Origin of the sequence: Micromonospora rosaria (assembly GCF_001567585.1) — a bacterium.
GTDB classification, from domain to species: domain Bacteria; phylum Actinomycetota; class Actinomycetes; order Mycobacteriales; family Micromonosporaceae; genus Micromonospora; species Micromonospora rosaria.
Genome location: NZ_LRQV01000021.1, coordinates 1 through 57,671 on the forward strand (window position 1 = coordinate 1; position 57,671 = coordinate 57,671).

43 protein-coding genes (1 of these 43 running past the window's edge) are annotated in these 57,671 nt (G+C 73.4%); 29 read left to right on the plus strand and 14 right to left on the minus strand.

The window, feature by feature from the left end; genetic code table 11:
* Nucleotides 1-329: 329 nt before the first annotated feature.
* Nucleotides 330-1,025: an RICIN domain-containing protein gene (locus tag AWW66_RS08750; protein WP_157527279.1), complete on the minus strand. Its 696-nt coding sequence runs from the start codon at nucleotides 1,023-1,025 to the stop codon at nucleotides 330-332.
* 220 nt (nucleotides 1,026-1,245) lie between these two features.
* Nucleotides 1,246-1,770 (minus strand): MarR family winged helix-turn-helix transcriptional regulator, encoded by a 525-nt coding sequence (locus AWW66_RS08760; protein ID WP_067362469.1) that lies wholly within the window; start codon nucleotides 1,768-1,770, stop codon nucleotides 1,246-1,248.
* Nucleotides 1,771-1,850: 80 nt separating this feature from the next.
* On the opposite strand from AWW66_RS08760, the gene AWW66_RS08765 reads away from it, so the two are divergent.
* Entirely contained in the window at nucleotides 1,851-3,494 is a 1,644-nt protein-coding gene (locus AWW66_RS08765) for an LLM class flavin-dependent oxidoreductase (protein WP_067362473.1), read from the plus strand.
* 40 nt (nucleotides 3,495-3,534) lie between these two features.
* Here AWW66_RS08765 and AWW66_RS08770 read toward each other — a convergent pair whose 3' ends face one another.
* On the minus strand, nucleotides 3,535-4,284 hold the full coding sequence (locus AWW66_RS08770) for an ABC transporter permease (protein WP_067362475.1): 750 nt from the start codon (nucleotides 4,282-4,284) through the stop codon (nucleotides 3,535-3,537).
* Nucleotides 4,285-4,728: 444 nt separating this feature from the next.
* On the opposite strand from AWW66_RS08770, the gene AWW66_RS08775 reads away from it, so the two are divergent.
* The 3 genes from AWW66_RS08775 to AWW66_RS08785 are packed head-to-tail and all read left to right on the plus strand — an operon-like array spanning nucleotide 4,729 to nucleotide 8,239.
* Nucleotides 4,729-5,331 carry a DUF4956 domain-containing protein gene (locus AWW66_RS08775; RefSeq protein WP_067362478.1) on the plus strand — a complete coding sequence of 201 codons (603 nt, stop codon included), beginning with the start codon at nucleotides 4,729-4,731 and terminating at the stop codon, nucleotides 5,329-5,331.
* A complete protein-coding gene (locus AWW66_RS08780) occupies nucleotides 5,328-6,161 on the plus strand; it encodes a polyphosphate polymerase domain-containing protein (RefSeq protein ID WP_067362481.1) in 834 nt (277 codons plus the stop codon). The genes AWW66_RS08775 and AWW66_RS08780 overlap by 4 nt, the downstream gene beginning before the upstream one ends.
* Entirely contained in the window at nucleotides 6,158-8,239 is a 2,082-nt protein-coding gene (locus tag AWW66_RS08785) for a CotH kinase family protein (RefSeq protein ID WP_245648058.1), read from the plus strand. The genes AWW66_RS08780 and AWW66_RS08785 overlap by 4 nt, the downstream gene beginning before the upstream one ends.
* Before the next feature lie 288 nt (nucleotides 8,240-8,527).
* On the opposite strand, the gene AWW66_RS08790 is transcribed toward AWW66_RS08785, so the two are convergent.
* Nucleotides 8,528-10,168 (minus strand): glucuronyl esterase domain-containing protein, encoded by a 1,641-nt coding sequence (locus tag AWW66_RS08790; RefSeq protein ID WP_067362487.1) that lies wholly within the window; start codon nucleotides 10,166-10,168, stop codon nucleotides 8,528-8,530.
* A gap of 377 nt (nucleotides 10,169-10,545) precedes the next feature.
* Between AWW66_RS08790 and AWW66_RS08795 the strand changes: the two genes are divergently transcribed.
* Nucleotides 10,546-11,706: a hypothetical protein gene (locus tag AWW66_RS08795; protein ID WP_067362490.1), complete on the plus strand. Its 1,161-nt coding sequence runs from the start codon at nucleotides 10,546-10,548 to the stop codon at nucleotides 11,704-11,706.
* Between the two features lie 85 nt (nucleotides 11,707-11,791).
* Here the strand turns inward: AWW66_RS08795 and AWW66_RS08800 are convergent, their stop codons facing one another.
* Complete coding sequence (locus AWW66_RS08800; protein ID WP_067362493.1) at nucleotides 11,792-14,611, minus strand: M36 family metallopeptidase; 2,820 nt, start codon at nucleotides 14,609-14,611, stop codon at nucleotides 11,792-11,794.
* Nucleotides 14,612-15,019: 408 nt separating this feature from the next.
* Between AWW66_RS08800 and AWW66_RS08805 the strand changes: the two genes are divergently transcribed.
* From AWW66_RS08805 to AWW66_RS08825, 5 genes are all read left to right on the plus strand, one after another.
* The gene (locus AWW66_RS08805) at nucleotides 15,020-15,469 is read left to right on the plus strand and encodes a helix-turn-helix transcriptional regulator (RefSeq protein WP_067362591.1); all 450 of its coding nucleotides are present in this window, start codon (nucleotides 15,020-15,022) and stop codon (nucleotides 15,467-15,469) included.
* 5 nt (nucleotides 15,470-15,474) lie between these two features.
* A complete protein-coding gene (locus tag AWW66_RS08810; RefSeq protein ID WP_067362496.1) occupies nucleotides 15,475-15,888 on the plus strand; it encodes a VOC family protein in 414 nt (137 codons plus the stop codon).
* A 40-nt stretch (nucleotides 15,889-15,928) separates the two neighbouring features.
* The gene (locus AWW66_RS08815) at nucleotides 15,929-18,316 is read left to right on the plus strand and encodes an ATP-binding cassette domain-containing protein (protein ID WP_067362499.1); all 2,388 of its coding nucleotides are present in this window, start codon (nucleotides 15,929-15,931) and stop codon (nucleotides 18,314-18,316) included.
* Between the two features lie 222 nt (nucleotides 18,317-18,538).
* The gene (locus tag AWW66_RS08820) at nucleotides 18,539-19,177 is read left to right on the plus strand and encodes an RlpA-like double-psi beta-barrel domain-containing protein (protein WP_067362502.1); all 639 of its coding nucleotides are present in this window, start codon (nucleotides 18,539-18,541) and stop codon (nucleotides 19,175-19,177) included.
* 344 nt (nucleotides 19,178-19,521) lie between these two features.
* On the plus strand, nucleotides 19,522-21,339 hold the full coding sequence (locus AWW66_RS08825) for a SpoIIE family protein phosphatase (protein WP_169807078.1): 1,818 nt from the start codon (nucleotides 19,522-19,524) through the stop codon (nucleotides 21,337-21,339).
* A gap of 177 nt (nucleotides 21,340-21,516) precedes the next feature.
* On the opposite strand, the gene AWW66_RS35925 is transcribed toward AWW66_RS08825, so the two are convergent.
* The gene (locus AWW66_RS35925) at nucleotides 21,517-24,084 is read right to left on the minus strand and encodes a S8/S53 family peptidase (RefSeq protein ID WP_157527283.1); all 2,568 of its coding nucleotides are present in this window, start codon (nucleotides 24,082-24,084) and stop codon (nucleotides 21,517-21,519) included.
* 132 nt (nucleotides 24,085-24,216) lie between these two features.
* Here AWW66_RS35925 and AWW66_RS08840 point away from each other — a divergent pair, with 132 nt between their 5' ends.
* The gene (locus tag AWW66_RS08840; RefSeq protein WP_067362508.1) at nucleotides 24,217-26,238 is read left to right on the plus strand and encodes an RNA polymerase sigma factor; all 2,022 of its coding nucleotides are present in this window, start codon (nucleotides 24,217-24,219) and stop codon (nucleotides 26,236-26,238) included.
* Between the two features lie 106 nt (nucleotides 26,239-26,344).
* Here AWW66_RS08840 and AWW66_RS08845 read toward each other — a convergent pair whose 3' ends face one another.
* Genes AWW66_RS08845 through AWW66_RS36375 form a run of 4 tightly spaced genes read right to left on the minus strand, consistent with a single transcriptional unit; the run spans nucleotide 26,345 to nucleotide 28,884 of the window.
* A complete protein-coding gene (locus AWW66_RS08845) occupies nucleotides 26,345-27,076 on the minus strand; it encodes a GntR family transcriptional regulator (RefSeq protein ID WP_067362511.1) in 732 nt (243 codons plus the stop codon).
* Between the two features lie 43 nt (nucleotides 27,077-27,119).
* Nucleotides 27,120-27,641, minus strand: a complete 522-nt coding sequence (locus tag AWW66_RS08850) for a GntR family transcriptional regulator (RefSeq protein ID WP_067362514.1) — start codon at nucleotides 27,639-27,641, stop codon at nucleotides 27,120-27,122.
* Nucleotides 27,642-28,385, minus strand: a complete 744-nt coding sequence (locus AWW66_RS08855) for a DUF5753 domain-containing protein (RefSeq protein WP_245648062.1) — start codon at nucleotides 28,383-28,385, stop codon at nucleotides 27,642-27,644. It lies immediately after the preceding gene.
* The gene (locus tag AWW66_RS36375) at nucleotides 28,363-28,884 is read right to left on the minus strand and encodes a helix-turn-helix domain-containing protein (RefSeq protein WP_083978335.1); all 522 of its coding nucleotides are present in this window, start codon (nucleotides 28,882-28,884) and stop codon (nucleotides 28,363-28,365) included. The genes AWW66_RS08855 and AWW66_RS36375 overlap by 23 nt, the downstream gene beginning before the upstream one ends.
* Nucleotides 28,885-29,024: 140 nt before the next feature.
* Between AWW66_RS36375 and AWW66_RS08865 the strand changes: the two genes are divergently transcribed.
* The 10 genes from AWW66_RS08865 to AWW66_RS08910 all read left to right on the plus strand — a co-directional run bounded on the left by AWW66_RS08865 (nucleotide 29,025) and on the right by AWW66_RS08910 (nucleotide 40,077).
* Nucleotides 29,025-29,954: a beta/alpha barrel domain-containing protein gene (locus tag AWW66_RS08865; protein WP_169807079.1), complete on the plus strand. Its 930-nt coding sequence runs from the start codon at nucleotides 29,025-29,027 to the stop codon at nucleotides 29,952-29,954.
* A gap of 82 nt (nucleotides 29,955-30,036) precedes the next feature.
* Nucleotides 30,037-30,789, plus strand: a complete 753-nt coding sequence (locus tag AWW66_RS08870; RefSeq protein WP_067362526.1) for an iron-containing redox enzyme family protein — start codon at nucleotides 30,037-30,039, stop codon at nucleotides 30,787-30,789.
* Entirely contained in the window at nucleotides 30,786-31,736 is a 951-nt protein-coding gene (locus AWW66_RS08875) for an aminotransferase class IV (RefSeq protein ID WP_157527285.1), read from the plus strand. The genes AWW66_RS08870 and AWW66_RS08875 overlap by 4 nt, the downstream gene beginning before the upstream one ends.
* The gene (locus tag AWW66_RS08880; RefSeq protein ID WP_067362529.1) at nucleotides 31,733-33,109 is read left to right on the plus strand and encodes a hypothetical protein; all 1,377 of its coding nucleotides are present in this window, start codon (nucleotides 31,733-31,735) and stop codon (nucleotides 33,107-33,109) included. Before AWW66_RS08875 ends, AWW66_RS08880 begins: the two co-directional genes overlap by 4 nt.
* Nucleotides 33,106-33,783 carry an RraA family protein gene (locus AWW66_RS08885; protein WP_067362532.1) on the plus strand — a complete coding sequence of 226 codons (678 nt, stop codon included), beginning with the start codon at nucleotides 33,106-33,108 and terminating at the stop codon, nucleotides 33,781-33,783. The genes AWW66_RS08880 and AWW66_RS08885 overlap by 4 nt, the downstream gene beginning before the upstream one ends.
* Nucleotides 33,784-33,835: 52 nt before the next feature.
* Nucleotides 33,836-35,125: an MFS transporter gene (locus AWW66_RS08890; RefSeq protein WP_245648054.1), complete on the plus strand. Its 1,290-nt coding sequence runs from the start codon at nucleotides 33,836-33,838 to the stop codon at nucleotides 35,123-35,125.
* Nucleotides 35,122-36,216 carry a succinyl-diaminopimelate desuccinylase gene (dapE, locus tag AWW66_RS08895; protein WP_067362535.1) on the plus strand — a complete coding sequence of 365 codons (1,095 nt, stop codon included), beginning with the start codon at nucleotides 35,122-35,124 and terminating at the stop codon, nucleotides 36,214-36,216. The genes AWW66_RS08890 and dapE overlap by 4 nt, the downstream gene beginning before the upstream one ends.
* Nucleotides 36,217-36,240: 24 nt before the next feature.
* On the plus strand, nucleotides 36,241-37,632 hold the full coding sequence (locus AWW66_RS08900) for a hypothetical protein (protein WP_067362538.1): 1,392 nt from the start codon (nucleotides 36,241-36,243) through the stop codon (nucleotides 37,630-37,632).
* A 62-nt stretch (nucleotides 37,633-37,694) separates the two neighbouring features.
* The gene (locus tag AWW66_RS08905; protein ID WP_211271878.1) at nucleotides 37,695-38,933 is read left to right on the plus strand and encodes an ATP-grasp domain-containing protein; all 1,239 of its coding nucleotides are present in this window, start codon (nucleotides 37,695-37,697) and stop codon (nucleotides 38,931-38,933) included.
* Nucleotides 38,934-39,273: 340 nt separating this feature from the next.
* Nucleotides 39,274-40,077, plus strand: a complete 804-nt coding sequence (locus AWW66_RS08910) for an AfsR/SARP family transcriptional regulator (RefSeq protein ID WP_067362541.1) — start codon at nucleotides 39,274-39,276, stop codon at nucleotides 40,075-40,077.
* Nucleotides 40,078-40,092: 15 nt separating this feature from the next.
* Here the strand turns inward: AWW66_RS08910 and AWW66_RS08915 are convergent, their stop codons facing one another.
* On the minus strand, nucleotides 40,093-41,286 hold the full coding sequence (locus tag AWW66_RS08915; protein WP_067362544.1) for a Gfo/Idh/MocA family protein: 1,194 nt from the start codon (nucleotides 41,284-41,286) through the stop codon (nucleotides 40,093-40,095).
* Between the two features lie 321 nt (nucleotides 41,287-41,607).
* Here AWW66_RS08915 and AWW66_RS08920 point away from each other — a divergent pair, with 321 nt between their 5' ends.
* From AWW66_RS08920 to AWW66_RS08935, 4 genes are all read left to right on the plus strand, one after another.
* Entirely contained in the window at nucleotides 41,608-42,762 is a 1,155-nt protein-coding gene (locus tag AWW66_RS08920; RefSeq protein ID WP_067362547.1) for an FAD-dependent oxidoreductase, read from the plus strand.
* Nucleotides 42,763-43,037: 275 nt separating this feature from the next.
* Entirely contained in the window at nucleotides 43,038-43,964 is a 927-nt protein-coding gene (locus tag AWW66_RS08925; protein ID WP_067362550.1) for a carbohydrate ABC transporter permease, read from the plus strand.
* Entirely contained in the window at nucleotides 43,957-44,880 is a 924-nt protein-coding gene (locus tag AWW66_RS08930) for a carbohydrate ABC transporter permease (RefSeq protein WP_067362553.1), read from the plus strand. The genes AWW66_RS08925 and AWW66_RS08930 overlap by 8 nt, the downstream gene beginning before the upstream one ends.
* A gap of 42 nt (nucleotides 44,881-44,922) precedes the next feature.
* Nucleotides 44,923-46,230, plus strand: coding sequence for an ABC transporter substrate-binding protein (locus AWW66_RS08935; RefSeq protein WP_067362556.1), 1,308 nt, complete (start codon nucleotides 44,923-44,925; stop codon nucleotides 46,228-46,230).
* 96 nt (nucleotides 46,231-46,326) lie between these two features.
* On the opposite strand, the gene AWW66_RS08940 is transcribed toward AWW66_RS08935, so the two are convergent.
* Nucleotides 46,327-47,691 carry an alkaline phosphatase PhoX gene (locus tag AWW66_RS08940; RefSeq protein ID WP_211271879.1) on the minus strand — a complete coding sequence of 455 codons (1,365 nt, stop codon included), beginning with the start codon at nucleotides 47,689-47,691 and terminating at the stop codon, nucleotides 46,327-46,329.
* A gap of 234 nt (nucleotides 47,692-47,925) precedes the next feature.
* On the opposite strand from AWW66_RS08940, the gene AWW66_RS08945 reads away from it, so the two are divergent.
* The 4 genes from AWW66_RS08945 to AWW66_RS08960 all read left to right on the plus strand — a co-directional run bounded on the left by AWW66_RS08945 (nucleotide 47,926) and on the right by AWW66_RS08960 (nucleotide 52,434).
* On the plus strand, nucleotides 47,926-49,479 hold the full coding sequence (locus AWW66_RS08945) for a ricin-type beta-trefoil lectin domain protein (RefSeq protein ID WP_067362562.1): 1,554 nt from the start codon (nucleotides 47,926-47,928) through the stop codon (nucleotides 49,477-49,479).
* Between the two features lie 44 nt (nucleotides 49,480-49,523).
* Nucleotides 49,524-50,774 carry a glycoside hydrolase family 16 protein gene (locus AWW66_RS08950; protein ID WP_067362605.1) on the plus strand — a complete coding sequence of 417 codons (1,251 nt, stop codon included), beginning with the start codon at nucleotides 49,524-49,526 and terminating at the stop codon, nucleotides 50,772-50,774.
* Nucleotides 50,775-51,007: 233 nt separating this feature from the next.
* The gene (locus AWW66_RS08955) at nucleotides 51,008-51,850 is read left to right on the plus strand and encodes a class I SAM-dependent methyltransferase (protein ID WP_067362565.1); all 843 of its coding nucleotides are present in this window, start codon (nucleotides 51,008-51,010) and stop codon (nucleotides 51,848-51,850) included.
* A 221-nt stretch (nucleotides 51,851-52,071) separates the two neighbouring features.
* On the plus strand, nucleotides 52,072-52,434 hold the full coding sequence (locus tag AWW66_RS08960; RefSeq protein ID WP_067362568.1) for a hypothetical protein: 363 nt from the start codon (nucleotides 52,072-52,074) through the stop codon (nucleotides 52,432-52,434).
* A 39-nt stretch (nucleotides 52,435-52,473) separates the two neighbouring features.
* Here AWW66_RS08960 and AWW66_RS08965 read toward each other — a convergent pair whose 3' ends face one another.
* Together AWW66_RS08965 and AWW66_RS08970 are read right to left on the minus strand one after the other, a co-directional pair.
* Nucleotides 52,474-52,887 (minus strand): VOC family protein, encoded by a 414-nt coding sequence (locus tag AWW66_RS08965; protein ID WP_067362571.1) that lies wholly within the window; start codon nucleotides 52,885-52,887, stop codon nucleotides 52,474-52,476.
* 240 nt (nucleotides 52,888-53,127) lie between these two features.
* Nucleotides 53,128-57,671, minus strand: partial view of an ATP-binding protein gene (locus AWW66_RS08970; RefSeq protein ID WP_245648056.1) — the 3' portion only. 874 nt of this gene lie beyond the right edge of the window; 4,544 of the gene's 5,418 nt are visible here — the last part of the coding sequence; the start codon falls outside the window, past its right edge; it ends in the stop codon at nucleotides 53,128-53,130.

The following is a 57,671-nucleotide window of genomic DNA, read 5'->3' on the forward strand; positions in this document are numbered from 1 at the left end:
CCGACGTCCCCGCCCTGCTGCGCACCCACGCCGGCCCCCAGGCCACCATCGGCCAGTAGGGACCAACACCAGAACGGTGGCCCGCCCGCGCCGACGGGCGGGCCACCCCGGGTCGGTACCACTGGTCGGGATTCCCGGCGGATTCCGGTTATGCCTGGCCTTCTCGCCCGTCTGTAGGGTGGTGGCCGCGTGCGCCCACGGCCCGACGGGAGGGCTGGGCCGACGTCCCGCAGCCCGTCGGTGTCGGGGTGGGCCGAGCCCACGGGTGCGGCCCGGCACTCGGGCCGGGCCGCAGGGGGGTGCTGACGCGGTACGCGCGGTCGGGTGCGTTACTCCCGGTCGGGCGCGGGGCCGTTGTCGTTGAACCGGAAGCCGCTCGACGGCTCGGCGTCTCCCAACTCTTCGAGGATCAGCCCGGACTGCGCGGAGTACCGCAGGTACGCCGACCGGTTGCTGATCTGGTAGGTGCGCTCGCCCCCGGCGGCCGGGGCGATCGTGAACTGCTGACCGGCGTCGCCCTCGTCGCAGGTGGCACCCCGCACCGTCAGCGGTCCCGTGTCCTGCGGGTTGTGCACCTGCCAGCAGACCGGCTCGCCGGTGCCCGGCCCACCACCGGCCCCACGGTACGACCTGATCAGGAACGTGCCGCCGGTGAGCGGTGTCGGGACGAACAACTGCCGGCCGCTGTCGCCGTCCGCCTCGCCCAGCCGGCCCTCGTCGGTCAGGGTCAGTCCCGACTCGAACGCGTCCACCCGGACGATGGTGACCTGCCGGGTGCCCGACAGCACCGGGTCGGTACCGGAGGTCGCGGTGGGCCGGGGCGAGGGCGGCGCGGTGCCGGTCGGCGACGGGCTGCCGGTCGGTGGCGTGGCGGAGCCGGTGGGCGCGGGGTCGGCGGAGGTCGTGGCGGCCGGTGTCGGTGCCGAGGCGCCCGTGTCGTCGGGCGACGTGCCCTCCGCGCACGCCACCATGGGGCTGGTCAGCACCAGCACGCCCGCACCGGCGAGCCATCTACGCATCGACATCCGGCACTCCTCCTCCGTCGGCGGTCCGTTGGCAGTGGGGGCGGTCCCGTGGTCGCGTACCCGCAGCCATTGATCCACATACCCTGGCCGCCGCGGGTTATACCGCCCGCGCGGCACGCCCGCCGGGTGTCCACTGTCGTCACCGGTGGCCCGGTCCCGCCCGGCGGCCCGGGGCCCGCCGTCGGCGGCGGCCCGCCCGGCCAGGGCCACCGGGGGGCGGTCAGGCTCCCGGGTTCGAGCGGGCTCCCGGGTCCGGGCGGGCCAGTTCGGCGATCGCGTGGCGGTGCGGGTCCTCGCGGGCGAGCCGGGTGAGCACCGCCTCGCTGACGTCCCCGAGCGTGTCCATCTGCTCGGGGGTGAGCAGGTCGAGCAGGTACGACCGGATCGCGGCGACCCGGTGACCGGCGGCTGCCGTGACGGCGGCCCGGCCGGCGTCGGTCAGCCGGAAGACCGCGCCCCGCGAGTCCTCCGGGCACTCCTCGCGCGCCACCAGCCCCCGCTGCTGCATCCGGGCGAGGTGGTGGGAGAGGCGGCTCTTCTCCCACTGCACCTCACAGCGCAGGGCGAGGCTGCGCAGTCGGTGGTCGGGGGCGGCGAGCAGGGCGTCGAGGATGACGAAATCGGCCTCGGAGAGTCCCGTCTCGCGCAGCAGGTGGCGGTTGAGCTGGCTGGCCAGCAGGCCCTGCATGCGCCGGTACCCCTCCCAGGCGCGCTGTTCCCGGGCGGTCAGCGGGTGGGTCTCCATGGTGTGACGATAGCCATTGGTTGACGTGTCATCCAACCGCGATATGGTTGACGCATCAACCAGGTTTCGGAGGTGCCACCATGGCCGACTACGGGCACGAGCTGCTGTTCGGTTCCTTCCTCACGCCGCAGGCCGAGCGCGCCGACGAGGTCGTGGCCCTGGCCCAGCTCGCCGAGCGGGTCGGGCTGGACCTGGTGACCGTGCAGGACCACCCGTACCAGCCGGCGTTCCTCGACACCTGGACGCTGCTGTCGGTGATCGCCGCGCGTACCGAGCGGGTGCGCGTCGCGCCCAACGTCGCCAACCTGCCGCTGCGCCCGCCGGCGGTGCTCGCCCGCTCGGCGGCGAGCCTCGACCTGCTCAGCGGCGGACGGGTCGAGCTGGGCCTGGGGGCCGGGGCCTTCTGGGAGGCGATCGTCGCCAACGGCGGCCCGCACCGGACCCCGGCCGAGGCGGTGGTCGCGTTGGACGAGGCGATCAGGATCATCCGGGCGCTCTGGGGGCGGGCCGGCCGCACCGTCAAGGTCGAGGGCGATCACTACCGGGTCACCGGCGCGAAGGTGGGGCCGCTGCCGGCCCACGACATCGGCATCTGGGTCGGCGCCTACAAGCCCCGGATGCTCCGGCTCGTCGGCCGGCTCGCCGACGGCTGGCTGCCCAGCCTCGGCTACCTCGACATCGACCGGTTGCCGGAGCTGAACGCGATCATCGACGAGGCGGCGGGCCGCGCCGGCCGCTCCCCCGCCGACGTGCGCCGGCTGCTCAACATCACCGGTACCTTCGGCCGGGGCGGCTCCGGCGGCATCAGCGGCTCACCCGACGACTGGGCCGAGCGGCTGGCCGACCTCACGCTGGTGCACGGCGTCACCGGCTTCATCCTGGGCAGCGACGACCCGACCGACATCCAGCGCTTCGGCGCCGAGGTCGCGCCGGCGGTCCGCGAGCTGGTCGACGCGGCCCGCGCCGGCACCGTGCCGACGACCGCCGACGGCCCGGGACCGGGCACCGCGCCGGACGCCCGGCCGGACCGGGCCCCGTCGTCGACCGGTACCGGGGCATCCGGGCACCCGGACGGCGGCGGGTCGGGCGGCGGGCCCACGGACAGCACGGTGGCGCGGGAGATCCCCGGCCTCGGTGTCACGCCGACCCCCGACGACGGCAAGCGGCACAGCGACACCGCCGCCTGGGACGAAGGCACCCGACCCACCGGACCGGCCCCGCAGGAGGGCCGTACCTACTCGGCGCGGGAACGGGCCCAGGGTCAGCACCTCATCGACGTGCACGACCACCTGCGACAGGAGCTGACCCAGCTCCGTGACCTGGTCGACCAGGTCGAGGCCGGTGTGCTCGACGTGGGTACCGCCCGGTCGCACCTCAACGAGATGACCCTGCGGCAGAACAACTGGACCCTCGGCGCCTACTGCGAGTCGTACTGCCGGGTGGTGACCACCCACCACACGATCGAGGACGCCACGATGCTGCCCCATTTGCGCCGCGCCGACCCCCGCCTGGGGCCGGTGACCCGGCGTCTGGAGGAGGAGCACCGGGTCATCCACGGTGTCATCGAGGCGGTCGACCGCGCGCTGGTGGCGCTGGTCAGCGGTGACGGCGACATCGGTGGCCTGCGCTCGGCGGTCGACCTGCTGACCGACGCCCTGCTGTCCCACCTGTCCTACGAGGAACGCGAACTGGTCGAGCCGCTGGCCCGCCTCAGCTACCACTGACCCCGGCACCTCCCCCTGACCCGGCGTACCCGGGTCGGGGTCACCCGGCGGCGGCCCGCAGGCGGCCCCGGGCCACCAGCTCGACGGTCAGGAAGACGGCGACCGCCTCGACGGCGAGCAGGCCGACCAGGACGAACAGTTGGGTGATCCCGGCGGCCAGCGGGCTCGCGCCGCCGAGCAGCACCCCGACGAAGGCGCCGGGCAGGGTCACCAGGCCCACCGTGCGGGTCTGGTCGAGCGCCGGGACCAGCGCCTGGGCGGCGGCGGGCCGGCAGACGAGCAGGACCGCGTCCCGGGGCGTCAGGCCCAGGGCGAGGGCCGCCTCGACCTCGCCGCGCCGGGTGGCGACCTCGTCCAGGGACCGCCGCCCGGCCAGCGAGGTGGCGGTCATCGCGCCGCCGATGAGGATGCCCGCGACCGGGATGATCGCGATCCCGCGCAGCGGGACCACCCCCGCCAGCAGCAGCCCGCCCACCACCGACAGGCTGCCGACCAGGATCGGCACCCCCACCCACCAGCCCCGGCGGCTCCCGGTGACGCGGCGGGCGGAGGTGACCGTCGCCACCGCGCACATCACCGTCACGAAGGCGGCGGTGGCCCACAGCGAGGCCACGATCGCGGCGATCAGCAGCGACACGGCGGCCAGTTGCGCCGCGGCCCGGCCCGCCGCGACCGCGATCTGCCGCCCGTGCCCCAGCCGGCCGAGGGTCGCCACCGCCGCCGCGGCGGCGGTGAGCACGACCAGGGCCACCGCCAGCTTCGGACCGACCACCAGCATCGTCGAGGACATCCCGACAGTCTGTCCCGCGCGGTCGCGGCGCGGGCCGGGACGGACCGGTTCCGCCGCTGCGAGACGCCGTACGGATGGTGCCGGCGCGGGCGCGGGAGAAGCGCGCGGGCGCGGGCCGGCGACCGACCGTCGCGCTGACCGAACCGAAACTTTCGGATTCGGATAGCGCCACCTCGACCACGCTCACGGTGATCGAAGCGCGCTGAACAGCCACGACACCATCCACTCTCGCGCCTGAACCGCGATGTTAACGTTCGCATAATTGGCCTGCCACGCCCTGCACGGCATTGACGGGCGACAATTTAACGGATTACCTTTTTCCGGGGAGTTCCCGAAAATTCACCGAAAGTATCGGCCACGTTCGGCTTCTGCGCGCGGATTCGTCCCGGGACGGTGTACCCCGGCGCCGCGTGACCCGACGACGACCTGGGAGGAAGGTACGAGATGTCGCAGCTCGTCCTGTTCGCCATTGACATCTGCGCGGTGGTGCTACTCGTCTTCGGGCTCTACTTCCCCCGGCACCGCCGTCGGGACCTCGTCGTCGCCTACCTGGGGGTCAACGTCGGCGTCCTCGCCGTGGCGAGCGCGCTGAGCGCCAGCAATGTCGGCGCCGGGCTCGGGCTCGGGCTGGCGCTGTTCGGCGTGCTGTCCATCATCCGCCTCCGGTCGACCGAGCTCGACCAGCACGAGGTCGCGTACTACTTCTCCGCCCTCGCCCTGGGCATCCTCGGCGCGTTGAGCACCACCTCGGTATGGCTCAGCGCCGGCCTGATGGCGCTCATCCTCGCGGTGATGTACCTCGGCGACCACCGGCGGCTGCTGCGCCACTACCGGCACCAGATCCTGGTGCTCGACTCGGCCGTCACCGATCACGTCGCGCTCGTCGCCCAGGTGGAGCAGCTGCTCAACGCCCGGGTGCACGCCGCCACCGTCCAGCGGCTCGACCTGGTCAACGAGACCACCGTGGTCGACGTCCGGTACTCGGTCGCCGGCCGGGGCCTGACCGCCGGGGCCGGCAGACCCGCGCAGGCCGGAGCGCACCGGTGAACCCGCCGAGCGTCGCGTCGGCGCTGGCCGCGCTGGACCCGGTGGGGCTGACCGAGCTGATCGACCGGGCCGCCCTGCAGACCAGGGTGGACCGCAAGTACGTCGTCGCGGTGGCCGACCTGCCGGACCTGCTGGACCGGCTCACCCCGTACGCCCGGGTGCTGGACATCGACGGCGAACGCGAGTTCCGCTACGAGTCGGTGTACTTCGACACCCCCTGGCTGGCCAGCTACCACTGCGCGGCGTACCGGCGGCGCCGGCGGTTCAAGGTGCGCACCCGCACCTACCTCGACTCGGCCCAGTGCTGGCTGGAGGTCAAGCTCAGCGGGGCGCGGGGCACCGTCACCAAGCACCGGCTGCCGTACCGGCCGCAGGACCGCGACACGGTGGGCCCGGGGCGCGGCTTCGTCGACGCGGCGCTCACGCGCGAGCAGATCCACCCGACCGCCGGCGGCACCCTCGTCCCGTCGCTGGTCACCGGCTACCGCCGGGCCACCCTGCTGCTGCCCACCACCGCGAGCCGGGTCACCATCGACACCGGGCTCACCTGGCGGCACGGCCCCACCACGCTGCACCTGCCGGACCTCGCCGTGGTCGAGACCAAGACCAGCGCGGTCGCCTCACCGGTCGACCGCCTGCTCTGGCAACGCGGGACGAGACCCGCCCGGATCTCGAAGTACGCCACCGGGCTGGCCGCTCTCCGTCCGGAACTGCCGGACGTGCCGTGGCGGCGGACGCTACGCCGCCACTTCCACGCCGCGACCTCTGCGGCGGGCACCACCACACCGGCCACCACCCCTCGACACGAACAGGAGGCATCGTGCGTATGACCGTCCGCAGTACCGGCGTCGCGACGGCGACCGCCCGCACCGCACGGGTCGCGGCAGCAGCCCTGCTGGTCGCCGGGCTCCTCGTCCCCGGCTCGCCACCGGCGGGCGCCGAACCGGCCGCCGGCTCCGTGCCCACCACCGGCACCGTCCCCACCGGCGCGACCCCCGACGCCGCCGAGGCAGCCGCCGCGGCCGAGGACCTGGTCGGCGACATCACCTTCTCCGTGCCCAGCGGCACCTTCCAGGGGGAGGTCACGGTGTCGCTGGGCACCACGGTCAGCGGCGCGCAGATCCGGTACACCACCGACGGGCGGCTCCCCACCGTCCAGTCGCCGCTCTACCCGGGCAGCCCGCTGCGGTTCACCCGCACCACCCAACTTCGGGCGCAGGCCTTCGTCGGACAGACGGCCTCCGGAGCGCCCGGGACCGCCATGTACGTCGCCCGCGCCTCCGCCACCGCCCATGACCTGCCGGTGATTCTGATCGACTCGTACGGCGCGGGTCGGCCCGACCGCGAGTACCTCGACGCCGCCACCATGATCTTCCAGCCCGGGGGCGGCAGCACGACGTCGCTGGCCGCCGCCCCGGCGGTCGCCACCCGGGCCGGATTCCGGCTGCGCGGGCAGTCGTCGTCGACGTTCGACAAGACGCCGTACCGCCTCGAGTTCTGGGACAACGAGGACGACGACGCCGACCACCCTGTGCTGGGCATGCCCGCCGACTCCGACTGGGTGCTGCGCGGCCCGTTCACCGACAAGGCGCTGATCCGGGAGGCCCTCGTCTACGACGTCGGACGCGAGATGGGGCTGCCGGCCCCCCGGTACGCGTTCGCGGAGTTCTATCTGAACACCGACGCGGGACCGGTGGGCGCGGACGACTACATGGGCGTCTACATGATCGTCGAGACGATCAAGAACTCGAAGAACCGGCTCGACCTCAAGCAGTTGCGTGAGGGCGACCGGACCCTGCCCCGGATCACCGGCGGATACATCTGGAAGTTCGAGTGGATGGCCGCCGAGGAGCCGACGCTGCCGTGCACCGGCCCCGCCGCCACCTGCTGGAACTACCTGGAAGTGGCCGACCCGTCACCGCTGCAACCCGAGCAGCGCGACTGGTTGCGCAGCCACATCCAGCAGTTCCACGACGTGCTGCGGGCACCGAACTTCGCCGATCCGGTCAGCGGCTACCGAGCGTACATCGACGTCGACTCCTTCGTGGACCAGTTGATCGTCAACGAGCTGAGCCGCGAGATGGACTCGTACATCCGCAGCGCGTACTTCTACAAGGACCGGGACAGCAAGATCTTCGCCGGTCCGCTCTGGGACTACGACCTCACCTTCGGGGTGGGCGGGTTCTTCGGCAACGACCAGATCGCCGGCTGGCAGCACCAGCAGACCCGCCAGCCCCTGGGCAACGACTGGTTCACCCAGTTGCTGCACGACCCGGCCTTCGTCAACCAGGTCCGGGCGCGCTGGCAGGCACTGCGTCGCGGCCTGCTCTCCGACGCCGCCCTGCGCACCCGGATCGACACCCTCACCGCGCCGCTGACCAACGCCGCCCAGCGCAACTTCCAGCGCTGGCCCAACCTGACGACGCCGATGATCGGCTACTTCTTCACTCCGACCGCTCCCACCTGGCAGGGCCAGGTGCAGTTCATGCGGGACTGGATGCTGCGCCGCGCGGCGTGGCTGGACTCGACCGCCGGCTGGGGCGGCCCGGTCACCACACCACCGCCCACCCCGACGCCCACCGCCACGACGCCCCCGCCGACGGGCGGGGCCGGCTGTACCGCGACGTACGCCGTGACCAGCCAGTGGACCGGCGGGTTCCAGGGCGAGGTACGGGTCACCGCGGGCACCTCCGCGATCAACGGCTGGACCGTGACCTGGACATTCGGCGCCGGACAGACGATCACCCAGGTGTGGAACGCGACCGTCACCAGCCAGGGCTCGACGGTCACCGCCCGGAACGTCACCTACAACGGCACACTCGCCGCCAGGGCCAGCACGACGTTCGGGTTCCTCGGGTCGTCCTCCGGCGCGCCGAGCACACCGACCCTGACCTGCACGGCGAGCTGACGCCGCCCGAGGCGCGTACCCGGCACCCCGCCGCACGGGGGTGCCGGGTACGCGCTGGCGCACGCCCGTGACGGTGCCGGCACGCGCCGGTGGTCGTCCGGGGCCGGTGCCAGGTAGGCGCACCGGTGCCTGGTCCGTGGCCGGCGCCACCATCGGCGTCGGGGCATCGGCGCGGTCGACGGACGTCGGTGAGTGTCGGTACCGGCCGACTCTGCGCACAGTAGCCGGACGAGGGGCGGAAGCCCTGGCCTCCGCCCCTCGTCCGGGGACGTCGCCGCCTGCGGAGACCTACCTGGCAGCGCAGGTGGCTGTCATTGCGGTCCCGGTGCCGGTGCCCTGGAAGCCGAACTCGGTCGACTGGCCGGGTGCGAGGGAGCCGTTGTAGGCGACGTTGGTGAACCGCACCGTGCCGGTGGTCCCACTGCCGGTGGCGTTCCAGGCGTTGGTGACGCCGGCACCCGACGGCAGGAGCGCCGTCACCGTCCAGCCGGTGACCGGCGACGCACCGGCGGTGACCCGTACCGTGGCGACGAAGCCGCCCGTCCACTGGTTGACCGACACCGATGCCGAGCAGCCATCGCCCGCCGGCGGCGTGGTCGGCGGCGTCGTCGGCGGCGTCGTGGGCGGCGTGGTCGGCGGCGTCGTGGGCGGCGTGGTCGGGCCGTCGGTGAGGGTGGGGGTCTGCCAGTCCCGCCACTCGGACAGGTTGCCCGCCGCCCGGCTGGAGATCCTGATCGTGCCGGGCGTGTTTGCCGTCTTCGACAGGAACTTCTGGATGTGTTGCTGCAACGGGGTCCGCCACTCGGGGCGGACCGCGCAGTGGTTGCCGTCCTGGACGTCCGACCAGTAGGTGAGGTTGTCACCCGCGCCGAGCGCCCGGTAGACCTCCGCGCCGCCGAGCGCCGCCACACTGGAGGAGCGCGGCGCCAGCCAGGCGATGTGCGGATTGTCCATGACGAACAGCCCCCGGGGTGCCACCATGGCGACGATCTGGTGGGTGTCCACCGGCAGGGTGTTCGGGCTGCCGGTGAAGGCGCCGAACGCGTCACCCAGCCACGGCTGCTCCCCGTAGGCGCTGCTCAACGGCTGGGCACCGGACTCGCCGGGCAACCCGCGGTAGATGGGAGCGCCGGCGCTGCCCGACTCGATCGGCATGGTCAGCGCGATGCGCTGGTCGAACGCGCCGGTGACGAAGGCACCCTTGCCGTAGCGGGAGCAGCCCGTGACGCCGGTGGCGTCCCCCCGGAGGATGTCGCCGCCGGACTGCTCGATGACGTCGATGATCCGGCTCACCCCCCAGGCCCAGGCGAGGAGCAGCCCGGTGCTGCTCGACGAGCCGTAGAGGCTGTAGAAGGCACCCTGTTTGTTGCTGCGTGGAGTGCCCTCCCGGCCCACCGCGAGGGGGTCGTAGGTGACGACGGCGGCACCGGCGGACCTGATGGTGGTCGTGTCCGCCCCGAACCCGCCCAGCACGACGACGACCGGGAACGGCCCGTTCCCGCTGGGCAGGCTGACCCCGGCGGAGAAGCTGGCGTTCCTGCCGTTGTGCGTCACGTTCACGGTGACAGTGCTCCTCGACACCGTTCCCGTGACGGTGGCCGGTTTGGCGGGCTTCTCGCCGTAGACGTACCGCTCCGCCAGTTCCCTGATCTCCGCCCGGCGGCACCGCCAGTCCGACGTGGTGGCGATCCGGGTGCCGTCGAGCTTCCGGAAGGGGTCGGGCAGGCGGGGGTTGGCCGCCAGTGAGCCCGGGAGGGAGACCGGGCAGTCCGCGCCCTCGTCCTCGACGGAGGCGGCGGCGGGGCCGTCGGCGGCCCGGGCGGCGGTGGTGGTGGCGACCGCCGTCACCGCTGCGGCGGCGGTGAGCGCCGTGACCGCCAGCGCGACGACCGTCGAGCGGATCCGAGAGCGGCCCGAGGTGATGACCATCAGGGCTCTCCTTTCCAGGAGATGTGGGGGTGGTGGTGGAATCTGGTGCGGCGAGCGGCACCAACGAGTTTCGGAAAATATCGGAAACTCGATGCGGAAACAGTAATCATATTAATCGTTAAGCGTCAATGTTCTTATGTCGCGACGACGTCGGCTCCGCTGACCCGTGACCCGGGCGACGAGCCGCGTCACGACTCGTGCCGCAGGCCAGCAGGGGCTGCGCGGCAGCGTCGGGGCGGCCCCAGCGGAACACGGCCGAAACTATCGGTGTCGATGAGTTCCCGCCGCCGGTGGGCCGTCGGGACCGCCGGCGGAGCGTCGACCCGTTCCCGGCAGCGGGCCCGTGTCGTGTCGTACCCGGGCGGTAGGTTCCCCGGGTGACCGACATCGACACCGGGCGGTTCGCCACGTTGCTGCACGCCTACGGGCGGGCCACCGACACCCCCGGGCACCTGGCCGCACTCGCCGGCGGCGACGCGGCCAGCCGGAACGCGGCGCTGGAGCACCTCTGGTCGGCCGTGATCCACCAGGGCACACCGTGGACGGCGACGCCGCCCGCCGCTGCCGCCGTCGCCGCGCTGATCAACGACCCGCGCCTCTGCGGCGCCGCCGACGCGGCGCTGCGGGCGAACCTGCTCTCCTTCCTCGCAGCCGTCGCCGAGAGCGGCCGGTCGTCCCCCGAGCTCGCCGACCTCGCCGATCCGGCCGGCGTCGACGTGGACGCCGCCCTGGTCGCCGCGCTCGACGCGGGCGACGAGGACGAGGTCTTCGCCGACGAGGTGCTGGCCAACGCGCTGTACGCCCGCGCCGTGCTCGGCTGCCGGGACGTCGTCCCCACCGTGCTCGACGCGGCCACGGCCGCGCTGGCCGACCCCGCGCCGACGGTGCGCGCGGCGGCGGCGCACGCGGTGAGCGTCTGCCGTCCGGCGCTGACCGGGACGGCCACGATCGCGCGGCGCCTCGACGCCCTGGCCGCCGGGGCGGGGCCGGACGAACGGGCCGCCCTCGTCCTGGCCATGGGCGAGCTCGGCCTCGCACCGCGCGCGTACCTGGCCGACCCGCATCCGGGGGTGCGGGCCTGCGCCGCCCTGGCGCCCGCCCTGGCCGACGACCCGGTCGCGACCACCGAGATCCTCACCGCCCTGGCGGACCCGGTCGCCACCGACGACTGGTTCACCCAGCGCCCGCCCCAGCTCCACAGCCGGATCCGGTTCGCGCTCGTCGACGCGGCGGTCGCCCGGGTCGACGACCCCGACCGCCTGCTGCCGGCGGCGCTCGCCCTCGCCCCGATCGTCAGCCCGCACACGGTCAGGGGCGACTGGGGAGCGCTGCTGCGCGCCCTCTTCGCCGGCCGCGCCGACGACCCGCTCTCCCCCGCCCAGCGTCGCTATCTCGGCGCGCTGGTCGACAACGCCGACCTGTGGGACGCCCGCAACGGCAGCGTCGGCCTGGCGTTCCGCGACGCCGGGCTGCCCCACGACCGGGCGGCCTGCCGCGCCCTGGTCACCGGCAGCGTCCCGGGGCCGCCACCTCGGTGACCCCGCCGGGGCCGGTCAACGGAACGGGGAGCGTCCCGTGGCGCGCGGGACGCTCCCCTGGCTCCGGCCGGGGCCGGTGGTCCGATCAGGTGAATGTGAAGTAGGAGCGGTACTGGTAGCCGTCGTCCAGGGTCAGGACGAACTCACGGCAGGTGCCGGCCCAGCTTCCGTCGGTCTTCCAGACGAAGTTGTACTGGCCGTTGGCGTTGGCCGACAGGCCCGAGTTGCCGGGGCTGACGGCGGCGACGGGGGTGGGTCGGGGGGTGACGGAGCCGTCGGGGTTGACGGTCCGCAGGGTGTCGCAGTCGACCAGGCGCGAGTACGGCGAGTTGCTGGCCAGGATGTCCAGGCCCCGGTTGGCGGACAGCGCGAACTTCATCGGTGCGGCGCTGCCGGCCTTGACGGTGTTGAGGGCCGGCTGGGCGGCGCGGTTGAGGAAGTCACCACCGCAGGACGGGTGGGTGTCGAAGGCCTCGGTGTTGTCGTCCCGGTTGGTGGTGCCCTGGACGGCGCTGTAGCCGAGACCACGGCGGGCGAAGGAGGCCCACAGGGTGCAGGCGTTCTCGCCACCGGTGAGGGCGGCGTCGGCGGCGATGATGGCGTTGCGGCCGGTGACGAAACCGGGGCCGCAGCCCTGCATCTTCAACCCGTCCATCACCAGTTGCATGGCGAGGTTGTTGCCGCCGCTGTTCCACGGGCCGTAGACGTTGGGGTTGACCCCGTGCTTGTCGATGAGGTCCCAGGTCATGTCCCACAGCACGGCGGCCCAGCCGTGGCCGATGCCGTGCGGGGCGGCCAGCGAGGTGCCGTTCAGCCAGCCACCGGTCTTGATGCTGTCGTAGGTGAACGGCTGCTTGTCCATGTCGCGCGAGTACGGCCGGGGGCGCAGGCCGTTGCCGCTCCGGTCCTCCTGGTAGAGGACGTACGGGACCAGGCCACGGGTGCCCTCGGCGGTGTCGAGCCGCGGGTCGAGCAGCGTGTTGATCGCGAAGAAGTCGCTCCAGCCCTCACCCATCTGCTCGTTGCCGGTGAGGCAGTTGATGCCCGGCCCGCCGGTGAGCCGCAGCGAGATGCCGTGACCGTACTCGTGGATGACGATGCCGGCGTCGAGGTCGCCGTCGCGGATGCCCGGGTGGCTGGGGTGCTTGCGCAGCGAGCCGGTGACCGCGCCGTCGGCGATCGCGGTCTTGAGGGCGGCCCCGTCGGCCTGGGTCACCGCGACCGCCGGGATGGTGACCGGGGCGGTGGTCATGGCGCCGGTCAGCACCGGCGCGGCCCCGGTGGCGTTGTGCGCGACCACGACCGCCTTCGCCCCGAGGGACTCGGCGACCTGGGTCCGCAGCAGGTAGGTGCAGGCGGTGGTGCCGCCGTCGACCACCGCGATCCAGCCGCCGGTCGGCAGCGTGCCGGGGTACGACGAGGCGGCGCAGCCGGTGCCGCCGTAGACGAACCGGTGTCCGGGCAGGCCGGTGGTCGTGGGGGCCGGGCTGAACCGCGCCCAGGAGGCGTCGAACGAGCCCACGCCGTCGACGACGACCTGGTTCTGCGCGCCGAACTGGTTGCCCGGCCACAGGAACATCTGCATGCGCGGGGCGCCGCCGTCGGCGGCCGGGGTGGAGAAGTTGGCGTTGTTCGTGCCGGCGCCGTCGGCGGCCTCGGCGCGGACGTAGTCGCCGCCGGTGCCGCCCCGGCCGTAGTTGTTCACCTGGAAGTTGCCGGACGCCTCGTCGAAGCCGTAGCGGTAGGAGACGTCGTGGATGATGTTGTTCCAGTAGAACAGGTTGGCGGTGGCGGAGTCCCGGTAGCTCTGCGCGTGCTCGCCCAGGTTGAGCGGGAAGTTGAAGGTCAGGCTCGGGCCGCCGTCCGGGCTGCTGCCGAAGTCGGGCGCGTTGTTGGCGTCCTGGTCCTGGTAGGCGTGGACGTTGTTGCCCTGGGTGGTGGTGTGCTCCGGGCCCGGGACACCGTCGGTGTCGTGCCAGCCGTACGGCGACGCGAGGCTGTCCGCCGGGTTGGTCACCGTGGTCCGGGGGCCGTCGTTGGGGCTCTCCGTCGGGTAGCCGAAGACGCGGTAGCTCGACCCGTCCTGGACCGGGTCGGGCGAGCCGAGCACGGTCGTGGGGGCGGCCAGGGTCCGGCCGGCGACGTGCCCACCGAGGGTGTCGTGGAGGTCGTCCGTCTCGTCGTGGGTGGTCCAGTCCTCGGCGTCGAGCAGGTCACCGGTCTTCGCGTCGACCGTGGCGTTCCAGAGGTGGCTGTCGGAGGAGTCGTCGATCACGACCTGCCAGGCCAGGCGCAGCCCGTCCTCGGTGGGCTGCCAGCCGAGCTTGGCGGGGATCGGCTCGTCGGAGATGCCGCTGCCGCTGACGACGGTGCGCTGGGCGGCGCCGCCCGCGCGGCTCATCACCCGCGGGTTCTTCGGCGCGGCCAGGTCGAGCGCGTCGGCGGCGGCCTCCACCGCGTCGACCGCGTCGAGGTCGGCGGCACCGGAGGGGCTGACGGCGAGGCCGGAGACGAGGCTGTCGCCGACGAAGACGACGCTGCCGTCCCGGGCGACGTTGACCGTGGCGGCGGCGCCGAACACCTCCCGCTCCTGGTAGCGCTGGGCGAGGTTGACGTGGGTGACGCCGTTGTGGCGACTGGTGTAGCTGGACAGCACGGCGAGGTCACCGACGTCGGCCGTGGTCACGCCGTGCTGCTCGGGGTTGCCCCGCAGGTACCGGATGGCGATCTCCTCCGGGCTGCCCTCGTTCGGGCCGGTGAGGAAGATCGGGTTCGATCGGTCGGGGTCGTCCGGGGCGGCTGCGGCCGGCGTCGCGGCCACGGATGTCAGGGACACGACGAGGGTCGTGGAGAGCAGCAACGCGAGGTTGCGGCGGCCACGGAGGGGGAACGGTCGGAGGGGCACCGCTGCTCCTTCTTGGGGGTCGGAAAAGACAGCATGGAGCGCCGATCCACCACCGCCGGAGCGGTCCGTCACGGATCGTCCCGCAACGCCCGCCCGGTCGTTACGATCCGCAATCGAGCCGGTGCGGGGTGAATTGCATCGACGCTACGGTGCAGGTCACGGGCCGATCATCCGACGGATGTTTAAATATTTCCATCGCCCACCCCTACGTCTGTCGCTGGACGCCGGGCCGGCCGGCGACGGCGGACCGCCTCCTGGCAGCGCCACCGCGCCCCGGGCGGCGGGGCCGTCCGGCCCGGCACCAGAACGGCCGGTCACCACCGGGCCACCCGGGCGGGACGCCGGCCGGAAGGGGGCAGAACGGGGCAGAGCGGACGCACCGGGGAGCGGGGTGGCATCATGTGGCAGGTGACCAGCGCTCCCGCCGCCGCCCAGCACCTGCGCGACCTCGCCCGGCTGCGCCGGGTCCGTGACCGGATCGACCGGGAGTACGCGCAGCCCCTGAACGTCGAGGCGCTCGCCCGGGGCGTGAACATGTCGGCCGGACACCTCAGCCGCCAGTTCCGCCTCGCCTACGGGGAGTCACCGTACGCGTACCTGATGACCCGGCGCATCGAACGGGCGATGGCCTTGCTGCGGCGGGGGGACCTCAGCGTCACGGAGGTCTGTTTCGCGGTCGGCTGCGCCTCGCTGGGCACCTTCAGCACCCGGTTCACCGAACTGGTCGGGGTGCCGCCCAGCACCTACCGGAGCCTGACCCGCCCGGCGACGGCGGAGCTGCCGTCGTGCGTCACGAAGCAGGTGACCAGACCGATCAGGAATCGAGAAGCGCAGGTCACCGGGCTGAAACTAGCCTGACTGCCATGGACGTCACCATTCACGCCAGCTTCCTGCCGCACACGGACCCGGACGCCTCCCTGGCCTTCTACCGGGACACCCTCGGCTTCGAGGTCCGCAACGACGTCGGGTACGGCGGCATGCGCTGGATCACGGTCGGGCCCGCCGGTCAGCCCGGCACCTCGATCGTCCTGCATCCGCCGGCCGCCGACCCCGGCATCACCGACGACGAACGTCGCACCATCGCCGAGATGATGGCCAAGGGCACCTACGCCAGTATCGTCCTGGCCACCGCCGACCTCGACGGCGCCTTCGAGCGGCTCCAGGCCGCCGACAGCGCCGAGGTCGTCCAGGAGCCGACCGAGCAGCCGTACGGGATCCGCGACGCCGCCGTCCGCGACCCCGCCGGCAACATGATCCGGCTCCAGGAACTGCGCTGAACCGGCCGCGCCGACGGCCCCCAAACCATGTGGAGCAACGATGAGCAGGGCCCCGAGGACCACCCGGTCCGCTGAGCCGCACGCCGCCGACAGTCACGACCTGATCCGGGTGCAGGGCGCGCGGGAGAACAACCTCAAGGACGTCAGCGTCGAGATCCCGAAGCGCCGGTTGACGGTCTTCACCGGGGTCTCCGGCTCGGGCAAGAGTTCGCTGGTGTTCGGCACGATCGCCGCCGAGTCACAGCGGATGATCAACGAGACGTACAGCGCCTTCCTGCAGGGCTTCATGCCGAACCTGGCCCGACCGGAGGTCGACGTCCTGGACGGGCTGACCACCGTGATCATCGTCGACCAGGAGCGGATGGGCGCCAACGCCCGGTCCACGGTCGGCACCGCCACCGACGCCAACGCGATGCTGCGCATCCTGTTCAGCCGGCTCGGGCAGCCGCACATCGGCTCGCCCCAGGCGTTCTCCTTCAACGTCGCCTCGATCAGCGGTGCCGGCGCGGTCACCATCGAGCGCGGCGGCAGCACGACGAAGGAACGGCGGAGCTTCTCCATCACCGGCGGCATGTGCCCGCGCTGCGAGGGCATGGGCCGGGTGAGCGACTTCGACCTGGCCGCGCTGTACGACGACAGCAAGTCGCTCAACGAGGGCGCGCTCACCGTCCCCGGTTACAGCGTCGAGGGCTGGTACGGCCGCATCTTCAGCGGCTGCGGCTTCTTCGACCCGGACAAGCCCATCCGCGAGTTCACCAAGCGGGAGCTGGACGACCTCCTGTACAAGAAGCCGACCAAGATCAAGGTCGACAACGTCAACCTGACGTACGAGGGCCTGATCCCGAAGATCCAGAAGTCCTTCCTGTCCAAGGACCGCGAGGCGATGCAGCCGCACGTCCGCGCGTTCGTGGACCGGGCGGTCGTCTTCACCACCTGCCCCGACTGCGGCGGCACCCGGCTCAACGCGGGGGCCCGGTCGTCGAAGATCCGGGGGCTCAGCATCGCCGACACCTGCGCGATGCAGATCAGCGACCTCGCCGCATGGATCCGCGACCTGGACGAGCCGTCGGTGACGCCGCTGCTCACCACGCTGGGCCGGACCCTCGACTCGTTCGTGGAGATCGGGCTGGGCTACCTCTCGCTCGACCGGCCGTCGGGCACGCTCTCCGGCGGGGAGGCGCAGCGGGTCAAGATGATCCGCCACCTCGGCTCCTCGCTCACCGACGTCACGTACGTCTTCGACGAGCCCACCGCGGGCCTGCACCCGCACGACATCGCCCGGATGAACGACCTGCTGCTGCGGCTACGGGACAAGGGCAACACGGTACTGGTGGTGGAGCACAAGCCGGAGACCATCGCGATCGCCGACCACGTGGTCGACCTCGGCCCCGGCGCCGGTACGGCGGGCGGCACCATCTGCTTCGAGGGCACCGTCGAGGGGCTGCGGGCCAGCGGCACCCCCACCGGCCGGCACCTCGACGACCGGGCCACGCTCAAGGAGAAGGTCCGCACCCCCACCGGCACCCTGGAGATCCGTGGCGCGACCGCGCACAACCTGCGTGACGTCGACGTCGACATCCCGCTCGGGGTGCTGACCGTGGTCACCGGCGTCGCCGGCTCCGGCAAGAGCTCACTCGTGCACTCCTCGATCCCCGCCGGGGCGGGGGTGGTCTCGATCGACCAGGGCGCGATCCGCGGCTCGCGGCGCAGCAACCCGGCGACGTACACCGGTCTGCTCGACCCGATCCGCAAGGCGTTCGCGAAGGCCAACGGCGTGAAGCCGGCGCTGTTCAGCGCCAACTCGGAGGGCGCCTGCCCCAACTGCAACGGCGCCGGGGTCATCTACACCGACCTGGGGGTGATGGCCAGCGTCGCCACCGTCTGCGAGGTGTGCGGGGGCAAGCGGTTCCAGGCCGCGGTGCTGGAGCACCACCTCGGTGGCCGGGACATCAGCGAGGTGCTGGCGATGTCGGTGACCGAGGCCGAGGAGTTCTTCGGTGCCGGCGAGGCACGCACCCCGGCGGCGCACGCCGTCCTCACCCGGCTCGCCGACGTCGGGCTCGGCTACCTCACCCTCGGCCAGCCGCTCACCACGCTCTCCGGCGGCGAGCGGCAGCGGCTCAAGCTGGCCACCCACATGGGTGACAAGGGCGGCGTCTACGTCCTCGACGAGCCGACCACCGGTCTGCACCTCGCCGACGTCGAGCACCTGCTCGGCCTGCTCGACCGGCTCGTCGACGCCGGCAAGTCGGTCATCGTCATCGAGCACCACCAGGCGGTCATGGCGCACGCCGACTGGATCATCGACCTCGGTCCCGGCGCCGGTCACGACGGTGGCCGGATCGTCTTCGAGGGCACTCCCGCCGACCTCGTCGCCGCCCGCTCCACCCTCACCGGCGAGCACCTCGCGGCCTACGTCGGCGGCTGACCGGCCCCTGACGGTCACCGTGCGTCGACCCCGCGCACCCGCGCCGCCAGCGCGCGCTGCGGTCCGTCGGGGCACGGTGACCCGCTGCGGTCGGAGACCGCTTTCCCGGGCCCGATCCTGCGTCGACGTGAAGATCGCCCCGCCCGCGCCGATCCGCCCGGCGGCCGTCCCCGTACCTCCCGGTGGCTGCAACCGGGCAGCGGACGAGTGAGGGAGCGGTGCATGAACAGGCGAGGCGGGAGAGGCGGCCGGGCCCGGACGGTGGTCCTGGGCGTGGCCGCGGCGGCCCTGGTCGGCGGCGCGGTGGCCGTCGGCACCGGGCTGGGCAACGCGGGCGAGAGCTGCGCCGGCCTGGACACCGCGTTGCGCAACAACCTCACCTTCATCGCCGGCCAGCAGGCCAGCCCGGATGCGCTCTCCGCCGACCGGATCGCCAACCGGCAGGCCGTGGTCGACCTCCTCCAGCAACGCCGGGCCGCCGCCGGCTGCACCGCCGACGTCCGGGCCGAGGCCCCCGACCGGCCCGCCGCCCCACCGGCCGACGCCGGTACCACCGCGCCGGGCGGGACCGGGGCGACCGGCGGCGGGACGGGTGACGGCGGGACCGGGGCGGGCGAGGTGGTCTGCCGGGGCTCGACGGTCACCCTGTTCAACGAGGCCGCCGGCCCGGCCGCGTCCAGCGGGACCTTCCCGGTCGGTACCAGGCTCAAGGTCACGAACCTGGACAACGGCAAGAGCGTCACGGTCACCGTGACCAGCCCGTCCGGGAGCTGCGTCCTGCTCAACGACGCGGCGTTCGAGCAGGTCCGGGAGCCGGGCCGGTTCGTGGTCCGGCGGGCGGTGGTCGAGCGGATCGGCTGACCGGGGGTACCCGCGACGGGTCCGGACCGACGGGGTCCGGGCCCGTCGTGCGCGTGGGCCCGGGCGGGCCGGCGCGACCGGGGTGACGACGGGCTCCGCCGGCCGGCCGACAGCTCGCGCGCCGGCCGGCGCGACCGTCGTGGCGGGTGGGCCGAGGCGGGGCCGCACCTGGTCCCGGCGGCCCGGGACGTACCGTGGGTGACGGCCACGGGTGGGTCGGGGCCGCGTCGACGGTTCGGGGTGCCTTCTAGACTGCGGGCAGGCCACGACGAATGGCCGCCGCCCCGGGCGGGGGCGGTCGACCGGCGCCCGCGGGGGCATGCCCGGCGGGTGCGGTGAGGTGGGTGCGAGTGCAGGGCGTGGCGGTCGGTGCGGGGGACGCGAACGAGCCGGCCCGGGTGGCGGCGGTACGCGCGACCGGGCTGGACGCGGTGCCGGACGCGGTCCTGGACCGGTTCGTCGGACTCGTCGCCCGGGTGCTCGCGGTGCCGGTGGCGCTGGTGTCCCTGGTCGACGACGTCCGGCAGTTCTTCCCCGGCGCCGTGGGGTTGGCCGCGCCGTGGCAGCAGGGCCGCACGACGCCCCTGACGCACTCCTTCTGCCAGCGGGTGGTCCGCACCGGGCAGCCGCTGGTCGTGTCGGACGCCCGGACCGACGCGCGGGTCTGCGACAGCCCGGCGATCGAGGACCTGCGCGTCGTCGCCTACGCCGGCATGCCGTTGACCGACGAGACGGGCCACGTGCTGGGGTCCCTGTGCGCGATCGACGACCGGCCACGCGAGTGGAGCGACCCGGAGTTGGCGTTGTTGACGGAGCTGGCGTCGACCTGCTCGGTGCTGTTGGGGGCACGGGTCGCCTCGGCGCGGGCCGAGGAGGCGCGGACGGGCCAGCGGCAGGCGCAGGCGGTGGCGCGGACGTTCTCGGCGCGGGTGAACGCGGCGTTGCGGCGCAGCCAGTTGCTGCTCGCGGCGAGTCAGGACTTCACCCGTACGGTCACCGTGCCCGACGTCATCGCGGCGGTGCAGCACCTGGTCGTCGGCGAGTTCACGGCGGTGCACGTCAGCGTCGCGCTGCGGGACGACAACGGCGGGGTCACGGTGTTCGGGGCCGAGGGCCTGCCGGCGGCGGTGTCCGCGTGGGCGCGCTTCCCCGCCGACGCGCCGGGACCCCTCGCGGACGTGCTGCGCGAGCGCCGGCTGCTGTTCTGCACGGACCGCGCGGAGTTGTTGGCGGCGTACCCGACGCTGCGGGACACGGCGGAGGCGGCGGGTTGGCAGGCGCTGGTCGTCGCACCCCTGTTCGGCTTCGCCGGGATCATCGGGACGTTGAACATCGCCTGGGAGCAGCCCCGCCCGGCGGACGTCGAGGAGCAGGCGGTGATCGTCAGCGTCGCCGGCTACGTCAGCCAGGCGATGCAGCGCGCCCGGCACCTCACCGATCGGGTGCAGGCCGCCGCGACGCTGCAACGGGCGATGCTCACCCCGCTGCCCACCGTCGAACGCCTGGAGATCACCACCCGGTACCAGCCCGCGCAGAGCCTCGACCAGGTGGGCGGTGACTGGTACGACGTCGTGGTGACCGGTGCGGGGGCGCTGAGCCTGGTCATCGGCGACGTCACCGGGCACGACCTGCACGCGGCGGCCCAGATGTCCCAGCTCCGCTCGATGCTGCGCGGCTACCTGATCGACCGGCACGAGCCGCCGTCGGCGTTGCTGCGCCGCCTCGACCAGGCCAACTTCGCCCTCGGGGCCCGCACCATCGCCACCGCGCTCGTCGCGCACCTGACCCACGGCGACGGCGAGCCGGTCACGGTGAGCTGGTCCAACGCCGGGCATCCGGCGCCGCTGGTCGTGGCGCCCGACGGTGGCGTACACCCCCTCACCGGCCGCGACCCGCTGCTCGGCGTCACGCGGCTCACCCACCGCACCACCCGGAGCACGGTCCTGCCGCCGGGCGCGACGCTGCTGCTGCACACCGACGGGCTGCTCGAACGCCGCGACCGGTCACCGGACGAGATGACCGTCCGGCTGCGCCGGGTGCTGGCCGGGCACGCCACGGCCCCCCTGGACGACCTGGTCGACGGCGTCCTCGCCGCCGTGCCCGCCACCGACCACGAGGACGACGTGGCGCTGCTCGCCCTCCGCGTCCCCGACGAGGGGTGACCGGCACCCCCGCACCGCGGACCCGCCACCCCTGCCCCGGCTGACCGGCCCCGGGGCGCGCGGTGGCGGCCGACGCGCGAGCGCCCCGACGACGCCGTGGTTCCGCACTGTCGTGGTCCCCACGACGGCCGTGGTCCCGCGCCGGCGAACCGGCGCGGGACCACGGGTGACGGTGGGTCAGGGCGTGAGGTGCTGGATCAGCACCGGTACCGAGTCCGTGCCGACCAGGCCGGTAGAGTCGAAGACCTCCAGCCACACCGACCACGTGGTGGTGGCGTTGCCGCTGTCCAGCGTGTCCAGCTGCGCGGTGAAGGACGCGCAGCTCTTCGGGATGACCACGTCGCCGATCGGGCCGCCGGTGGGCACCGCGCTGCCCTGGCAGAGCACCTTCTTGGCGCCGCCGTCGCCGTGGGCGGTCCACCGGTACCGGGTACCGGAGATCGCCCCGTCCTCGGCGTCGGTGCCGGAGCCGGCGAGCGCGACCGACACCTCCGACCCGATCGTCGTCACCGTCAGCGCCGACGTCGGCTTGGTGATCGTGGCGGTCGGGCGGGACTGCCCGGCCGGCACCGAGGTGACGGTGAAGGCGCGCTGCACGCTGGTGCCGCCCGCCGTGAACGTCACCGTGTAGGTCCCCGGGGTGACCGTGGCCGCCGGCAGGAGCGCCTGGTGGTGGGTCTTCTGGAGGACCACCGTGTTGCCCCGCCGGACCGTCCAGGAGGCCTCCGCGTCGGGTACCGGGCCGAAGGTGTCCGGGTCGTGGGAGGTGCCGAGCAGGCCGACGGACTGTCCGGCGGGGAGGGCCAGCCCGGCCGGCGGCGAGATGATGGCCGCCGTGGTCGGGCCGTCGACGACCGTGACGGTGACCGCTGCCGAGCCGGTCCGGCCGAGGCTGTCGGTGGCGCTGGCCGTGATGACGTGGGTACCGGCCGACAGCGCCGGCACGAACGTCTGCGACCCGGTGGCCACCACCCCGTCGCGGCTGCTGGTCCAGGTCAGCGGGATCTCCTTGCCGAGGAAGTCGGTCGCGGTGCCCCACAGGTCCACGGACTGGCCGACCCCGACCTTCTGCCCGGTCTTCGGCGTACTGATGGTCACCGTCGGCTTGCCGACCTTGACGCCCAGCGCGGCGGCGACCGCCGCCAGGGCGTCGATCCGGCGTTGGCTGCCGGTCACCGTCGCGCCGAGCCCACCGACGTGGGCGGTGTCGTTGAGCAGGTCGCGGACCTGGCTGGCGGTCAGGTCCGGGTCGGCGGCCATCACCAGCGCGGCGACTCCGCCGACGAACGGCGCGGCGACACTGGTGCCGCAGGAGTCCGGCGTCGTCGTGCCGTCCGCCGGGTTGCCGGCGTGGACGAGGCCCCGCACGCACATCGGGCCGTAGATCTCCACCGAGGTGGGGACGTCGCTGGTGCCGAAGCTCGAGTCAGCCGCGAGCATGGCGTTCGACCGCATCCCACCCACGCACATCACGTGGGTGCTCTCGCAGGGCACCCAGAGCGTGCCGGTGTCGACGTTCTGGGCGTAGTTGCCGGCGGACGCGACGATCAGCGCCCCGGTGTCCCGTACGTGCTTCATCCGCCGGTCGGTCCAGGTGCGGGCGTGCTTCGTGCCGATGTTCACGTCGCGGGTGAAGCTGAGGTTGACCACGTCCGGGCGGGTCTGCTCGGCGGCCTTCTCCAGCCGCCGCAGCACCGTCCAGTAGTCGATGCCGTTGCGCACCGCGACCAGTTCGTCGACGACCGGTCCGGCCGGCCCGGCGGTACCGTAGCCGTTGTCGACCCGGCCCATCCCGGCGAGCACCACGTTGGTGGCGTGCCACGGGCAGGGCGTGCCGTTGGTGCAGTCGTTGACGTTGGCCTCGCCCCACTCCGCCGCGTGCAGCGACACGGAGTTCGGGAAGTCGGGGTTGTGCTGGAACCCGCCGTCCTGCACCAGGTACTTGATCTGCTTGGTCAGCTTGCCCTTGGACTGGAGCAGTTGCCACGCCGGTGCGACGCCGGTGTCCATCGCGCCACCGGCCCGCATGAACGACCAGTCGAAGACGTTCGTCGCGATGTCGGGCGCCTCGAACACCTCACCGTCGGCGATGCCGGCCGGCTCCACCAGCCAGTCGAGGACCAGTTCGGTGCCGGCCCGCCACTCGGCGGCGGCCAGCGCGAGCAGCCGCAGCGCCCGCTCGTCGCCGACCCGGTACGCGCCGGACTGGTGCGGCTCGGCGGCGAGCAGGTCGGCGACCAGCCCGGCCGGGTCGGCGCGGGCGGCGTCCACCCGGACCAGGTGGTCCTGTCCCTGCCGGTCCGGCGGGAACGAGTCGAGCACCTGGCCGCCCCAGCGGGCCAGGAAGGCGTCCAGTTCGGTGGGGTCGCTCACCCGCACCATCACCTCGTCGAGCACCAGGCCGGCCGGCCTGCCGTCGGGCCCGGCCACCACACCGACCTGCCGGTCGGTGCCGAGCCGGCCGACGGGGTCGATCGGCAGCCTCGGCGCGGCCAGCCCCGGATCGACCCGGACGGTCAACGGCTGGGTACTGGTGCTGCCCGGCGTCGGGCTGGTGCCCCCGGGCGTCGGGCTGGTGCTGCCCGGCATCGGGCTGGCGCTCGCGGTCGGGGCGGTGGGGGCCGGCGCGGCGGCGTCCGCCCCGCTGGGCGGGACGAGTCCGCCGGCGAGCGCCGCCGCCACGGCGACGATCAGGAAGCGGCGCCGGCCGGTGACCGGTCGGGGGGCGGAACGGGTCGGTGTCATGGGTCTGTCCTCCGGGTCGCTGGTGCGTTGACACCCGTAGGAGCGCGGCCGGGTCGGCATGCCAACAGAAAGTTCTCGGAGAAATTTTTCTTCGCTTTACTGAGGACGGTCGACGATCGGTGGGAGTCAGGGATGGGTACGGCGGCACAGGACAACAGGGCGCTCGTCGAGGCGGTCCGTCGGGGCGACCGCGTCGGTCTGGAGGGCATGTACCGGCGGTACGCCGACCGGCTGTACACGTACGCCCGGGTGATGGTGCGCGAGCCGGAGGCCGCCGCCGACGCCGTCCACGACGCGTTCCTCACCGCCTCCCAGCGCATCGACCAGCTTCGGGACCCCGACCGGCTCCGGCCCTGGCTGTACGCCATCGTGCGCAGCGAGTGCCTGCGGCACCTGCGGGAACGGGCCCGCGCCGCGCCGCTGGAGGAGGCCGACGAACCGGTGGCCGAGACCGCCGACCCGGCCAGCGGTGTCAACGCCGAGCAGGTCCGCGCCCTCGTGCACGCGGCGGCGGACGCCCTCAACCCCGGCGACCGCGAGGTGGTCCACCTGGCGATCCGCCACGACCTGTCGTCCGCCGAGATCGGGGCGGCCCTCGGGGTTCCCGCCAACCACGCGCACGCCCGGCTGTCCCGGGCCCGCGCCCAGCTCGAACGGGCGCTCGGCGCGCTGCTCGTGGCCCGCAGCGAGGGCCGGGACTGCCCGATCCTGGCCGACCTGCTGGACGGCTGGCAGGGCCGGCTCACCCCGCTCCTGCGCAAGCGGGTCTCCCGGCACATCGACGGTTGCGCCGTCTGCGGGCTGCTCCGCCGCGACCAGCTCAGCCCGGCGGCCCTGCTCTCCGCGTACACCGCACCGGGGTTCCTGGTCGTCGCCGAGTCGGTGTGGCCGCGCCTGGCCGGCACCGACGCGGCCGTCGACCCGGTGCCGGACGCCGCCGGTCCCGTGCCGGACGCCGCCGGTCCCGTGCCGGACGCCGCCGGTCCGGTGCCGGACGGCCGGGACACGGTCGATCCGCTGGCCGCCGATCCGGTCGCCGGCCCGACCGGTGGACGAACCGGGATCGAGCCGCCGGCAGAGGCGGCGACCGCACCGTCCTCCTCTGCCGAGCCGGTCGGCCCGCCCGACGGCACGGCCCCCTCCGGACCGACCGCCGAATCGAAGGACGGCCAGGCCGCCGAACTGAACGACCACCCGGGAGACGGCCCCCCGGGCCCGGAGGACGGAGCGACCGCCGGGCCAGGAGGCGGGGCGGAAGGTGGTCCCGCAGCGCAGGGCGGCGGGACCGTCGAAGCGCACGGAGCCGGGAACGCCGCAGCGGTGGCAGCGGGGACGGACGACAGGTCCGTCGCGGCCGTCACGACAGACGGCCCGACGGACCGTCGCGCGCCCCGGCCGGTGCGCGCGACGGCGGCGGCTACCACGACGGGGCCGGCGACGAGAGGCGACCGGCGACGACGGCGGGTGGCCGCAACCGCCGGCCTGCTGGTGCTCCTCGCCCTGGCCGGCACCTGGGCGATCGGGCCCGGTCGGCCGACCGCCGAGCAGGTGCCGGCGACGTCCGGCACACCGGCCGGCGAGCCGGTGGCCCGATCGGCGACCCCGCCGGAGACCGGGCCGGCTGCCGGGCCCATGGACCGGACGGAGCCGGCACCCGGCCCGACCGACGCCAGCGGCACGCCCGCCGTCCCCGGTCCCCCGCCCGGCACCGTGCCGAGCGACGCCGCACCGGTCCCGCCCGGTCCCCGACCGGACGGCGACGGTCCAGCCGCCGAACCGCGCCCGACGGCCGTACCGACCACGCGGCCGGGCACGCCCCGACCGACCGCGCCCCGGCCGACCGCCACGCCGCAGCTCGCCGCAGCGTTCACGGTGACGGCGAGGGCGCACGTCCGCTGTGGCGCGGAGACGTACAGCCTGGTCGTGCAGGCCACCGGCAGCGCCGCGATCGGCGACGCGCAGGTGCGCTGGACGCCGGCCGGCGGCGCCCCGTCGAGCCAGGCCATGACGGTGGACGGCTCGTCCGCGCGGGCCACCGTGGGGCGGCTCCGCGCCTCAACCGTGACCTGGACCGTACGGGCGACCGCCACCGACGGCCGAAGCGCCCAGAGCCCGTCGTACACGATCACCGATCCCTGCGTCCGGCCGGGCTGACAGGTGGACTGACGACGATCCTGAGTAGACCTTGGAAGGAAACGGCCCCTCCGGGGGCCGAATTCTTCCAAGGTCTTTGCGCCCACGACGGGTGCCTGCGGTAGGGCTACCCGGAGGTCGGGTTCACGACGTGGTGGTACTGCACCTCGTACATGTGCCCGGCCTTCACCATCACGGTTGCCTCGATCGGGCGGCCGTCGGCGTAGACGACCCGGAACGTCCGCATGATCGAGATGTCCGGCGGTAGCTCCAGGGTGGTGAACTCCTCGGGGGTCGGCGGGCGCGTCGAGAGCTGGTCGACGAACTCGTGGGGCGTGATCCCCAGGTCGGTGAGGGCGCGCGGCGTGCCGCCCTTGATGCGCCGCTTCTCGGCGAGCGCGGTCCCGCGCGCGATGTCGACCGGATAGTAGGAGTGCACCAGCTCGGCCGGCTCGTCGTCGAGTCGCATGAGTTGCTTGCGCAGCACCGCCACGTCGCCGTCCCCGAGGCCGAACGCGAGTCGTACCTGAGCGGGTGGGACCACCTCGGCGACGTGCAACAGGTCGACCGATCCGGTGAGCCCGCGCCGTTCGGCCTCGCTGAGCCAGGGGTACGGCTGCCCGGCCGGCGCAGGGGTGATGAAGGCGGCTGGCGTGACGACGTGCTGCGGTCGTTCACGGACGAACACGCCCTTGCCCGGCGCGCTCTCGGCGTAGCCCTCGCGCTTGAGGACGGCGACGGCGTTCTGCACGGTCTGGTTGGGGACGCCGTACTCCTGCTGTAGCTGCGCGGTGCTCGGCAGTTTGCTGCCCGGCGGCAGGTCCTTGGACAGGATCATCGCCCGCAGGTCGGCGGCGATCTGCTGGTGACGGGAACGCGGGTCCGTGCCGGGTCGGGCATGGTCACGCCCTGGTCTGGTAGCGGAGGTGCCGGCCGGCGGCCGTCATGGTCATGACGCTGTACTCGAACGGGGTGCCGGCCGCGTCGACCGTGAGCCGGGTGAGCACGATCACCGGGTCCCGCTCGGAGATGTGCAGTTCATGTTGCTCCTCGGGGGTGGGCAGGCGCGCGGTGATGTCGTCCACCGCCCGGTCGGGGGTGTAACCGAGGTTGGCGAGCAGGGTGACGGAGCCGCCGGGGATCTTGGCGCGGTCGGCCAGCGGTGTGCCGGCGGCGATGCCGCTCGGGTAGTAGGAGTCGGTCAGCTCGACGGCATGACCATCCAGCAGCATCACGCGCCGCCGGAGCACGACAGGCTCGTTCGGCGTCAGACCCAGGGCGTCGGCGACCTCTGACGGCGCGGGAATCTCTTCGGCTGCAGTGATGCGCTGGGTACCCTGCTGACCTGTCGAGGCTGCTTCGTTGGCCCACACATCGCCACCGTCGGGGGTCAGGTAGCGGTCTGACGTGCTGTTCTGCTGCATCTATGCCGGCTCCGTCCCTGGATAGCGAAAGTGCCCGGCTCCGGCGAGGGAAGTCGAAGTCGAGGCAAACGCCAGGCTCCTGGCCACCTCGGTGATCAGTTGACGAGACTTCGTTGAGCTGAGGGCCGAGCTGTGCAGGTGTGTGTACGCCAGGGTAACCCGCCGCATGTCCTCCGCCCGTTCTAGATACACGTCACCGGCGAAGCTCTCGACGTAGGCGACCGGGGTGTGCACGTCCTCCGGGAACTCCAGGATGGCGACCGAGCCGAGCATCCCCGGGTGGGCTCCCTCGCCGTAGGGCAAGACCTGGATGTCGATGTTGTCGCGCTTGCTCATCTCGACCAGGTGGAGGAGTTGCTCCCGTAACACCTCGCGCCCGCCCACCTCACGGTGAAGTGCGCTCTCGTCAATGATCGTCCAGAGGTTGAGCAGTGGCTCCTCGGTGAGGCACGCCCGTCGCGCCATGCGTACCTGGAATCGCTTCTCCCGCTCGGCTGCCGCCTCTGTCATCCGTTGCTGATCGAAGATGGCGCGGGCGTACCGCTCGGTCTGGAGCAGGCCTGGGACGGCGGCCAGCCCGAAGTTCCGCACCGCCGTCGCAGCGGACTCCAGCCCGATGTACACGCTGTACGGGTTCGGAAGCTGACCGAACTTCGCCCACCAGCCGCGCTCCTTGCCTTGCCGCTGGAGGTCCAGCGTGGTCTGCCGGATGTGGTCGTCGTCAACTCCGTACCGCGTCAGCATCACGATCACGTCGGCTCGGGCTGACGCCGACGTCGCCGGACTCGATCTTGTAGACCTTGGATTCCGAGCAGCCCAGCTCTGCCGCGATCTCCTTGTGTGAAACGCCTGCTGCTTCGCGGAGCCGGTGCAGCTCCCGGCCGAGCTGCCATCGCGCGATCGTCGGGCCACTTGCCCCCGGGCGTACGTCACCTGGGAACCCCGCGCCGGCGGGCCCGAGGAGTTCTACCTGAAGCTGGGTTTCCGGCCGACCGGCGAGCGCAGCGGCGGCCAGATCGTCGGCGTCCGGGATCTTCGAGACCACCGTCAGCCGGGCCGCTGACGCGGACCGGGGCCGCGCTCCCCTCGCCCCGGCGGTCGCCGGACCGGCCGCCCGGTCGCCGGTCCGCTGGCGCGGGCGGGCTGTTTGTTTCCACGGTTGTGCAAATGTTTCGTAGGCGGGTCGATTCACCGGCGGGCACCGGGACAACGGAACGCCGAAATTGGTCAAATTGATCAGCAATCGTCAATAAGTTAGTGACGTGGAACACACTTGCATCGACCTTGGTCGAGGTCCATCCTGATCTGCGAGCATTCCTGATCTCCGGAATTCCCTCTCCCGTTGCATTGGGCCACAACCATCAACAAGGATGCCGGGGCCACGTGGTGGAATCGAAATGCGACATCACTTTGCTGGACGTCACCTTGCGCGACGGCGGCTACGTCAACGGACACAGCTGGACCACGCGGGAGGCCGAGGCGATCGTCCGGGCCGTCGGTGCGGCCGGCGTCCCGTACGTCGAGGTGGGCTACCTGCGGGAGGCCCACCAGCCGCACCGGCCCAGCGCCAGTTGTCCCCCCGGCTACCTCGACGCGCTCGCCGCCGTGGCCGACCGTCCACAGCTCACCGTGATGGTCCGACCGGGTGAGGTGCCGGTGTCCCGGATCGCCGAGTTGCCCGGCTGCGGGGTGTCGATGGTGCGGGTGCTGGTGCCGGGCGGCGCGGTCGCCACGGCGGCCCCCTACGTCGAGGCGGCCCGCGCCACCGGGCTCGCCGTGGCGACCAACCTGACCCGGGTCAGCGAGCGCAAACAGGACGAGATCGCGGCCGTGATCGCCGCCTGCGTCGAGGCGGGCGCGCACCTGGTGTACCTCGCCGACTCCAACGGCAGCCTCGATCCGGAGACGGTCGCCGCGCAGGTCGGCGCGGCCACGGCGGCCTGCCCGGTGCCGGTCGGCTTCCACCCGCACGACAACCTCGGGCTGGCGTTCATCAACACCAAGGCGGCGATGGCGGCGGGCGCCACCGCGGTGGACGCCTCGATCGCGGGCATCGGCAAGGGCGGCGGGAACCTGCGGCTGGAGGTCGTCGTCGCCCATCTGATCGTCCGGCACGGTGCGGACCTGCGGCTCGACCCCATCGCCGCCGACCAGACGACGCTGGCCACGCAGTTGCGGATGCTCGCCGACGGCACCACCAAGGCGGTCCTCACCGGCCTGCTCGACCTCAACCTCGACGGCGCGGCCGAGTTCGACGACCTGGTCGCCGAGAACGGGTACGACGCGGCCCTGTTGACCTTGTCCCATCGATGACCGCTGTCCGGAGCCGGGCGGCGTGCGGCGTCGTGCGCCCGGCCGGGTCCGGGTGGCCAGCTCAGGAGGAGGGGAGAACCCGGTGAGCGAATTCGTGGCCGAACTCGACCGGATGATCGGCGAGCGCAAGAAGATGACCAGCGAGCTGTACCAGACGATCCTCGCCGGCAAGGCGACGGAGCGGCTGCTGCGCAACTTCGTCCTGCACCGGTGGCCGATCAAGAGCTTCTGGACCCGCAACATCCTCGGCATCGCCGCCCGGATCGAGGACTACCGGCTGCGGGTGCTGCTGGTGGAGAACATCTACGAGGAGGAGACCGGCCGGTTGTCGGGCTCCGGCCGGCACCTGGACACCTTCGCCGCCTTCGGGGCGGCGGTCGGGGTGACCGCCGAGGAGCTGGCGAACGCGCCGCTGGCCCCGGAGACCACCGCCGTCATCGAGCACAACGTCCGGGTCTGCAACGGCGCCACGCACGTCACCGAGGGCGTCGCCTCGGTGCTGCTGCTGATGGAGGGGCAGCCCCCGATCGTCAACGACGACGGCAAGAGCATGCTCACCGTGATGCGGGACGTCTACCGGCTGCCCGCCTCCGGCTACGAGTTCTTCGTCCACCACGCCTCGGCGGACGCGGGCGACGACGCGGTCAGCGAACTGGAGGACGAGCACGCCGCGGCGGCCCGCGAGCTGCTGCGCCGCTACTGCGACACGCCAGAGCTGCGGGAGAACGCCATCACCGCGCTGGCCACCGCGCTGGAGCTGCGGCACCGGCACTTCGACATGATCCTCTCGACGTCGTACGACCCTGCGGAGCCCGTGTTCCGCCACCCCGCGTGAGGGCGCCGGTGGTCGACGGCCGGGCCGCCGCCTGGCCGCTGGCGTACCACCGGGGCGCGCTGGTGCCCCGGGCGCAGGCGACCCTGCCGATGGGGAGCATCGCCCTGCGGTACGGCATCTCGGTGTTCGAGGGGATCCGGCTCTACCAGCAGGACTCCGGTGGGGTCGTGCCGTGGCTGCTGGCCCCGCACCTGGACCGGCTGCGCAACTCCTGCCGCCTGATGGGGCTGGACGAGAGCTGCGGCGACCAGGTCCCGGCGATCATCGACGACCTGGTGGCGGCGCAGGCGATCGACGCGGACGGCTACGTGCGGGTCGCGGTCAGCGCGGCGAACGTCGGGGACATCGACGACGAGGCCGAGACCGCGCTGACCGTCACCGTCACCCCGGCCGGGCGCAAACGCTGGCTGGCCCGGGGCGAGGGCATCCGGCTGGGCGTGAGCGCCTGGCAGCGGCCGGCGGAGGCGGTGTTCCCCAGCGCGGCGAAGAACGTCTCGGCGTACGCGGGCCCGCGTCTCGCGCTGGCCGAGGCGCGGCGGGCGGGTTTCGACTCGTGCGTGCTGCGGACCGCCGAGGGGCTGATCAGCGAGGCCCCGACCGCCACCGTGTTCCTGGTCGAGGATGGCCGGCTGGTCACCCCCCGGCTGGCCGACCACGTGCTGCCGGGGGTGACCCGGGCCTGGGTGCTGGCCACCGCGCGGGCGCTGGGGATCGACGCGGTCGAGGAGCCGGTCACCGAGGAACGGCTCGTCGCCGCCGACGAGGTGGTGCTCTGCGGCACGGGGCTGGAGTTCGGCCCGGTGCGCTCGGTGGCGGGCGTGGAGCTGTCCGGCTGGCCCGTCTGCCCGGTCACCACCGACCTGGTGGACGCCTACTTCGACCAGGTCCGGGGGCGCGCGCCGGCCACCGCCGTGGACTGGGCCGCCGCCTGCGGGAGGGCGGGGTGAGCGTCGCCGGGCTGATCGACTGGCCGGCCGCCCTGCTGCTGACCCACGCCACGGTGTCCCGGGTGACGGAGACCGAGCAGGCGGTCGGCGAGGCGCTGGCCCACGGCCCGGTGTTCCGCAACCGGGACTTCCCCCTGTCGCCGGTGCCGGTGCTGGTCCGGCAGGACCGGGCCGCCCTGCTGCGACCGCTGCTCGCCCGGTACGTGGACCTGCTCGGCACGGTGGTGGCGCGGTGGCGGGAGCAGGCCCGGGTGCGGGACTTCTTCCGGCTGGGGCCGGCCGCCGAGCGGCTGGTCGCCGCCGACCGGGCGCTCGGTGACGCGCCGTGGGTGTGCCGGCTCGACGGCTACCTGGAGGCGGGCAGCGAGCGGCTGCGGGTGCTGGAGAACAATGCCGACTCGCCGGCCGGCACCCTCTTCACCGCCCGGATCAACGAGACCGTCGCGGCGGTGGTCCGGCGGCTGCACCACGGGGCGGGCCGGCTCGCCGACCTGACCTACACCGGTGAGGACCGCTTCCTCGACGGTCTGCGCGCGGCGGCGCGGGCGGCGGCGGCCCGCGAGCCCGGCCGGTGCGCCGACCCGGCGCGGATCGCCGTGCTGCAGCCCACGGGCGCGGCCAACCGGGAGAGCGTGGAACTGGTCGACCGGATGCGGGCGGTCGGGGTGGACGCCTTCCTCGCCGATCCCCGGACCGTCGAGGTGGTCGGCGGGCGGACCCGGTTCGGTGCCCGCCCGGCCGACCTCTGCTGGAACAAGGTCAACACGGTCTCCTGGATGGCGTACTGCGCCGATCCCGACTTCGTGACGCGGTGGGAGCGGGCGGTCCGGGACACCGCGCTGGTGCACGTCAACCCGTTCGGGGCCCGGTACGTGGCGGAGAACAAGCTGACCCTGGCCCTCGTCCAGGAGCCCGGCTTCGCCGACCTGTTCACCCCGCAGCAGCGGGCGCTGGTCGACGCGCTGCTGCCGTGGTCGCGCAAGCTGACCCCCGACGCGGTGGACGACGGCGGGACCCCGCTGGTCGACCGGTTGCTCGCCGACCCCCGCGACTTCGTGCTCAAGCAGCCCTACGACATCCGGGGCGACGGGGTGACCATCGGCCACGACTGCCCGCCGGGCCGGTGGCGCGCGGCGGTGGCCGAGGGGGTGCGGGACGGGCACCTCGTGCAGCGGCGGGTCGCGCCGACCAGCTATCCGGTGGTCGTGCCCGGCGCGGAACGGGTCACCGCCCTGCCGATCAGCCTGGACACCTACCTGCTGGGCGGCCACGTCGCCGGCTTCGGCGCGAAGGCCAGCCGGAACTCGAAGATCAACATTTTTCAGGGAGGCCAGAAGTTGGCGGTACACGTCGTCGCGGGTGGGTTCCGGTGAGCGACGCCGGCACGGTCCTGGCCGGCCACGGTACGGCCGCGGTCAGCGACGCGCTCGACCTGGCCGGCGTCTCCGGCGGCCTGTGGGGCGTCCAGCGCCTGTCCGGCACCGGCACGGTCGTCGGCCCCGCCTTCACCGTCCGGTTCGAGCCGGTCGCCGACGGGGTACGCGCTCCGGCGGCGGACTTCGTCGACGACGTCCCGCCGGGGTCGGTGGTCGTCCTCGCCAACGAGGGCCGGCACTGCACCGTGTGGGGCGACATCCTCGCCGAGGTCGCGCTGGCCCGGCAGCTCGCCGGCACGGTCGTCGACGGGTACTGCCGCGACGTGGACGGCATCCGCGCGCTGGGCTACTCGATGTGGGCGCGGGGCGCGTTCATGCGCTCCGGCAAGAACCGGGTGCGGATGGCCGCCGTGCAGCAGCCGGTCCGCGTCGGCGCCGACGGTGACCAGCTCACCGTCCACCCCGGGGACCTGGTCACTGCCGACGGCAGCGGGGTGGTCGTCGTACCCGTGGGCCTGGTGGACGAGGTCGCGGCGACGGTGACGCGCGTCGCGGCGATGGAGGAGCGGGTGCTCGCGGACGTCCGCGCCGGCACGCCGCTGCGCGCCGCCCGAGCCACCCACGGCTACCACGAGGTGGCACGGCGGATCATCGCCGGCAGCCCGACGTGACCGGCATCGGGGGACGCGGGCGCGGCGTCGGGGTGACCGGGACGGTGACCCGGTGCTGAGCGCCGGGCAGCGCGCCGCCGACCCGGCGGCGGTCGCCGAGCGGCCCCGGCTGGGGCGCGAGTTCGGCAGGTTCTGGACGGCCACCGCCTGCTCCGGCATCGGCGACGGGATGTCGCTGGCCGCCGCCCCGCTGATGGCGAGCACGCTCACCGACGACCCCCGGCTGATCGCGGGCGTGACCATGGCCCTGACCCTGCCGTACGTCGTCTTCGGCATCCCGGCGGGCGTCCTGGTGGACCGGTTCGACCGCCGTCGCGCGATGGCGGTCATCGACGTCGTCCGGTTCGGCGCGATGGCCGGGTTCGCGGTGACCCTCCTGCTCGACCGGGCCCACCTCGGCGTGCTCTACCTGTGCCTGTTCGTCATCGGCACCGGGGAGACGTACTACCGCAACGCCTCGCAGGCGCTGGTGCCCGCGCTCGTCACGCGGGACGGGCTGATGCACGCCAACGGCCGGTTGGTGGCCACCCAGAGCGCCACCACCCAGTTCGTCGGCCCCCTGGCCGGTGCCGGGCTGTTCGCGCTGGCCCCGGTCCTGCCGTTCGGCGTGGACGCGGTGACGTTCCTGGTCTCGGCGGTGCTGCTGACCCGGTTGCGGGTGGCCGGCCGGCCACGGCCCGTCGCGGCCCCGCCGGGCGGGTCGGGGGTGACCCGGCGGCTGCTCGCCGACATGACCACCGGGGCACGCTGGCTGTGGCGGCACCACCTGCTGCGCAACCTCGCCCTGATGGCCGGGGCGCTGAACTTCGTCGCGGCCGGCGCGATGGCCGTCCTGGTGGTGTACGCCCACCGCAGTCTCGGGCTCAGCGACCTCGGGTACGGCATGCTGCTGGCGGCCGAGGCGGTCGGCGCGGTGCTCGCCGCCCCGGTGGCGCCCGCCCTGGTCCGCCGGGTCGGCCGGGACCACGCCCTGGTGGCCGTGGCGGGGGCGCACGTGGTGGCCAGCCTGCTGCTCTGGCTGGTGCCGTCCTGGCCGGTGGCGGTCGTCGCGTTCTTCGTCGCCGCCTGCGGCTCGGTCACCTGGGACGTGGTGGTGGTCGCCCTGCGGCAAACCCTCATCCCCGACGGGTTGCAGGGGCGGGTCAACAGCGTCTACCGGCTCGTCGCCTGGGGGGCCATCCCGCTGGGCGCGGCGGCGGCCGGGGTGGTCTCGCACCGCTACGGCCCACCGGCGGTGTACGGCTTCGGCGCCGCGCTGATGCTGCTGATCATGCTGCGGATGCTGGTCGGCGCCCGGCGGCGCTGGATCACCCGGGCCCTGGAGACGGAGGTGACGGGGTGAGCGGAGCCTCGGTGCTGACCGCCGAGTCGGTCTTCGACCTGACGGCGGCGCTGGTCGCGGTCGGCTCGGTGAGCCGGGACGAGGCCGGCCTGGCCGACCTGGTCGAGGCCCGGCTCGTCGCCCGCGCCCCGCACCTGCGGGTGAGCCGGGTGGGCAACAACGTCGTGGCCCGGACCGGTCACGGGCGGCCCGCCCGGATCATGCTCGCCGGTCACCTCGACACCGTGCCCGGCGTCCCGCCCGGGTCACCGGCGCACGGCGACGTGGTCGAGGGCCCCGGCGCGGTCGACATGAAGGGGGGCGTCGCGGTGATGCTGGTGCTCGCCGATTTCCTCCGCGACCCGGCCCACGACCTCACCTTCGCCTTCTACGACCGGGAGGAGATCGGCTCCCACCAGAGCGGGATGCGGTGGCTCTTCGCCGAGCACCGCGAACTGGTGGCGGCCGACGCCGCCGTCCTGCTGGAGCCGACCGACGGCCGGCTGGAGGCCGGCTGCCAGGGCAACCTGGTCGTCGAGTTCGTCTTCACCGGGGCACGGGCGCACACCGCGCGGCCGTGGCGCGGGCGCAACGCCGTGCACCGGGCGACCCCGGCCCTGGCCCGGTTCGCCGCCTTCGACCCGCCGCCGGTCGAGGTCGACGGCCTGGTCTACCGGCAGTCCGCGTCGGTGGTCGCGGTCACCGGCGGGGTGCAGGGCAACGTCGTACCGGACCGGTGCGCCGTGCGGGTCAACTACCGGCACGCGCCCCACCTGGCCACGCCGGACGCGATCGAGGAGCTGACCGCCCTGGCCCCGGAGGCGGACGAGGTACACGTGCTGCTCACCTCCCCGCCGGCCGCGCCGGCGCTCGACCACCCGCTGCTCGGGGCGCTGCACCGCGACAACGCCCTGGCGGTACGCCCCAAGCTCGGCTGGACCGACGTGGGGCGGTTCGCCGCGCACGGCATCCCCGCGGTGAACTTCGGGCCGGGCGACCCCGAGCTGGCGCACACCCCGCACGAGGTGGTCGGCCGGGACGCGCTGGCGCACTGCCTGGCCGTGCTGCACCGGTTCCTCGACGCCGCCGACCCCGGCGCCGTACCCCGCTGACCGAGCGACGGGAGACCTCGACCCATGGCAACCCACGCCACCGCCCCGGCGGGCCGCGACCTCGCCGTCGGGTACCTCGAACACCTCGACCGGCTGGGCGTGGACCCGGCCGGGTTGACCGCGCACGCGGTCGACTCGGCGCGGCTGGCGGTGGCCTACCGGGGGCGGTTCCTGCCGTGCCCGGTGTTCCTGGAGCCGGGCGAGAGCGCCCGGCTCGGCGCGGACCTGCTGCTGACCCACCAGCTGCTCACCGAGCTGCCGCAGCGCCTGTTCGACGGCGACCGGGCCGCCTTCGGGCGGGCACTCGGGCTCACCGGGCCGCAGGTCGACCTGGTCCGGCGGGCCCCCACCGGCCCGCTGACCGTGCTGGCCCGCTCCGACCTGTACCGGGCGGCGGACGGGTTCAAGCTGCTGGAGCTGAACATCACCTCGGCGCTGGGCGGGTTCGAGAACGCCGACATCAACCGGGCGATGCTGCGCCACCCGGCGCTGGCCGGGTACGTCGCCCGGCGCGGGTTGGCGTACCACGACACGTTCCGGACGATCGTCGAGACCATGCGGTACGACCTCGGTGACCGGGTGAGCGGGCGGCGGCCGGTGATCGCGCTGGCCGACTGGCCGGAGAGCTACCGGTCGTACGCGCCCCGGCTGGGGGTGATGGCCGGGCTGTTCGACGAGTTCGACGTCGACGCCGTCCCCTGTCACGTGGGCGAGATCGAGGAGAAGGACGGCCGGTTGACCGTGCACGGCCGGGTGCTGGACCTGGTCTACCGGTTCTTCCTGGTGGAGGAGATCCGTACCCCGCAGGACCTCGCCCTGCTGGAGCCGGTGATGTCCGCCGTGTCACGGGGGACGGTCGTGCTCTTCTCCCGGGTGGACGCCGAGATGTACGGCAACAAGGGCGCGCTGGCGATGCTCTCCGACGACCGTCACGCCCACCTGTTCACCGACCGGGAGCGGGCGTGCCTGCGCCGGCTGCTGCCCTGGACCCGGTACGTGCGGGAGCGGACGACCGACCCCGGGGGCACGCCGGTGGACCTCGTCGGGTACGCGACGGCGCACCGGGAGGACCTCGTCCTCAAGCCGGTCAACCTGCACGGCGGCGCCGGGATCGTGCCGGGGTGGCGGGTCGGCGCCGCCGAGTGGGCGGCGCGGCTGGCCGAGGCGGTGGACGGGCCCTGGGTGCTGCAACAGCGGGTGCGGCCGGTGCCCGAGCCGTTCCCGGTCGTCGGTGGCGACGGCTACCAGGACGTCTACCTGAACTGGGGGGCGTTCGTCGCCGACCCACGGGCGGTCGGCGGGGACGGCTACGCCGGGTGCATCGTGCGGGGGACGGTGGACGCCCAGGTGGGGGTGGTGAGCATGGGGTCGGGGGCGCTCGTCGGCTGCTGCTTCCACCCCGGCCACGACGGCTGAGACGACGCGGTTCCCGGCGCGGCCCGGCGTGGCCCGCCGACGGCCGGAGGGAGGTGGGTGGCGTGCCGACCATCGTCGTGGTGGACGGCTACTCCACGGGCAGCGCGCTGAGCCGGGCGCTGGCCGGGCGGGGGGTCACCTGTGTGCACGTGCGCAGCGCGCAGACCGTCGGAGAGTACTTCCGGGCGACCTTCCGCCCCGGTGACTACGAGGTCGACCTCGGCTTCGTCGCCGACTGGCGGGCCCTGGTCGACCGGCTGCGGACGCTCGGGGTCGACCAGGTCGTGGCGGGCACCGAGTCGGGGGTGATCCTCGCCGACACCCTCAACCACCTGCTCGGCACGCCCGGCAACGAGATCGCCACGGTCCTGGCCCGGCGGGACAAGGCGGCGATGGCCGAGGCGGCACGCGCCGCGGGGCTCGCCACCCCCACCGGCCGGGCCTTCGACACGGTGGCCGCCGCGACCGCCTGGTACGCCGCCGCGCTCGGCGGCCCGGCGGTGGTCAAGCCGGTGGACAGCGCCGGTACCGACACCGTGCGGTTCTGCCGGGACGTCGACGAGGTCCGGGCGGCCTGCGCCGAGGTGCTCGCCGCGCGCAACCTGTACCGCGTCCCCAACCGGCGGGTGCTGGTGCAGGAACGCCTCGTCGGGACCGAGTTCTACGTCAACAGCGTGTCCCACGGCGGGACGCACCGCGTCGCCGAGGTGTGGCGGTACACCAAGCGGCCCGGTCCGGCGGGCGCCCCGATCTACGACTACGAGGAGCCCGTCGAGCCGGGGTCGGCGTCGGCCGCGCCGATCCGGGACTTCGTCGTCGCCGTCCTCGACGCGGTGGGCGTCCGCTCGTCGGCGGCGCACACCGAGGTCATGCTCACCGACCGGGGGCCGGTGCTGATCGAGACCGGGGCCCGCCTGGGCGGGGCGACGCTGCCCGACGTGGTGGCGAAGCTCTCCGGGGTCTCCCAGACGTCGTTGCAGGTGCAGTGCCTGGTCGACCCGGTCGGGTTCGCCGGCTTCGACGACCGGGCGCCGCGCTGGTCGGCCTCGGTCCGCAACGTCTCGCTGATCAACCCGACCCGGGTCGCCGCCCAGGCACCCCACTGGTGCGAGCGCCTGCGCGAATTGCCGACGGCGGTGGCGGTCGCCGCGCACGGCGTGCCCGGCGCGGCGTTGCCGCAGACCGTCGACCTGATCAGCGCGCCCGGCTTCGTCTACCTCGCCGCCGAGGACCCGGCGGAGGTGGGGCGGGACTACCGGACGGTGCGCCGGTGGGAGCGCGACGGCCTGTACGGCCGCTGAGGGGCCGTCCGGCGGTCGACGGGTGGGGCCGGCGTGGGCGCCACCCCGGCAGTCCCGCCGGTCAGCGGCCCGCGCGGGTCGTCGTCACCGGCGGATGGAGCGGCCTGTGTCGATGGCGAAGATCACCGTCCATCGTGCTCGACCGCTCGCCGGTCCACTCAGGAAAGGGCTATCCTGGGCGTCCGGGCGGCGCGTCGGCGCGGCCGTCGGGTCACGTCGCCGCACTCCACCCGTGATCCGGGGCAGCACCGCCGGTTCCCCGTGGACCGGCTCCGACGTCGGCGTCCGGTCCGGCCGGCGGCGGCCCCGACCAGTCCGATCGCCACGGGGAGTGATGAGGGTGCAGTTCCGGGTACTCGGATCCGTCGAGATCGTCGACGACCTGGGGCACGTGCACACCCCCAACGGCCGGACCGCCAGCCTGCTCGCCGCGCTGCTGGTGCAGCCCGACGTGCCGGTCGACCGGCAGGACCTCGTCCGCGCCCTCTGGCCGGCCGGCAGCCCCGCCTCGGCGGCGGCGAACCTGCGCCAGTACGCCGCCCGGTGCCGTCAACTGCTCAACGCGTGCGCCGACGGGATCGGCTACCGGCTGCGGTCCGCGCCGGCCGGCTACCGGCTGCACGTGCGGCGCGACGAACTCGACCTGACCCTCTTCGAGGACCGCGCGGAGCAGGGCCGGCAGGCCGCCACCCGGGGCGACCTCGCGCAGGCCCGCGACCACCTGGAGGCCGCCCTGGGCCTGTGGCGCGGCCGGCTGGGTCAGGGCGCCACCCTCGGCACGGAGATCGAGCACCGGGCCCTGTACTGGGACGAGCTGCGCCTGGGCGCGCACCACCTGCTCGCCCAGACCCGGCTGGGTCTGGGCGAGTACCAGCAGGCCATCGCCGAGCTGCGACCGCTGCTGTCGGCCCACCCCTTCCGGGAGGAGTTCGCCGGGATGCTCATGCTGGCGTTGTACCGCTCCTACCGCAAGGGGGAGGCGCTGCGCATCTACAGCCAGACCCGGCGACGGTTCGTCGAGAGCCTCGGCCTGGAACCGACGAGGGACCTCCAGCAACTCCAGCAGGGCATCCTCGCGGAGAACCTGCCGTTGGACGATCGGGGTTTCGCCTGGCTCCGGCAACCGTCCACCGACCCCGCCTGAGCAGGTACCCGCTGGTCAGGCGGGATGCGGCGGCGCGGGCGGACCGGCCGTCGGGCCCGGCGTGGCCCGGTACGCCGGCCGGGCCCACGCCACCCCCAGCTCGGAGAAGAGGGCACCGGCGGCCACCGCGGCCCGGATCACGTCGACGACCCCGGTGAGCACCTGACCGTCGCCGTCCGGATGCGGGCTCAGGTGCCGGCGGGGCACCGGCACCGGCTCCGGGGCCGCGTGCAGGACGCCGAGCAGGTCGACCACGGGTGCGGTGACCGGCAGCGGGGCCAGCAACGGCACCGCGCGGTCACGACGGTGGGCGACGAGGTTCTCCAGCATCGTGACCCGGCCGGTGACGGTGCGGAACTCCGGGTCGCCGGGGAGCTTGAGCCGGTCGGTCGGGAACTCCAGCCGGGCGCTGCCCCGGTCCCCGTGCACCGCCAGGTCGCCGTAGACGAACTCGGCGGCGCAGACCGAGACGGCCACCAGGACCCGGACCCCGGTGCTGAGGGTCAGCCGCAGACAGGCGGTGTCCTCCACCTCGATGTCGCGGGTCCGGTACCGCTCCAGTTCGACGAGGTCGATCCGGTACGGGCCGCCGACCCGCTCCGCCACGGCCAGGCACTGCATCACCGCGTGGGCGAACTGGTTGCCCAGCGCGCCGTCGGCGGTGGCCACCCCGTCGACGGCGCGCCGCCCGGCCCAGGGTGAGCGCCGGTAGTACGCGTCCGGACGCCACCAGGCGCCGGCCACCGACACGAGCGTCGGGGTGCCGAGAGCGCCCCGCGTCGCGGCGGCGCCCAGCCGGGCCAGGGCCGGTGACGCCAGGGACTGGAAGTTCACCTGGCAGGCCGCCCCGGTGCGGGCCAGGGCGGCGGCCAGGACGGCGTACTCGTCCGGGCTGACCACCGGCGGCTTCTCCAGCAACAGGTCGCGGCCGGACTCGACGACCGCCCGGGCGATCGGCAGGTGGGTGTGCGGCGGGGTGCAGACCACGACGATCTCGGCGTCGCTCTCCCGCAGCAGGCGGCGGTGGTCGTCGAAGACGGCCACCCCGTCCAGTGGCGCGTCCGCCTCCGGGGTGACCGGCCGCCGGTTCGCCACCGCGACCAGCCGGGCGAGGCCCCGTTCCCGCAGCGACGCGATCGCGCGCCGGTGCCGCAGACCGTGCCCGAGCGCGCCGACCAGCGCGACACGGGTCGGGTCGGGCGGGCTCACCGGGACACCCCGTTCCCGGAGTCACCCGGTCGGACGAGTTCCACGAGTCACTCCGGCGGGAATGGACGAACAGTGAATGGCGGAAATCGATCCTACGATGATGTCGGCGACGCCCTCAAGAGCACCCCGAACGACACCGTCGTCGCCCTTCGGCGGCCACGCATAATCGGCGCATAACGCGGCGTTCCCGCACGCATATCCGCGCAATTTCCGACGGCCGGTGGTCGAAATACTGATATAGAGTCCCGCCGAAACGGTCCGGTCCGTGCAGGGCCGGCGGTTGGCGCGCGACGGCCGGCGGCGTCGACAGGGGGTGCAGCGATGGCGGACCGCACCGGACCCCGTGTCGCCGTGGTGGGCGGGGGCGTCTTCGGGGTCACCGCCGCTCTGCACCTCGCCCGCGCCGGCTGCGCCGTCACCCTGTACGAGCAGGGCGCGGACCTGCTGCTCGGGGCCAGCAACGTCAACCAGCGCCGGCTGCACCGCGGTTACCACTACCCGCGCAGCCCGGAGACCGCCCGCGAGGTCGTCGAGGGCATCCGGACCTTCGTCGAGGAGTACCCCGAGGCGGTCGTGGCCGACCAGCGCCACTACATGGCGATCGCGCGCACGGGCAGCCTGACCACCGCCGAGCAGTACCTGCGTTTCTGCGACGAGGTGGGCCTGGAATACCGGGAGGAGCGGCCGTCCTTCCTGCGCCGCCGGTCGGTCGAGGTGTCGCTGCGCGTGCGGGAGTACGGACTCGACGTCGACACGCTGCGCCGGATCTGCTGGCGGCGGCTGCGCCGCGCCGGGGTGACCGTCCGGCTGCGGCACCGGGTCGGCCTGACCGACCTGCGCGACTACGACCGCGTCACGCTCGCCGCCTACGCCGGGCTCAACCACCTGGCCCGCGGCATTCCCGGGCCGGGTGACGAGTACCAGTTCGAGGTCTGCGAGAAGCCGGTGGTGCGCCTGCCCGCACCGTACCGGGGCACCAGCGTCGTGGTGCTCGACGGCCCGTTCCTGTCCGTCGACCCGTTGGCGAACACCGACCTCTTCCTGGTCGGCAACGTCACGCACGCGATCCACGCGACGACGGTCGGGGTCCTGCCACTGGTCCCCCGGGGCGTGGCCGGCCTGCTGGACAACGGCGTGCACCCGCCCTGCGCGCACAGCCGGTTCCGCGCCTTCGTGGCCGCCGGCCGGGAGTTCTTCGTGGGATTCGAGCAGGCCCGGCACGACGGTTCGATGTTCACCGTCCGCAGTGTGCTGCCGAACCTGGACCGGACCGACGCCCGGCCGACCCTGGTGCGGCGACTCGACGAGCGTACCGTCTCGATCTTCTCCGGCAAGATCGCGACCTGCGTCGACGCGGCCCGGCAGGCGGTCCGGCTGGTGACCGGCGACGGTGCGCCGCCCTCGGCGTTGGCGGACCGGGCTCCGCCGCGGTGGGCGTCGGGCCGCACGGCGACCCGGTCCGGAGCACCGACCTGACCTGGCGGGGCCGCCGCGAGAACGGCCGTCCACCCCGGACCCGACCAACCCGCATCGACGCAGCTCGACAGCGCCACCACGTCGACCCGGGACATCGACGGGGTTGAGCATCCTTCGCCCGTGTGGTGGAATACGTTTTCCCGCCGGCGATGAAACGTTTTAAACCCGCCACCCACGCCGCCCGGGGGCCCGCCCGGCGCGGACCCCGTCGGCCGCCGGTCGACCCTGAGCCCCGGCCGGCCCGCGCCGACGACAGTCAGGAGAGGAGGGACCGGATGAGCGCGCTCGGCGAACTCCGGCGGCTCCGCGCCCCCGGCGCGAGGACACGGCGGCACCGCGACAACAGGGCGGCCTTCCTCTTCCTGTCGCCCTGGTTCGCCGGGCTGCTGCTGATCACGGCGGGACCGATCGCGGTCTCGTTCCTGCTGGGCTTCACCGACTACAACCTGATCCAGCCGCCGGCCTTCACCGGGCTGGACAACGTCACCCGGATGCTCTCCGACGAGCGGCTGCACCAGTCGCTCGGGGTGACCGTCACCTACGTGCTCGTCTCGGTCCCCCTCCAGTTGGCCTGCGCGCTCGGCCTGGCGATGCTGCTCGACCGGGGGCTGCGGGGCCTGGCCTTCTACCGGTCGGCCTTCTACCTGCCGTCCCTGCTCGGCTCCAGCGTGGCGATCGCCGTCCTCTGGCGACAGATCTTCGGGGCCGACGGCCTCGTCAACCAGCTGCTCGACGTCGTCGGCGTCGCGGGACGCGGCTGGATCTCCGACCCCGGCACCGCCCTGTCGACCCTGGTCGTGCTCAACGTCTGGACGTTCGGCGCCCCGATGGTCATCTTCCTGGCCGGGCTGCGGCAGATCCCGGTGATGTACTACGAGGCCGCCGCGGTCGACGGGGCGAGCCGGTGGACGCAGTTCCGGCGGATCACCGTCCCGCTGCTGTCGCCGATCATCTTCTTCAACCTGGTCCTGCAGATCATCCACGCCTTCCAGTCGTTCACCCAGGCCTTCGTGGTCTCCGGGGGCAGCGGCGGCCCGTCGGACTCGACCCTGTTCGCCACGCTCTACCTGTACCAGCGGGGATTCAACAACTTCGACATGGGGTACGCCTCGGCGCTCGCCTGGCTGCTGTTGGCGATCATCGCCGTCTTCACCGCCGTGAACTTCTGGGCCGCCAAGTACTGGGTCTTCTACGATGACTGACCGCCCCGACCGACGGCCGCCCCCCACCGCCCGGACGGCGGTCGGCGGCCCGGCCCGCCGTCGTCGGGCCCGCCGGCCGGGGGCGGTCGGCGGCCTGGTGCGCCGCACCGCCACGCACGTCGGTCTCGTCCTGCTGGCGCTGGTGATGCTCTACCCGGTGCTGTGGATGGTGGTCAGTTCCCTGCGGCCGAACGACACGATCTTCCGGGATTCGGGGCTGCTCCTGACCGACCTGCGGACCAGCAACTACACCGACGGCTGGGACGCGCTGGCCGCGCCGTTCGGCCACTACCTGGTCAACTCGGCGATCGTGGTGGCCGGCTGCATCATCGGCAACCTCGTCTCATGCGCCCTGGCCGCGTACGCCTTCGCCCGGCTCGACTTCGCCGGCCGACGATGGTGGTTCGCGATCATGCTCGGCACGATCATGCTGCCGATCCACGTGATCATCGTGCCGCAGTACGTCCTCTTCTCCCAACTGGGCTGGGTGAACACCTTCCTGCCCCTGGTCGTCCCGAAGATGCTGGCCACCGACGCGTTCTTCGTCTTCCTCATGGTGCAGTTCATCCGGGGGCTGCCCAGGGAACTCGACGAGGCGGCCCGGATCGACGGCTGCGGTCATCCCCGGATCTTCCTCCGGATCGTGCTGCCGCTGATGACGCCGGCCCTGGCGACCACCGCCATCTTCACCTTCATCTGGACCTGGAACGACTTCTTCAGCCAACTGATCTACCTGACCGACCCGCAGATGTACACCGTCCCCGTGGCGCTGCGCTCCTTCGTCGACTCCACGGTCGCCACGTCGTGGGGTTCCATGTTCGCGATGAGCGTGGTCTCCCTGATCCCGGTCTTCCTCGCCTTCCTCCTCGGCCAGCGGTACCTGATCCGGGGCATCGCGACCACGGGAGGCAAGTAGACCGGCCCCTCACCGTCCCCGCCCGACGCCGGAAGGCCCCCCATGCCCCCACACCTCACCCGCCGCGCCGCGCTGGTGGCGCTCGTCTCGCTGACCGCCGGCACCGCGCTCGCCGCCTGCGGCGGCGGCTCCGACGCCAGTCAGGACCTCTCCGACGAGCCGGTCACCCTCCGGTTCACCTGGTGGGGTTCGGACGCCCGCCACGAGCGCACCCGACGGGTCATCGAGCTTTTCCAGAAGGCCCACCCGACCATCACGGTCACCGGCGAGTTCAAGGAGTGGAACGGCTACTGGGACAGCCTCGCCACCACCGTCGCCGCCAACGACGCCCCCGACGTCATCCAGATGGACGAGCTCTACCTCGCCTCGTACGCCGAGCGGGGCGCCCTGCTCGATCTCGGCACGGCCCGACGGCACCTGACGACCGCGGACTTCGACGCCGACGCCCTCGCCACCGGAGCCATCGACGGCAAGCAGTACGGCCTACCCGTCGGCCTCGCGATCTACTCGGTCGTGGTCAACACCGACCTGCTCACGCGGTACGGCGTGGCGCTGCCCGACGACGCCACGTGGACCTGGGAGGACCTCACGCGCCTCGGCGCGCAGGTGTCCCGGGCCGGCGGCGGCACGGTGACCGGCGTGCAGGCCTGGGGTTTCGACACCGGCGGCCTCACCCTCTGGGCCCGCCAGGCCGGTGCCGCGCTCTACGACGACGCGGGCGACGTGGCGATCCCGCCGCAGGTGCTGGCCGGCTACTGGCAGTACCTCGCCGACCTCACCCGGCAGGGCATCGCGCCCCCGGCGTCGGTCACCGTCGAGCGGGCCAGCGGCGCCCTGGACCAGTCCGGCCTGGCGACCAACGCCTCCGCCTTCGCCACCTGGTGGAACACCCAGCTCACGTCGCTGGCCACGGCCAGCGGCAGTCAACTGCGGCTGCTCCGGTTCCCCGGTGAGGCGCAGTCCGCCACGCCGGGCGCCTACTACAAGCCGTCGATGTTCTGGTCGGTCTCCGCGCGCAGCAGGCACCCCGCCGAGGCGGCGCTCTTCGTCGACTTCCTCGCCAACAACGAGGAGGCCGCCGCCATCCTGCAGACCGACCGGGGCGTACCGGCCAACACGAAGATCCGCAACGCCATCGCCGGCCAACTCTCCCCCACCGACCGGGCCGCCCTGGAGTACCTCGACTCCGTGCCGGTCACCGCGCCGCCCCGGGTCACCCCGAAGGGGGCCAGCGGCGTCGAGGCCATCCTCAAGCGGTACACCGAGCAGGTGCTGTTCGGCCGCACCACGCCCGAGCAGGCGGCGAAGGACTTCATCGCCGAACTCCAGCGCGAGATCGACGCGGCCTGACCCGACCGTCCCGGGCCGACCACCGTCGAGCCCGGGACCGGTCGGGTCCCGGCGCGCCCCCGGCCGGCCCCGCAGCCACCGACGGGGTCGTCCTCGCTACCGGCGGAACGGTCCCGTGATGGCGAACGTCGTCCCGGGCTCGTAGCAGTTGACGTACATCGTCCGCCGGTCGTCGGAGAAGCAGACCCCGGCGAACTCGCCGTACTCGGGCGAGGCCTCGGTGCCGATGTTCTGCCGGTTCCGGGCGAACAGGTACGGCTCACCGTCCACGGTGGTGCCCATGAGGTAGCTGTCCCCCACCCCGTCCTGGCAGAGCATCAGGCCCCCGAACGGGGTCATGCAGATGTTGTCCGGGGTCGTGAACAGATCCGTGTACGGGTCGCCGTGGAAGATCACCACCAGGGTCAGCGCCCCGGTCGACGGCCGGTACCGCCACACCTGGCCCAGGTGGTCCCCGGCCGAGCCGTACGAGCGCAGCGCGAAGGAGGAGACGAAGTACGCCGCGCCGTCGGTGCCCCACCAGGCGCCCTCCAGCTTCTGGGCGTGGGTGACGCCCCGGGGGCCGTAGTCCTGCAGGCGCACCGGCTCGGTGGTGGCCAGCGGGTCCGGCACGTCGACCCACTGCACGCCCCGGAAGGTGGTGCCGGGCTCCTGGACGGCGGAGAGGTCGGGCACCCCGGGCACCCGCATCACCTGCAACCGGCCACCGGCGCGCAGGCTGCCGTACCCGCCGAGGGGCCGGCGCGGCAGGAAGCGGTAGAAGCAGCCGTGCTTGTCCCCACCGACGGAGTCCTCGGTCTCGTACACCACGCCGGTGCGGGGGTCGACGCAGACCGCCTCGTGCGCGAAGCGGCCCATCGCCGTGAGCGGGGTGGGGTCCTCGTCGCGGGCGGGCCGGAACGGGTCGACCTCGAAGATCCAGCCGTGGTCCTTCTCGTGGCCGCCCTCGCCCCGGCGGACCTCGGACTCCTCACAGGACAGCCAGGTCCGCCAGGGCGTCAGCCCACCGGCGCAGTTGGTCGACGTCCCGCCGAGGTTGATCCGCTGCTCGACGCGGTGCGGGCCGACGACCAGGGTGCTGACCCCGCCGCCGGCTCCCGGTCCCGGGTCGAAGGTCAGCGCCCGGGGGGCGACGACCGGCGCGGAGTCCGGCTCCCAGATCTCGTGGTTGCGCACGAGCCGGACCTCGCGGCCGGTTCCCGCGAACGCGGCCATCCCGTCGAAGTTTCCGGCGACGGCGCCACCGGGGATCGGATCGCCCTCCCGGGACAGCACCGTGTACCGGAAGCCGCGCGGCAGGTCCAACAGCCCCGCCGGGTCCGGTACGAGGTCGCCGTACCCGCCCCGACCGGCCGCCAGGGTGGGGTCCGCCGTGAAGAGCGCGTCGACCGCGCCCGCGAGGGCGACCCCCATCCCCACCAGACCCGACTGCGCCAGGAGACGTCGACGATCGAGAGTCAATGCCTGCTCCTTCATTCGAGAGGCGGCCCATAGTAGCTGATCAATCCTGCGGCTGTCCCGGCGCGCGCACCCCTCCACCGACCCCGGCGCCCCCGCCCCCGGCGGGTCCGGAGCCGCGCCGACCCGCGGACCAAAACTGTTAACACTCTTGACAATATCGGGTGCTATCGACAGAGTTCGCTAGAAGAGAGCGCTCTCTGGCGCTCGTCGCTTCCTCGTACCGGGAGGATGACCATGCCTCGACCACTGCGTGCGCTCGGCACCGCCGTCGCCGCCCTCCTGCTCGTCGGCCTCTCCCCGGCGCCCGGCCACGCCGCCGGCACCCCGGGCGGGGCCCCCGCCGACGACCCGGCCGCGGTCACGGGACTCGCCCCGCAGGTGGCCGACGCCCTCCGCCGTGACCTAGGGCTGACCACCAGGCAGGTCACCGACCGCCTGCGCGTCGAGGCGGCCGCGCCCACCGTCGAGAAGCACCTGCGCGCCCGGCTCGGCGCCGCCTTCGCCGGCGCGTGGATCCCGTCGACCGGCCACCGGCTGACCGTGGCGGTCACCGACCCGGCGCTCGTCCCCACCGTCCGCGCCGCCGGGGCCGACGCCACCGTCGTCGCCCGGCCCGAGGCGGCCCTCACCGCCGGCAAGGCGGCCCTCGACCGGCACCGCGCGCGGGCCGACCCGCAGCGGCTGCACGGCTGGTACGTCGACGTGCCCGGCAACAGCGTCGTCGTGACGGCCGCACCGGGCGCCGCCGCCGAGGCCCGCGCCTTCGCCGCCGCGAGCGGCGTCGCCGCCGACGCCGTCCGCGTCGTCGAGTCCACCGAGGCGCCCCGCACGCTGTACGACATCCGCGGCGGCGACCAGTACGTCATCAACGGCAACACGCTGTGCTCCGTCGGCTTCGCCGTCGCCGGCGGTTTCGTCACCGCCGGTCACTGCGGCGGAGTGGGCAGCCCGACGCTCGGGTACAACAACGTCGCCCAGGGCACGGTGGCCGGCTCGTCCTTCCCCGGCAACGACTACGGCTGGGTCCGCACCACCAGCACCTGGACGCCCCGCCCCTGGGTCAACAACTACTCCGGCGGCACCGTCTCCGTGGCCGGCTCGCGGGACGCGGCGATCGGCAGCTCGGTCTGCCGCTCCGGGCGTACCACCGGGTGGCGCTGCGGCACCATCCTCGGCCGCAACGAGACCGTCAACTACCAGCAGGGCGCGGTCTCCGGCCTGACCCGCAGCAACGCCTGCGCCCAGGGCGGCGACTCCGGCGGGGCGTGGATCAGCGGCGACCAGGCGCAGGGCGTCACCTCCGGCGGGTCCGGCAACTGCTCCACCGGCGGCACCACCTGGTACCAGCCGGTGAACGAGATCCTCGGCGCCTACGGGTTGTCGCTGACCACCACCGGCGGCGGCAGCACCAGCCGGGTCGTCAGCACCTGGAACAACAAGTGCATCGACGTGCCGAGCTCCAACTTCTCCGACGGCGTGCCGCTGCAGATGTGGAACTGCAACGGCACCAACGCGCAGGCCTGGACCTTCACCGGCGGCACCCTGCGCACCCAGAACAACAAGTGCATGGACGTGGCCTGGGGGTCGACCGCCAACGGCGCGGTGATCCAGATCGCCAACTGCAGCGGCAACCCGGCCCAGCAGTTCGTCCTCTCCGCCGCCGGTGACCTGGTCAACCCGCAGGCCAACAAGTGCGTCGACATCGTCGAGTGGAACGGGTCCGACGGCGCCCGCCTCCAGTTGTGGGACTGCGCCGGCACCGCCAACCAGAAGTGGCGGCGCGGCTGACGGCCGAGCCGCACCGCGCCCACCCCTCGCGCAAGGAGACCCCCGTGCACAGAACAACACCGGTCCGCCGGGCGCTCGCCCTGGCCACGGCCGCACTGACCACCCTCACCCTCACCCTCGTCGGCCCCGGTCAGGCCGAGCCCGCCCAGGCGGCGATCGGCGGCATCACCTGGCAGGACGAGTTCAACGCCCCCGCCGGCACCCCCGTCGACCAGAGCAAGTGGCGGTTCGACATCGGTGGTGGCGGCTGGGGCAACAACGAGCGGCAGTACTACACCAGCAGCACCAGCAACGCCGTGCACGACGGGCAGGGCAACCTCGTCATCACGGCACGCCGGGAGAACCCGAACAACTACCAGTGCCACTACGGTCGGTGCGAGTACACCTCGGCGCGGCTGCTGACCGCCCAGACCTTCACCCAGACGTACGGGCGCTTCGAGGCCCGCATCAAGATCCCCCGCGGCCAGGGCATCTGGCCGGCCTTCTGGATGCTCGGCAACGACATCGGCAGCGTCGGCTGGCCCAACTCCGGCGAGATCGACATCATGGAGAACATCGGCCGGGAGCCCACCACCGTGCACGGCACCATCCACGGCCCCGGCTACTCGGGCGGCGGCGGCATCACCGGCAGCCGGACCGTCGGCGCCCCGCTCGCCGACGGCTTCCACACGTACCGGGTGGACTGGGAGCCGAACTCGATCATCTGGTTCCTCGACGGCGTCGAGTTCTTCCGGGTCGACCCGAGCCGGCTCGGTGGCAACCGCTGGGTCTTCGACCACCCGTTCTTCATGATCCTCAACGTGGCCGTCGGCGGGAACTGGCCGGGCTACCCCGACGCCTCCACCCAGTTCCCGCAGCAGATGCTGGTCGACTACGTCCGGGTGTCCAGCTACGTGCCGGGCGGCAACACCGGCACCACCCGGCTGCGGCAGGCCCACAGCGGCCGGTGCGTCGACATCCCCAGCGCCAACCCGGTCGACGGCGCGAAGCTGCAGATCTGGGACTGCAACACCACCGCCGCGCAACAGTGGACGTTCGCCTCCGACGGCACGGTCCGGGCGATGGGCAAGTGCATGGACCCGGCCTGGGCCGGCACCGCCAACGGCACCGAGGTCAACCTCGTCACCTGCAACGGCAACCCGGTGCAGCGCTTCACCCTCTCCCCCGCCGGTGACCTGGTGAACATCAGTGCCAACCGGTGCGTCGACGTCCGGGACCGGGCCACCGGCAACGGCGGCAAGCTCCACCTGTGGGACTGCACGGGCCATGCGAGCCAGAAGTGGTCCCGCTACTGACCGTCGCTCCGTCCGGGCCGGCCGCCACCTGCGGGGCCGGCCCGGCGTCCGCCCGGCCCGGACGGCCTCGCCGACGTGGCGGCGCTGAAAGCGGCGACGTCCGGGGCAGGGTCCCTTCGCGAGCGAGACACCTGCGCGGAACACCTATTCCGATCAGGAATATCACTGTCGAGGGGTGAGCCGGCCGGCGGTTCGCCGCACTTCGTGGCCATACATCCACCTATAGTGTTCGGATGATCACGGTATCGCCGGAGCACGCAGGGGTTCCCCGGCCCCAGGTCCATCAGGTCCGGGACCTCGCGGAGTCCTTCGGCGTCGACGCGGCGCGCTACGACCGGACCCGGCCCCGCTATCCCGACGCCCTGGTGCGGCGGATCCGCGCCGCCAGCCCCGGGCCCGAGATCGTGGACGTCGGCTGCGGCACCGGCATCGCGGCCCGCCAGTTCCAGGCGGCCGGCTGCACGGTCCTCGGCGTCGAGCCCGACCCACGGATGGCCGACGTCGCCCGCCGCAGCGGGGTCGAGGTCGAGACGGCGACCTTCGAGACCTGGGCACCCGCCGGGCGTACCTTCGACGCGGTCGTCGCCGGGACGGCCTGGCACTGGGTCGACCCGACCGCCGGTGCGGCCAAGGCCGGCGAGATCCTCCGTCCCGGCGGCCTGCTCGCGCCCTTCTGGCACGTGTTCCAGCTCCCGCCGGCCGTGGCGGCCACCCTCGCCGCCGGGTACCAGCGGGTGGCCCCCGACTCGCCGTTGACCTTCCACGCGGACCGGCAGGGCCTGGCCGCCTACCAGCCGTTGTTCACCGCCGCCGTGGAGGGGATCCGCACGGCGGGCGGATTCGGTGAGCCGACGCAGTGGCACGTCGACTGGGACCAGCCCTACACCCGCGACGAGCTGCTGGAGATGCTCTCCACCCACGGCCAGTTCACCGCCCTCGCGCCGGAGGCGGTGGCGCAGGTCCTGGCGGAGGTCGGCGCGGCCGTCGACGCGCGGGGCGGCAGCCTGACGGTGCGCTACACCACCGTGGCCGTCACCGCGGTACGGCAGTCCCCTCGGCCCGGCTCCCGGAGCTGACAGGACACCCCGGGCCACACCGATCCGGTGGGGAGTGTCACCTGCTCGGCCATGCCGCCCCGGGGTCCGCGCCCTCTACGCTCGGGTCCGCGCCCGGTGCCCACGGGGCCGGCGGGGAGGCAGCCGGCTCGTCGGCCCACGCGGTGAGCCCGCTCACCATGGCGGGGCGGAGCATCGGGCGACCGGAGGACAGCATGGTAGGCACGACCGGTCCGCAGGGTGTGACAGCCCCGCGAGGGGACCAGCGCCGCAGCGGTACGGCGGCCACGATCGGCGCGGTCGTCGCCGTCGTCGTGCTCGTGGCGCTCGCCGTGCTCGTCGTCCTGGTCGGGATGTTCCTGCCGATGGCCGCCGCCGGCTGCGGCACCGGCAACGTCGTCGACGAACCGCTGATCTGCGGCCCCGTCGGTCAACTGGTGGTGCTCACCGCCCCGGTGGGCGGCGCCGCGCTGGGGGTGCTCGTCGCGCTGGCGGGTTTCGTCCCGTTCCCGCTGCGCCACCGACGCGCGATCTTCATCGGCGTCGGCTACCTGCTCACGCTCGGCGGCCTGGGGCTGGGCTTCCTGGTCTCGTTCACCGGCTGACCCGGCCCGGCGGCGGCCGGACGCCCCGGGACCGCCCGGTCAGGCCGGCTGCTGGGCAATGTTGACCATCCAGGGGGTACCGAAGCGGTCCTCGCACTGCCCGAACTCGTCCCCCCACATCTGCCGTTCCAGGGGCACGTGCACCACCCCGCCCTCGGCGAGCTGCGCCCACCACCGGCGTAGCTCGTCGGCGTCGTCCCCGCTGAGGCAGACGGTGTTCGCGTTACCCCGCCGGATCTCCGTGCCCGGCGGCAGGTCCGAGGCCATCAGGACGTGCCCGGTGGGGGTACGCAACCTGCCGTGCATGATCTGGTCGGCGATCGCCGGGTCCGTCGTGCCGAACTTTGCGAAGGTGGTCAGCGCGAACTCACCCCCGAACACGCGGTGGTAGAACCCCATCGCCTCACGCGTGTTCCCGGCGAAGTTCAGGTACGGGTTGAGCTGCGACGTCACGGTGCCCTCCTGGAGTCGTCCGCCCGTATCGTCGCACCTGCCGCACCACCGCCGCCGGCGTACGCGCCGCAGGTCAGCGGTCAGGCGCGGGTCCAGAGCTTGTGCAGGACGCCGGGTCGACCGGGGCCGCCGACGGCGAAGCCCGCCGTGACGACAGCCAGGGTCCGGTCCGCTACGCGACAGGGGTCGCCGGAGGGGAACCCGTCCCCTCCGGCGACCGCCGATCCGCAGCGACCGCCGTCAGCCCCGGCGGGACCCGATGGCCTCGATGATCCGGGGCCGCAGTTCCGCGGCGCGGATGACGGCGTCGACGGAGCCCACCTCCACCGCGCGGTGGATGTTGTGCACCCGGTCGAACTCCGTGGCCACCTCGCCGAGCTTCTCCGCGCGCACCGACAGGCGCAGCTCGTCGAGCTCCGCGGTCAGCGCGGCGCGGTCGGCGCCGGTGGCCGCCGCCACCCGGGCCTCCAGATCCCGTACCCGCGGGTCGGCCGCGGTCCGGGCGTTGACGTCACCGGAGAACACCACCGCGGCGGCGGGGGCGCCACCGAGCACCGAGGCGAACGAGCCCTCCAGCGCCAGCACGGTCATGTTCGGGTTCAGCGCCTTGGAGAACACCACGAACGCGCCGCCGTGGTACCGCGAGATCACGCAGAACACGATGGGCCCACGGAAGTTCACGATCGCGCGGCCGATCTCGGCGCCGTACTCCAGTTGCAGCTTGCGCATCGACTCGGGCGAGCCGTCGAAGCCGGACAGGTTCGCCAGCACCACCAGCGGCCGGTTGCCGCTGGCCGCGTTGATCGCCCGCGCGGCCTTCTTCGACGACTGCGGGAAGAGGGTGCCCGCGGTGTAGGTGTCCGGGCCGTCGGTGGGCGGGAAGCCCCGCCGGGGCACCGCCCGGGACTCGATGCCGATCAGGCACACCGGCGTGCCGCCGAGGTGCACGTCCTGCACGGAGACGGTCTCCGCGTCGGCCATCCCCGCCCAGCGTTCCAGGACCGGGTGGTCCTGGTCGGACAGCGCCCGCATCACCGTCCGGATGTCGAACGGCTTCTTGCGGTCCGGGTTGGCCGTGGCGGAGAAGATCTCGCCGACGGTGGTGAAGTCGCTGCCCGCCACGACGTGCGGGAAGTCGGAGACGTCCCGGTCGACGGGGTCGGTGGTCGGCACCCGTCGCGGGGACTCCTCGCCGGGTACGACGTAGGTGTGGTCGTAGTAGGACATCAGCACGTCCCGGGCGGCGGCAAGGTTCGGCGCCCAGTACTGCGCCTGGCCGTTCGGGCCCATCACCCGGTCGTAGCCGCCGATGCCGAAGTTGTCCTCGGCGGAGACGCCACCGGAGAAGTCGAGCGACTGCTTGCCGGTGAGCACCATCGCCGAGTCCGGCGTCATCACCAGGATGCCCCGGGTGTGCATGAGCATCGTCGCCTCGGCGTTCCAGTACGGCTGCGCCCCGACGGTGATGCCCGCGACCACGATGTTGATCTCGCCGCCGGCCTGAGTGAACTCGACGATCCGCTTGAGCGCCGCGGCCACCCAGTCCATGTTCTCCGTACCCGACTCCATGGAGATCCGGGCGCCGGCGGACAGCGCCCACCACTCCAGCGGCACCCGCATCCGCTCGGCCAGGTCCAGGGCGGCGACCACCCGACGGCACTCCGGCTCGGAGAGCGCGCCGAGCGACTTCGTCGGGTCGCCGAGCAGGACGACCCGGGTGACGCCCTCCGGGTGACGCCGGGTCGGCGTGCTGAGCACGCCGGCCACGATCGCCGCCCGGTTGCGGCCCTTCGGCCGGTCGACCGGTACCAGCGTGTGGGTGTCGTCGAGGTCGTGCTCGACGAAGTCGCCGAGCGCGGTGGTCAGCTCGTACGGGTAGACGGTGTTGCGGCTGCTCGCCCGCAGCACCTTCTGCCGGTAGTCGTCCAGCGGCTCGATCGGCTCGTCCGACGGCTCCCCGACGGTCAGCTCGGTGCCACCGGCCGCGTCGATCGAGATCCGTACGGCGATCTTGGTGAGCTCGCCGGTCTCCGGGTCGCGCTGCCGCGCGATGAACAGGATCTCCTCCAGCCCGGCGCCCGCCGTCGTCGGCAGCACCCGGGCGGCGATCGTCTCCAGCTCGGCCCGGGTGAGGTCGCTCGGCGGCCAGACGTAGAGCACGATCCGGTTGGTGGTGAACCGCTTTTTCGACGGTCGCCGCGCCTGCGCCCGGCGGATCGAGTCGAGGCAGGTGGCGAGGGTGTCCTCGGCGGTCGGGAGGGCGACCAGCCGGCCGTCGTGCTCGCGCAGCGCGGTCAGGTCACGGACCTGCGCGAAGGCGACGAGCCGGTCGTCCGACGGGTTCTCCCGCGCCACGCACTGGAACAGGTAGACCTCCTCGTCCGCCGACGGCAGCCGGGTGAGGTCGAACTTGCTCAGCCGCTCCAACTGCATCCGCTGTGCGATGTACGGGTGCAGGCCACGGATCAGCCGCTCCTCGGTCATCCCGGTGGTGGACGGGCGGAACGTGAAGTGGTGGTGCATCACCGCGCCGCTGCGGCCCGCGACGGCGAGGGTGAGCCGGCGGACCGGGTGCGGCAGCGGGTGCGCGCTGACGACCTCGTGCAGCGCGGTGGCCATCGCCTCGGAGTCCGCCGGCTGGTTCTCCCAGGCGAGGTAGATGTCCGCGTCGATGGCGGCCTCGCCGTCGGCCAGCTCCGCGAGGCCACGCAGCGCGCTGCCCAGCGCGTCGAAGCCCACCGCGCAGGAGACCACGGAGGAGTCCGCCCGCTCGGCGACCACGAACGTGCAGCCGGAGACCTCGCGGGTCCGCACGGCGGTGAGCCCCTTGTTGCCGTAGTACCGCCGGGTCAGCACCTCCAGCATGACCACGTTGTCGAGGTCGGCGCGGCCCAGCCGCTGGCCGAGCAGCCGGACCAGCGGCTCGGTGCTGCGGACCATCTCGGCGATCCGCTCGGCGCGGTCCGGGGCGTCCGGGTGCGCGTCCAGGTGCCGCAGGTGCCGGCGGACGCCGGCGTAGACGCGGGCCCGGTTACGGCGCAGCAGCGGCTGGCCGAACCAGGCGAACACCACGCCACGGGCGAGGTCGGAGACCACCGGGAACCGGACCTGCGTCGCGGCCACCAGCCGCTCCAGCGCCAGGCCGGCGGGCTCCCGCAGCGTCTCGTCCGGCGGCGCCTCCCGCAGCCACGCGCGCAGCAACGTCGCGACGACGGCGGCGTCGGCGGACGCGCGCTGCAGGGCGAGGAAGATCCGGAACACCGCGGCTTCCAGGTCGGGGCTGCGGTCCAGCTCGGTGACGCCGTAGTGCCCGAGCGCCGTGGCGAGCTTGGCCTGGAACGTCTCCGGCAGGCCGGCCCGCTCCACGTCGAGGCTCTGCAGGTAGGTGTGGAAGTACTCGCGGGCGCTGTGCACGTGGCTGCCGTCACCGCCGTCCTCGCCCGTGGGCCGGTTCCGGCTCAGCTCGGCGAGATCGGCGAACATGTCGATGAGGTCGATCTCCCCGGCCAGCGGCCGGTAACCCTGCGCGGTGGCGACCTGCCGGGCGACGAGGTAGTCGTCGAGCACCCGCCGGTCGTCGTGCGGGTCGACGTCGAAGCCCAGCAGCAGGCTGCGCAGGTCCTCCTGGCCACGCCGGGTACGGGACCGCACGGGGGCGTCCCCCGGCGCGACGGGCAGGTCCAGCTCCACGGCCTCGGTGGCCGAGGTGTCCTCGGCGGCGTCGTCGGCGAGCGGCTCCAGCCGCAGCAGCGGCGCGCCGGTCTCCACCTGGCTGCCCACCGACACGACGCATTCCTTGAGCCGTGCCTTGAACGGCGCCCGCAGCACCGTCTCCATCTTCATGCTCTCCAGCACCAGCACCGGCGCGCCCGCCTCGACCTCGGCGCCGACCTCCAGCGGCGTGGCGACGACCAGCGCGGGCATGGAGGAGCGGATCACGCCGCCCTCGTCCCGGCTGACCCGGTGCGTCACGCCGTCCACCTCGACCAGGTGGACCGGGCCGTGCGTCCCGGTGAGCAGGCGGTACCGGGTGCCGTTGACGACGATCTGCCCGGTGTGCCGGTCGAAGCGGTCCAGCTCGACGTCGGCGGTACGGACGTCGCCGCCGACCTCGATGCCGACCCGGAACCGGTGTGCGCCGATCCGGGCGACACGCACCCGGTAGCCGATCCCCCGCAGCTTGAGGTCCAGCGGCCGGCCGCTGGAGTGCTGCACCTGCGGACGGCCGCCGAACGCCGTGGAGAGCAGCCGCTGCCGCTCGACGCGCTCCTCCTCCTCGTACGCCTCGATGGCGGCGGCGGCCAGCGCGACGGCCGAGTGCCGGTGCGAGACCAGCCGGCCCTCGCCCCGGACCCGGTCGATCCAGCCGGTGTCCGCGCTGGCGTCGATCACCTCGGGCTGGTCGAGCAGGTCGAGCACGAAGCTCTTGTTCGTCGCACCCCCGTCGATGATCACCGTGGTCTCCGCCATCGCCCGCCGGAGCCGCCCGAGCGCCTCGTGCCGGTCCCGGCCGTAGGCGATGATCTTCGCGATCATGGAGTCGAAGTCGCCGGGGATGGTGTCGCCCTCGCTGACGCCGGTGTCCACCCGGATGCCCGGCCCGGCGGGCAGGTCCAGCCGGGCGATCCGGCCCGGGGAGGGCGCGAAGTCACGGTCGGGGTCCTCGGCGTTGAGCCGGGCCTCCACGGCGTGTCCGCGCTCCACCGGCGGCCGGCCGTCCAGGCGCCCGCCGGAGGCCACGTGCAGTTGCGCCTTGACCAGGTCGAACCCGGTGGTCAGCTCGG

What these genes read in the sequence shown, in the direction of transcription:
- AWW66_RS08770 (WP_067362475.1), bottom strand. Translation starts at nt 4,284, where the DNA reads ATGTCCTCGACGATGCTGGTGGTCGGTCCGAAGCTGGCGGTGGCCCTG.
- AWW66_RS08900 (WP_067362538.1), top strand. Translation starts at nt 36,241, where the DNA reads ATGGCAACCCACGCCACCGCCCCGGCGGGCCGCGACCTCGCCGTCGGG.
- AWW66_RS08955 (WP_067362565.1), top strand. Translation starts at nt 51,008, where the DNA reads ATGATCACGGTATCGCCGGAGCACGCAGGGGTTCCCCGGCCCCAGGTC.
- AWW66_RS08775 (WP_067362478.1), top strand. Translation starts at nt 4,729, where the DNA reads ATGTCGCAGCTCGTCCTGTTCGCCATTGACATCTGCGCGGTGGTGCTA.
- AWW66_RS08945 (WP_067362562.1), top strand. Translation starts at nt 47,926, where the DNA reads ATGCCTCGACCACTGCGTGCGCTCGGCACCGCCGTCGCCGCCCTCCTG.
- AWW66_RS08760 (WP_067362469.1), bottom strand. Translation starts at nt 1,770, where the DNA reads ATGGAGACCCACCCGCTGACCGCCCGGGAACAGCGCGCCTGGGAGGGG.
- AWW66_RS08850 (WP_067362514.1), bottom strand. Translation starts at nt 27,641, where the DNA reads ATGCAGCAGAACAGCACGTCAGACCGCTACCTGACCCCCGACGGTGGC.
- AWW66_RS08935 (WP_067362556.1), top strand. Translation starts at nt 44,923, where the DNA reads ATGCCCCCACACCTCACCCGCCGCGCCGCGCTGGTGGCGCTCGTCTCG.
- AWW66_RS08765 (WP_067362473.1), top strand. Translation starts at nt 1,851, where the DNA reads ATGGCCGACTACGGGCACGAGCTGCTGTTCGGTTCCTTCCTCACGCCG.
- AWW66_RS08815 (WP_067362499.1), top strand. Translation starts at nt 15,929, where the DNA reads ATGAGCAGGGCCCCGAGGACCACCCGGTCCGCTGAGCCGCACGCCGCC.
- AWW66_RS08750 (WP_157527279.1), bottom strand. Translation starts at nt 1,025, where the DNA reads ATGTCGATGCGTAGATGGCTCGCCGGTGCGGGCGTGCTGGTGCTGACC.
- AWW66_RS08840 (WP_067362508.1), top strand. Translation starts at nt 24,217, where the DNA reads ATGGGTACGGCGGCACAGGACAACAGGGCGCTCGTCGAGGCGGTCCGT.
- AWW66_RS08930 (WP_067362553.1), top strand. Translation starts at nt 43,957, where the DNA reads ATGACTGACCGCCCCGACCGACGGCCGCCCCCCACCGCCCGGACGGCG.
- AWW66_RS08810 (WP_067362496.1), top strand. Translation starts at nt 15,475, where the DNA reads ATGGACGTCACCATTCACGCCAGCTTCCTGCCGCACACGGACCCGGAC.
- AWW66_RS08785 (WP_245648058.1), top strand. Translation starts at nt 6,158, where the DNA reads ATGACCGTCCGCAGTACCGGCGTCGCGACGGCGACCGCCCGCACCGCA.
- AWW66_RS08925 (WP_067362550.1), top strand. Translation starts at nt 43,038, where the DNA reads ATGAGCGCGCTCGGCGAACTCCGGCGGCTCCGCGCCCCCGGCGCGAGG.
- AWW66_RS08790 (WP_067362487.1), bottom strand. Translation starts at nt 10,168, where the DNA reads ATGGTCATCACCTCGGGCCGCTCTCGGATCCGCTCGACGGTCGTCGCG.
- AWW66_RS35925 (WP_157527283.1), bottom strand. Translation starts at nt 24,084, where the DNA reads ATGACACCGACCCGTTCCGCCCCCCGACCGGTCACCGGCCGGCGCCGC.
- AWW66_RS08920 (WP_067362547.1), top strand. Translation starts at nt 41,608, where the DNA reads ATGGCGGACCGCACCGGACCCCGTGTCGCCGTGGTGGGCGGGGGCGTC.
- AWW66_RS08855 (WP_245648062.1), bottom strand. Translation starts at nt 28,385, where the DNA reads ATGCTGACGCGGTACGGAGTTGACGACGACCACATCCGGCAGACCACG.
- AWW66_RS08820 (WP_067362502.1), top strand. Translation starts at nt 18,539, where the DNA reads ATGAACAGGCGAGGCGGGAGAGGCGGCCGGGCCCGGACGGTGGTCCTG.